Source organism: Plantibacter sp. ME-Dv--P-122b, from assembly GCF_030209375.1.
Taxonomy (GTDB): Bacteria; Actinomycetota; Actinomycetes; order Actinomycetales; family Microbacteriaceae; genus Plantibacter.
Map to the genome: position 1 here is coordinate 275,249 of NZ_JARVSC010000001.1, position 55,743 is coordinate 330,991.

53 protein-coding genes (2 of these 53 only partly in view) are annotated in these 55,743 nt (G+C 69.4%); 25 read left to right on the forward strand and 28 right to left on the reverse strand.

Annotated features, from left to right (window positions below):
- A protein-coding gene (locus QRN19_RS01385) for a hypothetical protein (RefSeq protein ID WP_064294172.1) crosses the window boundary here: on the forward strand, window positions 1–18 show its 3' portion. Its footprint begins 201 nt before the window's first position; only the last 18 of its 219 coding nucleotides appear in the window; its start codon lies beyond the left edge, outside the window; the stop codon is at window positions 16–18.
- A gap of 75 nt (window positions 19–93) precedes the next feature.
- Here the strand turns inward: QRN19_RS01385 and QRN19_RS01390 are convergent, their stop codons facing one another.
- From QRN19_RS01390 to QRN19_RS01410, 5 genes are all read right to left on the reverse strand, one after another.
- Entirely contained in the window at window positions 94–870 is a 777-nt protein-coding gene (locus tag QRN19_RS01390; protein WP_285024747.1) for an amino acid ABC transporter ATP-binding protein, read from the reverse strand.
- Complete coding sequence (locus tag QRN19_RS01395) at window positions 867–1,838, reverse strand: amino acid ABC transporter permease (RefSeq protein WP_285024748.1); 972 nt, start codon at window positions 1,836–1,838, stop codon at window positions 867–869. The genes QRN19_RS01390 and QRN19_RS01395 overlap by 4 nt, the downstream gene beginning before the upstream one ends.
- 2 nt (window positions 1,839–1,840) lie before the next feature.
- Window positions 1,841–2,734, reverse strand: coding sequence for an ABC transporter substrate-binding protein (locus QRN19_RS01400; RefSeq protein ID WP_194599353.1), 894 nt, complete (start codon window positions 2,732–2,734; stop codon window positions 1,841–1,843).
- A 1-nt stretch (window position 2,735) separates the two neighbouring features.
- On the reverse strand, window positions 2,736–4,439 hold the full coding sequence (locus tag QRN19_RS01405; RefSeq protein ID WP_285024749.1) for an amidohydrolase: 1,704 nt from the start codon (window positions 4,437–4,439) through the stop codon (window positions 2,736–2,738).
- A 213-nt stretch (window positions 4,440–4,652) separates the two neighbouring features.
- On the reverse strand, window positions 4,653–5,510 hold the full coding sequence (locus QRN19_RS01410; RefSeq protein ID WP_285024750.1) for an SDR family oxidoreductase: 858 nt from the start codon (window positions 5,508–5,510) through the stop codon (window positions 4,653–4,655).
- Between the two features lie 116 nt (window positions 5,511–5,626).
- Here QRN19_RS01410 and QRN19_RS01415 point away from each other — a divergent pair, with 116 nt between their 5' ends.
- Window positions 5,627–5,998 carry a winged helix-turn-helix transcriptional regulator gene (locus QRN19_RS01415; RefSeq protein WP_064294176.1) on the forward strand — a complete coding sequence of 124 codons (372 nt, stop codon included), beginning with the start codon at window positions 5,627–5,629 and terminating at the stop codon, window positions 5,996–5,998.
- On the opposite strand, the gene QRN19_RS01420 is transcribed toward QRN19_RS01415, so the two are convergent.
- The 13 genes from QRN19_RS01420 to gabT form a co-directional block, all read right to left on the reverse strand.
- Entirely contained in the window at window positions 5,995–7,248 is a 1,254-nt protein-coding gene (locus tag QRN19_RS01420) for a four-carbon acid sugar kinase family protein (protein ID WP_285024752.1), read from the reverse strand. The genes QRN19_RS01415 and QRN19_RS01420 overlap by 4 nt on opposite strands.
- 6 nt (window positions 7,249–7,254) lie before the next feature.
- On the reverse strand, window positions 7,255–8,265 hold the full coding sequence (locus tag QRN19_RS01425; protein ID WP_285024754.1) for a transketolase family protein: 1,011 nt from the start codon (window positions 8,263–8,265) through the stop codon (window positions 7,255–7,257).
- Window positions 8,262–9,155 carry a transketolase gene (locus tag QRN19_RS01430; RefSeq protein ID WP_285024755.1) on the reverse strand — a complete coding sequence of 298 codons (894 nt, stop codon included), beginning with the start codon at window positions 9,153–9,155 and terminating at the stop codon, window positions 8,262–8,264. The genes QRN19_RS01425 and QRN19_RS01430 overlap by 4 nt, the downstream gene beginning before the upstream one ends.
- Before the next feature lie 80 nt (window positions 9,156–9,235).
- Window positions 9,236–10,564 carry an MFS transporter gene (locus tag QRN19_RS01435; protein WP_285024756.1) on the reverse strand — a complete coding sequence of 443 codons (1,329 nt, stop codon included), beginning with the start codon at window positions 10,562–10,564 and terminating at the stop codon, window positions 9,236–9,238.
- A gap of 49 nt (window positions 10,565–10,613) precedes the next feature.
- Complete coding sequence (locus QRN19_RS01440; protein ID WP_285024758.1) at window positions 10,614–11,498, reverse strand: NAD(P)-dependent oxidoreductase; 885 nt, start codon at window positions 11,496–11,498, stop codon at window positions 10,614–10,616.
- 174 nt (window positions 11,499–11,672) lie between these two features.
- Window positions 11,673–12,374: a FadR/GntR family transcriptional regulator gene (locus QRN19_RS01445; protein WP_285024759.1), complete on the reverse strand. Its 702-nt coding sequence runs from the start codon at window positions 12,372–12,374 to the stop codon at window positions 11,673–11,675.
- A gap of 131 nt (window positions 12,375–12,505) precedes the next feature.
- On the reverse strand, window positions 12,506–13,207 hold the full coding sequence (purQ, locus tag QRN19_RS01450; RefSeq protein WP_285024760.1) for a phosphoribosylformylglycinamidine synthase subunit PurQ: 702 nt from the start codon (window positions 13,205–13,207) through the stop codon (window positions 12,506–12,508).
- Window positions 13,204–13,464, reverse strand: a complete 261-nt coding sequence (purS, locus tag QRN19_RS01455; protein WP_064294182.1) for a phosphoribosylformylglycinamidine synthase subunit PurS — start codon at window positions 13,462–13,464, stop codon at window positions 13,204–13,206. Before purS ends, purQ begins: the two co-directional genes overlap by 4 nt.
- A gap of 105 nt (window positions 13,465–13,569) precedes the next feature.
- On the reverse strand, window positions 13,570–15,147 hold the full coding sequence (locus QRN19_RS01460; protein ID WP_285024762.1) for an APC family permease: 1,578 nt from the start codon (window positions 15,145–15,147) through the stop codon (window positions 13,570–13,572).
- Window positions 15,144–16,040, reverse strand: coding sequence for a universal stress protein (locus tag QRN19_RS01465; RefSeq protein WP_285024763.1), 897 nt, complete (start codon window positions 16,038–16,040; stop codon window positions 15,144–15,146). Before QRN19_RS01465 ends, QRN19_RS01460 begins: the two co-directional genes overlap by 4 nt.
- 220 nt (window positions 16,041–16,260) lie before the next feature.
- Window positions 16,261–17,619 (reverse strand): flavin monoamine oxidase family protein, encoded by a 1,359-nt coding sequence (locus tag QRN19_RS01470; protein ID WP_285024764.1) that lies wholly within the window; start codon window positions 17,617–17,619, stop codon window positions 16,261–16,263.
- A 342-nt stretch (window positions 17,620–17,961) separates the two neighbouring features.
- Window positions 17,962–19,428 carry an NAD-dependent succinate-semialdehyde dehydrogenase gene (locus QRN19_RS01475; protein ID WP_285024765.1) on the reverse strand — a complete coding sequence of 489 codons (1,467 nt, stop codon included), beginning with the start codon at window positions 19,426–19,428 and terminating at the stop codon, window positions 17,962–17,964.
- A 161-nt stretch (window positions 19,429–19,589) separates the two neighbouring features.
- Complete coding sequence (gabT, locus tag QRN19_RS01480) at window positions 19,590–20,954, reverse strand: 4-aminobutyrate--2-oxoglutarate transaminase (protein ID WP_285024766.1); 1,365 nt, start codon at window positions 20,952–20,954, stop codon at window positions 19,590–19,592.
- A gap of 156 nt (window positions 20,955–21,110) precedes the next feature.
- On the opposite strand from gabT, the gene QRN19_RS01485 reads away from it, so the two are divergent.
- The 5 genes from QRN19_RS01485 to QRN19_RS01505 all read left to right on the forward strand — a co-directional run bounded on the left by QRN19_RS01485 (window position 21,111) and on the right by QRN19_RS01505 (window position 28,476).
- Window positions 21,111–22,694: a PucR family transcriptional regulator gene (locus QRN19_RS01485; protein WP_285024767.1), complete on the forward strand. Its 1,584-nt coding sequence runs from the start codon at window positions 21,111–21,113 to the stop codon at window positions 22,692–22,694.
- A gap of 110 nt (window positions 22,695–22,804) precedes the next feature.
- Entirely contained in the window at window positions 22,805–23,875 is a 1,071-nt protein-coding gene (locus QRN19_RS01490; protein ID WP_285024768.1) for a ThiF family adenylyltransferase, read from the forward strand.
- Complete coding sequence (locus QRN19_RS01495; RefSeq protein WP_285024769.1) at window positions 23,862–24,953, forward strand: AAA family ATPase; 1,092 nt, start codon at window positions 23,862–23,864, stop codon at window positions 24,951–24,953. Before QRN19_RS01490 ends, QRN19_RS01495 begins: the two co-directional genes overlap by 14 nt.
- A 169-nt stretch (window positions 24,954–25,122) precedes the next feature.
- On the forward strand, window positions 25,123–26,298 hold the full coding sequence (locus QRN19_RS01500; protein ID WP_285024770.1) for an MFS transporter: 1,176 nt from the start codon (window positions 25,123–25,125) through the stop codon (window positions 26,296–26,298).
- A 126-nt stretch (window positions 26,299–26,424) separates the two neighbouring features.
- Complete coding sequence (locus QRN19_RS01505) at window positions 26,425–28,476, forward strand: bifunctional lysylphosphatidylglycerol flippase/synthetase MprF (protein WP_285024771.1); 2,052 nt, start codon at window positions 26,425–26,427, stop codon at window positions 28,474–28,476.
- A 14-nt stretch (window positions 28,477–28,490) separates the two neighbouring features.
- On the opposite strand, the gene QRN19_RS01510 is transcribed toward QRN19_RS01505, so the two are convergent.
- Both QRN19_RS01510 and QRN19_RS01515 read right to left on the reverse strand, forming a co-directional pair.
- Window positions 28,491–29,921, reverse strand: coding sequence for an alanine--tRNA ligase-related protein (locus QRN19_RS01510; protein WP_285024772.1), 1,431 nt, complete (start codon window positions 29,919–29,921; stop codon window positions 28,491–28,493).
- 58 nt (window positions 29,922–29,979) lie between these two features.
- Window positions 29,980–31,131 carry an alpha/beta hydrolase gene (locus QRN19_RS01515; RefSeq protein ID WP_285024773.1) on the reverse strand — a complete coding sequence of 384 codons (1,152 nt, stop codon included), beginning with the start codon at window positions 31,129–31,131 and terminating at the stop codon, window positions 29,980–29,982.
- Between the two features lie 261 nt (window positions 31,132–31,392).
- On the opposite strand from QRN19_RS01515, the gene QRN19_RS01520 reads away from it, so the two are divergent.
- The 7 genes from QRN19_RS01520 to QRN19_RS01550 all read left to right on the forward strand — a co-directional run bounded on the left by QRN19_RS01520 (window position 31,393) and on the right by QRN19_RS01550 (window position 39,302).
- Complete coding sequence (locus tag QRN19_RS01520; RefSeq protein WP_285024774.1) at window positions 31,393–32,313, forward strand: phosphate/phosphite/phosphonate ABC transporter substrate-binding protein; 921 nt, start codon at window positions 31,393–31,395, stop codon at window positions 32,311–32,313.
- A 117-nt stretch (window positions 32,314–32,430) separates the two neighbouring features.
- Entirely contained in the window at window positions 32,431–33,426 is a 996-nt protein-coding gene (phnC, locus tag QRN19_RS01525) for a phosphonate ABC transporter ATP-binding protein (RefSeq protein WP_285024775.1), read from the forward strand.
- Window positions 33,426–35,183 carry a phosphonate ABC transporter, permease protein PhnE gene (gene phnE, locus QRN19_RS01530; RefSeq protein ID WP_285024776.1) on the forward strand — a complete coding sequence of 586 codons (1,758 nt, stop codon included), beginning with the start codon at window positions 33,426–33,428 and terminating at the stop codon, window positions 35,181–35,183. Before phnC ends, phnE begins: the two co-directional genes overlap by 1 nt.
- On the forward strand, window positions 35,180–36,442 hold the full coding sequence (locus tag QRN19_RS01535; protein WP_285024777.1) for a TIGR03364 family FAD-dependent oxidoreductase: 1,263 nt from the start codon (window positions 35,180–35,182) through the stop codon (window positions 36,440–36,442). Before phnE ends, QRN19_RS01535 begins: the two co-directional genes overlap by 4 nt.
- Window positions 36,439–37,239 (forward strand): HAD family hydrolase, encoded by an 801-nt coding sequence (locus QRN19_RS01540; RefSeq protein ID WP_285024779.1) that lies wholly within the window; start codon window positions 36,439–36,441, stop codon window positions 37,237–37,239. The genes QRN19_RS01535 and QRN19_RS01540 overlap by 4 nt, the downstream gene beginning before the upstream one ends.
- Window positions 37,240–37,258: 19 nt before the next feature.
- Window positions 37,259–38,386 carry a zinc-binding dehydrogenase gene (locus QRN19_RS01545; RefSeq protein ID WP_285024781.1) on the forward strand — a complete coding sequence of 376 codons (1,128 nt, stop codon included), beginning with the start codon at window positions 37,259–37,261 and terminating at the stop codon, window positions 38,384–38,386.
- A gap of 211 nt (window positions 38,387–38,597) precedes the next feature.
- On the forward strand, window positions 38,598–39,302 hold the full coding sequence (locus QRN19_RS01550) for a hypothetical protein (RefSeq protein ID WP_285024782.1): 705 nt from the start codon (window positions 38,598–38,600) through the stop codon (window positions 39,300–39,302).
- 12 nt (window positions 39,303–39,314) lie between these two features.
- Here QRN19_RS01550 and QRN19_RS01555 read toward each other — a convergent pair whose 3' ends face one another.
- Window positions 39,315–40,253, reverse strand: a complete 939-nt coding sequence (locus QRN19_RS01555; RefSeq protein ID WP_285024783.1) for a phosphoribosylaminoimidazolesuccinocarboxamide synthase — start codon at window positions 40,251–40,253, stop codon at window positions 39,315–39,317.
- Window positions 40,254–40,347: 94 nt separating this feature from the next.
- On the opposite strand from QRN19_RS01555, the gene QRN19_RS01560 reads away from it, so the two are divergent.
- Together QRN19_RS01560 and QRN19_RS01565 are read left to right on the forward strand one after the other, a co-directional pair.
- Entirely contained in the window at window positions 40,348–40,998 is a 651-nt protein-coding gene (locus QRN19_RS01560) for a PadR family transcriptional regulator (protein WP_285024784.1), read from the forward strand.
- Between the two features lie 88 nt (window positions 40,999–41,086).
- Window positions 41,087–42,661 carry a DHA2 family efflux MFS transporter permease subunit gene (locus tag QRN19_RS01565; protein ID WP_285024785.1) on the forward strand — a complete coding sequence of 525 codons (1,575 nt, stop codon included), beginning with the start codon at window positions 41,087–41,089 and terminating at the stop codon, window positions 42,659–42,661.
- A 28-nt stretch (window positions 42,662–42,689) separates the two neighbouring features.
- Here the strand turns inward: QRN19_RS01565 and QRN19_RS01570 are convergent, their stop codons facing one another.
- The 4 genes from QRN19_RS01570 to purD are packed head-to-tail and all read right to left on the reverse strand — an operon-like array spanning window position 42,690 to window position 45,852.
- A complete protein-coding gene (locus QRN19_RS01570) occupies window positions 42,690–43,172 on the reverse strand; it encodes a 2'-5' RNA ligase family protein (protein WP_285024787.1) in 483 nt (160 codons plus the stop codon).
- A 17-nt stretch (window positions 43,173–43,189) separates the two neighbouring features.
- The gene (locus tag QRN19_RS01575) at window positions 43,190–43,639 is read right to left on the reverse strand and encodes an MSMEG_6728 family protein (protein WP_285024788.1); all 450 of its coding nucleotides are present in this window, start codon (window positions 43,637–43,639) and stop codon (window positions 43,190–43,192) included.
- Between the two features lie 57 nt (window positions 43,640–43,696).
- A complete protein-coding gene (locus tag QRN19_RS01580; RefSeq protein WP_285024789.1) occupies window positions 43,697–44,575 on the reverse strand; it encodes an alpha/beta fold hydrolase in 879 nt (292 codons plus the stop codon).
- A gap of 11 nt (window positions 44,576–44,586) precedes the next feature.
- A complete protein-coding gene (gene purD / locus QRN19_RS01585) occupies window positions 44,587–45,852 on the reverse strand; it encodes a phosphoribosylamine--glycine ligase (protein ID WP_285024791.1) in 1,266 nt (421 codons plus the stop codon).
- A gap of 38 nt (window positions 45,853–45,890) precedes the next feature.
- Between purD and QRN19_RS01590 the strand changes: the two genes are divergently transcribed.
- From QRN19_RS01590 to QRN19_RS01600, 3 genes are all read left to right on the forward strand, one after another.
- Complete coding sequence (locus tag QRN19_RS01590; protein WP_285024792.1) at window positions 45,891–46,256, forward strand: sterol carrier family protein; 366 nt, start codon at window positions 45,891–45,893, stop codon at window positions 46,254–46,256.
- A 21-nt stretch (window positions 46,257–46,277) separates the two neighbouring features.
- Complete coding sequence (locus QRN19_RS01595; RefSeq protein ID WP_285024793.1) at window positions 46,278–47,279, forward strand: glycosyltransferase family 2 protein; 1,002 nt, start codon at window positions 46,278–46,280, stop codon at window positions 47,277–47,279.
- Window positions 47,280–47,361: 82 nt separating this feature from the next.
- Complete coding sequence (locus QRN19_RS01600) at window positions 47,362–48,366, forward strand: NAD-dependent epimerase/dehydratase family protein (protein ID WP_285024795.1); 1,005 nt, start codon at window positions 47,362–47,364, stop codon at window positions 48,364–48,366.
- 7 nt (window positions 48,367–48,373) lie between these two features.
- On the opposite strand, the gene zapE is transcribed toward QRN19_RS01600, so the two are convergent.
- Window positions 48,374–49,519 carry a cell division protein ZapE gene (zapE, locus tag QRN19_RS01605; RefSeq protein ID WP_285024798.1) on the reverse strand — a complete coding sequence of 382 codons (1,146 nt, stop codon included), beginning with the start codon at window positions 49,517–49,519 and terminating at the stop codon, window positions 48,374–48,376.
- An 84-nt stretch (window positions 49,520–49,603) separates the two neighbouring features.
- On the opposite strand from zapE, the gene QRN19_RS01610 reads away from it, so the two are divergent.
- The 3 genes from QRN19_RS01610 to purF all read left to right on the forward strand — a co-directional run bounded on the left by QRN19_RS01610 (window position 49,604) and on the right by purF (window position 52,720).
- Window positions 49,604–50,083 carry a DUF2273 domain-containing protein gene (locus tag QRN19_RS01610; RefSeq protein WP_285024800.1) on the forward strand — a complete coding sequence of 160 codons (480 nt, stop codon included), beginning with the start codon at window positions 49,604–49,606 and terminating at the stop codon, window positions 50,081–50,083.
- A complete protein-coding gene (purM, locus tag QRN19_RS01615) occupies window positions 50,080–51,192 on the forward strand; it encodes a phosphoribosylformylglycinamidine cyclo-ligase (protein WP_285024802.1) in 1,113 nt (370 codons plus the stop codon). Before QRN19_RS01610 ends, purM begins: the two co-directional genes overlap by 4 nt.
- 70 nt (window positions 51,193–51,262) lie before the next feature.
- Window positions 51,263–52,720 (forward strand): amidophosphoribosyltransferase, encoded by a 1,458-nt coding sequence (gene purF, locus QRN19_RS01620; protein ID WP_064294208.1) that lies wholly within the window; start codon window positions 51,263–51,265, stop codon window positions 52,718–52,720.
- Window positions 52,721–52,789: 69 nt separating this feature from the next.
- Here purF and QRN19_RS01625 read toward each other — a convergent pair whose 3' ends face one another.
- Both QRN19_RS01625 and QRN19_RS01630 read right to left on the reverse strand, forming a co-directional pair.
- Complete coding sequence (locus QRN19_RS01625) at window positions 52,790–53,980, reverse strand: 2TM domain-containing protein (protein WP_285024805.1); 1,191 nt, start codon at window positions 53,978–53,980, stop codon at window positions 52,790–52,792.
- A gap of 134 nt (window positions 53,981–54,114) precedes the next feature.
- Window positions 54,115–54,330, reverse strand: a complete 216-nt coding sequence (locus QRN19_RS01630) for a DUF3073 domain-containing protein (RefSeq protein WP_064294210.1) — start codon at window positions 54,328–54,330, stop codon at window positions 54,115–54,117.
- 206 nt (window positions 54,331–54,536) lie between these two features.
- On the opposite strand from QRN19_RS01630, the gene QRN19_RS01635 reads away from it, so the two are divergent.
- The 3 genes in view from QRN19_RS01635 to QRN19_RS01645 are tightly spaced (at most 4 nt apart) and all read left to right on the forward strand, a layout consistent with a single transcriptional unit that may run on beyond the window.
- Window positions 54,537–55,121 carry an HhH-GPD-type base excision DNA repair protein gene (locus QRN19_RS01635; protein ID WP_285024806.1) on the forward strand — a complete coding sequence of 195 codons (585 nt, stop codon included), beginning with the start codon at window positions 54,537–54,539 and terminating at the stop codon, window positions 55,119–55,121.
- A gap of 4 nt (window positions 55,122–55,125) precedes the next feature.
- Window positions 55,126–55,650, forward strand: coding sequence for a universal stress protein (locus QRN19_RS01640; protein WP_285024807.1), 525 nt, complete (start codon window positions 55,126–55,128; stop codon window positions 55,648–55,650).
- A protein-coding gene (locus tag QRN19_RS01645) for a fluoride efflux transporter FluC (protein WP_350224022.1) crosses the window boundary here: on the forward strand, window positions 55,647–55,743 show its 5' end (the start). 338 nt of this gene lie beyond the right edge of the window; 97 of the gene's 435 nt are visible here — the first part of the coding sequence; it begins with the start codon at window positions 55,647–55,649; its stop codon lies off the right edge, out of view. The genes QRN19_RS01640 and QRN19_RS01645 overlap by 4 nt, the downstream gene beginning before the upstream one ends.

A 55,743-nucleotide genomic window follows, 5' to 3' on the forward strand; every position in this document is an offset into this window, starting at 1 on the left:
CAGAAGAAGCTCCACTGAGCCTCGTCGCCCGCCCGTCCTCGGGCAGAACGCCGCCCGCTCGCCCAGGTCTGGGGGAGCGGGCGGCGTTCGTGCTCACAACACCTTCGAGAGGAACGCCCGCGTCCTGGCGTGCTGCGGGTTGGCGAGCACCTCGCGAGGCGCTCCCGTCTCGACGACGACGCCGCCGTCCATGAACACGAGCGAGTCGGCCACCTCCCGGGCGAACCCCATCTCGTGCGTCACGACGATCATGGTCATGCCGTCCTTCGCGAGTCCCTTCATGACGTCGAGGACCTCGCCGACCAGTTCAGGATCGAGTGCCGAGGTCGGCTCGTCGAACAGCATGAGCTTCGGATCCATCGCGAGGGCCCGCGCGATCGCGACCCGCTGCTGCTGACCGCCCGACAGGTGGCCCGGGTACGCAGCCGCCTTGTCGCTCAGACCGACCCGGTCCAGGAGTTCCCGGCCGCGCTGCTCTGCGACCGCGCGCCGTTGGCCCTTCACCTGCATGGGCGCCTCGACGATGTTCTCGAGCGCCGTCATGTGGGGGAAGAGGTTGAACCGCTGGAACACCATGCCGATGTCGCGCCGCTGCTTCGCCGCCTCCTTGGGCTTCAACTCGTAGAGCTTGTCGCCCCGCTCGCGGTATCCGATGAGGTCCCCCTCGACGAGCAACCGTCCGCCGTCGACCCGCTCCAGGTGGTTGATGCAGCGCAGGAAGGTCGACTTGCCGGAACCGGACGGTCCGACCAGGCACATCACCTCGCCGCGTCGCACCGTCAGCGAGATGTCCTTGAGGACCGTGTTCGAGCCGAAGGACTTCACCACGCCCTCGGCGCGGACCATGTCGGTCGTGTCCGTGATCGTCATCGTCGTTCTCCGCTCTCGCCGTCGGCAGGGCTCTGCTTCGCGCGCGCCTCGGCCTCCTGGACCTGGATGGCCTCGGTCGTGACCGGCGCCCCCGCGTCGATCCTGGTGAGCCCGCGCGCGAACCGCTTCTCCAGGAAGTACTGACCCACCATCAGGATCGAGGTGAACAGCAGGTACCAGAGCGACGCGACGATGAGCAGCGGGATCGGGTTGAACGTCTCGGACGAGATGTCCCGCGACCTCGTGTAGAGCTCCTGCGTGAACGGGACGGCCGTCACGAGCGAGGTGGTCTTGAGCATCGAGATCACCTCGTTGCCGGTCGGCGGGATGATGATCCGCATCGACTGCGGCAGGATGACCCGCCGCATCGTCTGCGCCCAGCTCATCCCGAGCGCCGTCGACGCCTCCTCCTGTCCGCGGTCCACCGACAACAGGCCGGCGCGCACGATCTCCGACATGTAGGCGGCCTCGTTGAGCGCGAGCCCGATGACGGCGATCCAGAACGTGTTCAGCGCGGCGTCCGTCGGCAGCTGCGCGATCGGCGGGAGGAACGGCAGACCGATGTTGAGCGTCGGATAGATCGTCGCGAGCAGGCCCCAGAAGACCAGCTGCACGTAGACCGGTGTCCCGCGGAACAGCCAGACGAAGCCCCAAGCGATGGCCTTGAGCACCGGGTTCGGTGACAGTCGCATGATCGCGAGCACGACGCCGAGGACGATGGCGCCGATCATCGAGTACACCGTCAACTGCAGCGTGATGAGCGCTGCCATGGTGATCCGCCGGTCGAAGACGTACTTGCCGACGGCCGGCCAGTCGTACGCCGGCCGCGTCGCCGCATCGACCACGAAGGCGACGAGCAGCAGCACGATGATGACGGCGAACACGTTCCGCCAGGGATGGCGGAGCTTGACGACCTTCAACGGCACCGGGGGCGCGGACGCCGTGCCGGTGGTTCTGGAGTCGGTCACGGTCAGCTCGTCGCGCCGTTGATGTCGATCTTGTCGATGGCGCCGGACTCGACGCCCCACTTGCTCAGGATCGAACCGTAGGTGCCGTCGTCCATGAGGGACTGCAGGGCGGCCTGGAGGGCCTTGCCGAGGTCGCCGCGGTCCTTCGCGATCGGCATGCCGTAGAGGAACGTGGAGTAGACGTCGCCGGAGAGTTCGAGCTTGCCGTCGCTCTGCTGGACGGCGTACTGCACGACCGGGGAGTCGGCGGTCATCGCGTCGGCGCGGCCGAGCGTGACCGCTGCGGTCGCCTCGTCCTGCGTGTCGTAGCCGAGGGCCTCGATCGCGGGCTTGCCGGCGTCGGTGCAGGCCTGTGACTTGGCGGGGACGTCGTCGAGGGCCTCCGTCGTGCCGTTCTGGACGGCGACCTTCAGCCCGCAGGCGTTGTCGGGGTCGACGGACTTGCCCGCCAGGGTCGCCCACTGGATCCCGGCCGTGAAGTAGTCGACCATGTCGACCTGCTGCTGGCGCTCCTTGGTGTCGAAGAAGGACGACAGCCCGACGTCGTACTTGCCACCGGTGATGCTCGGGATGATGTTGTCGAACTTCGCCACCTGGTAGTCGGTGGTGAGGCCGAGCTTGCCGGCCATCGCGTCGGCGAGCTCGATCTCCCAGCCGATCGGGTCGCCGTTCGCGTCCTTGAACTCGTTGGGCGCGTAGGTCGCGTCGGTGCCGAGGATGAGCTTGCCGGCCTGACGGATGTCGTCGGGGAGCAGCGCCTCGGCGGCCTTGTCGACGGTCACCGCGGCCGTGGAGCCGGTGGCGTCGGGCGTGGCGACCTCGTTGTTGACGCAGCCGGTGAGCAGCAGCGCGGCGGCGGCCGTGAGTGCGGCCGGGAGCAGGTATCGGTTCTTCATGTCAGGTTCCTTGCTCGGTTGATGTGGTGGTGGAGGTGAAAACGCGGCGTCCGGCGATCCAGGTCCCGAGGGTCCTGGTGTGCGCGATCTCGCTTGCGGGGCCGGCGAACGGGTCGCGATCGACGAGGACGAGGTCTGCGACGGCGCCGACCTCGATCACTCCGGTGTCGTCGCGGTGGTCGATCCGGTTCGACCCGGACGTGTAGGCCGCGATCGCCACTCCGAGCGTCAGCGCTTGTCCGGGGTTCAGCGGTTCCGGATGGTGATCCGGGTCGTCGGCCGGCAGCGTCCGGTTGACGGCCACATGCAGGGCCTGCCACGGGTCGGGAGTCGTGACGGGCCAGTCCGATCCGGCGCAGAGCAGGGTGCCGAGTCGTGCCGCATCGCCGAACGGATACTGCCAGGAGGCGCGTTCGTCGCCGAGCAGGGGCAGGTTCAACTCGAGCATCTGGGGCTCCCACGTGGCCCAGAGCGCCTGCATGTTCATCGTGACGCCGAGTCGGGCGAACCGCGGCAGGTCGTCGGGGTGGACGATCTGCACGTGCGCGATGTGATGCCGGTTGTCGCGCTCACCGTTGCGCTCCCGCGCGGCCTCGAGGGCGTCGAGGCACTCGCGGACCGCCCGGTCGCCGATCGCGTGGAAGTGGACCTGGAATCCGGCGGCGTCCAGCCTCGTGACCGCCTCGACGAGGATCGCGGGCTCCAGGAAGGAGATGCCGCGCTCGGGCGCGGTGTCGCCGCAGTGGCAGGTGTGAAGGTAGGGGTCGATCATCGCGGCGGTCCGGTTCTCGGGGATGCCGTCCTGCATGATCTTGACGGTGCCCGCGGTGAAGCGCCCGGTCGTCGTCCCGAGGGCTGCGGCGCGGCGTGCGATCGCGTCGCGACGTGCGACGAGTGCGTCGATCTGCTCGAGTCCGCAGTCCCGGTCCCACCAGAGCGCCCCCACGACGTCGCTGATGAGCGACCCGTCCGCCATCGCTCGCAGGTAGGCGTCGCTCGTGTCGGTGTGGCTGCCGTAGTCGCCGACGATCGCGTCCTGCCACCCGGTGACACCGAAGCCGTGGAGGGTCTGCTGGGCTGCGACGAGGGCGGCCGCGACGTCCTCGTCGGTGTCGACGGGGACGAACCGGGACACGAGCGAGCGGGCACCCTCGTGGAGCATGCCGTTCGGAGTGCCGTCCGCGTCCCGCTCGATCCGGCCGTCGGCGGGGTCCGGTGTGGTGTGGTCGATGTCGGCGAGCTGGAGTGCCTCGGTGTTCACCCAGGCGCCGTGGTGGTCGCGGTTCTGCAGGAAGACGGGGCGGTCGGGCACGACCCGGTCGAGGTCCGCGGCGAGTGGGGTGCCGCCGGGGAAGGCGGCCTGTTGCCAGCCGCCGCCGACGATCCACGGGCGCTCGGGGTGGGCCTCGGCGTAGGCGGCGATCGCGGCGAGGTACCCCTCGGGTGTGCGCTCGGCCGACAGATCGCATGCGAGCTGTTCGAGTCCGGCCTCGACGGGGTGGACGTGCGCGTCGACGAAACCGGGGAGCAGGAGACCGCCTCGGAGGTCCACGACCTCGGTGTCGGGACCGATCGCCGCGTGTGCGGCGGCGTCGAGGGCGACGATCCGGCCGTCGGAGACGGCGACGGCTCCGGGCTGCGGCGTGAGCAGGGCGTTCCGGAAGACGGTGCCTCCGGTGAAGACCGTGTCCGCGTTGCTCGTCATATCACCTGCTCGAAGCGTCGGTGGTGCCGTCTGGCCGGCGCGTCACCCTCGGCGCGCTAGCGGTATCGAGAGCATAACCCGGATCGACTCGACGGATTCGTGCGTCGGATCGCGTTTCTGCAACGGAATCCCTCAGGCATGGCGTCAGCGCACGCGAACGGGCCCGGAGCATACGCTCCGGGCCCGGCTGATTGCAGGAGGCGTGGACGTGGCTCAGGCGACGAGCGTGCGCAGGCCTTCGACCAGGGGCGTCGTCGGGCGACCGATCAGGCGGCTGAGGTCGCCGCTCGTGTCGGCGAGGAGGCCGTCGCGGGTGTTGCCGTCGAGGGCGACGACGAAGCCCGCGGTGCCCTCGTCGAGGCCGGCGGCCAGCAGGGCCTTCAGGTGGTCCTCGGGGGAGAGGTCCTGGTAGACGACCTCGCGGCCGACGACCTCGCCGATCGCCTGCGCCAGCTCGGGGTGCGACCATGCGACGTCGCCGGCGAGCTCGTAGGCCTTGCCCTCGTGGCCGTCGGTGGTGAGGACGACGGCGGCCGCCTCCGCGTAGTCGGTGCGTGACGCGCTCGACACGAGACCGTCGCCGACGCTCCCGACGAACGATCCGGTCGCCTTGGCCTGGTCGACGGACTGGCCGTAGTTCTCGGTGTACCAGCCGTTGCGGAGGATGGTGAAGGGGAGGCCGGACGCGTGGATGAGCTCCTCGGTCGCCTTGTGCTCGGGGGCGAGGATCAGCGGGGAGGTGTCGGCCCGGAGCGCGCTCGTGTAGACGAGGCGGGCGACGCCGGCGCGCTTGGCGGCCTCGATGACCGCGGCGTGCTGGCCGACGCGCTGGCCGACCTCGCTCCCGGAGACGAGCAGCAGGGTGTCACCGGCCTCGAGGACGGCGTCGAGGGTGGCCGGGTCGGTGAAGTCGACCTTCGCGGTGCGGACGCCCTGCGCGGCGAGGTCGGCGAGCGCCTCGGTCCGGCGGCCGGTGGCGACGATGGTGGCGGGGTCGGTGCCGCGGGCGAGCAGGTGCTCGACGACGAGGTGGCCGAGCTGGCCGGTGGCTCCGGTGACGACGAGAGACATGTGAGGGTCCTTTCGATGGGGTTCGCTGAGGAGGAACCCGCTTCCGATCACATTACTTCCCGATCTGCAGTACCCACTTTGAGGTAAGCTACTGTCCGACGAGTAAGGAATGAGCCATGACGAGTGTCGACACGCAGCTGGGAAGACGCCCCGGATTCACCGACGGCATCCTGCCCGCCGCCTGCCCCTCGCGCACGGTGCTCGACCACGTGACCAGCAAATGGGGCGTCCTCGTCCTCCTGGCGCTGTCCGACGGCACCCATCGCTGGGGTGAGCTGCGCCGCGTGGTCCAGGGCATCAGCGAGAAGATGCTGGCCCAGACGCTCCGAACGCTCGAGGAGGACGGCCTCGTCGTCCGCGTCGCGCACCCCGAGATCCCGCCTCGCGTCGAGTACAGCCTGAGCGACCGCGGTCGCGACCTCAACGAGCACCTGATGCCCTTGATGGCATGGATCGACCACAACGCGTCGGAGATCCTCGGACGCTAGACGCTCCGCCCGACCGCTGCAAGGACGTCCACGAGCGTCGACGGGTCGCCGACGTTCCCCGGGACGACCACGTAGAGCTTCTCCTCGTCCTCGGGTGTCACCACGCTCCAGACCGAGACCCCGGGCAGCACCTGCCCGAGGACGCGTGCGCGCCTGGCACCGAGTCCGACCCGGGCGACCTCGGCGGAGGTGATGCCGCCCTTCGACACGACGACCTCCACCGATCGTCGGAGCGCAGCGGTCGCCGACGTCAGTGCGATCATCACCCGCTCGCCGTGGTCGAGCGTGTTGTGCGAGGCGTCCCGTTCCCGCTCGGACGAGATCGCGGCGAACCCCGTCGCGGCGAGTCTCGCTCGAGCGGCGTCCGCCACGGCCCGTCCGGTGGCGGCGGCATCCTGGAGGGCGTCGCTCGTCGGGACGATCTCTGCTGGGCCGAACGCCGCCTCGACGGGTGCGAGCTGTCGCGTCGCACCGATGGTGTGGGAGCCGCAGACGAGGAGCGCGGCGACCGGCTCCGAGACGAGCGGCGAGGGGAGGAGGCCGTCGCTCTCGACACCCGCGATGGCCGCAGCGAGCGGTGATGCTGACCGGACGACCACGTCGGCCCCGTCGGCCCAGGCCGCTGTGATGGCCTGCGCGATGATCCGGACGTCGTCTCCGGTCTCCGCGTCCGGAAGGAGCACCGTTCCGGGAACGGCCTCGCGGAGAGCTGCACGGAACTTGGCGGCGCCGTCGCGGAGACCCGCCAGGTCGAAGTGGGCGGCCTCCCGCCCGGACTGTTCGCGCACGTAGTCCGGCAGGTGTCCCGAGCGGAACGGGAACACGGGGTCCTGGGCGTATTCCGTCTCGTGGGCCGGCAGCGTCTCGTCACCGATCCGGACGTAGTGGGTTCCGTCGATCGTCGTGCGCCCGCCCTCCGGGAAGGCCGGGACGAACACGATGACGCTGCGGTCCCCGGTGAAGACCGCGGTCTCGGGGAACACGTGGCCGCGCAGGGTCGAGTCGCCTCGGAGGACGATGTGCACCCGTTCACCGAGCCGGCGTCCAGCCTCCTCGGCCTCGGTCCGCGTGCGTTCGAGGAGCGCGACCGCGTCGGACTCGGAGACGGCACGCGTGTTCGTGAGCAGGTAGACCGCGTCGGCTCCGCCGAGGGCCTGCTCGATGAGGTCGGCGTCCCACTCGAGGAGGACGTCGACGCCGGACGCCGACTGCGTGCCGGTGGGGTCGTCGTCGAGGATGAGGGTCTTCATGGCGTCCTAAGCGGTGTCGTCGCGACGGAGTTCGGTGAGTACGCGATCGACGATACTGGTCGTCGCGAGTCCGTAGCGTTCGTGGAGGGTCGGGAGCGCCCCGGCGTCGAGGAACGCGTCGGGGAGGCCGATCGGGACGACCCGCTTCCCGAGCCCACGGCGCACGACCGCGCTCGCGACCGTCTCGAACAGCCCACCGACGACGGTGTGGTTCTCAAGGGTCACCGCGAGGCGCGGCGTGTCGATCTCGGCGAGGACCGTCGCCTCGTCGAACGGCTTGATCGTCGGCGTGTGGACGACCGAGACGTCGAGATGATGTGCCGCGAGCGCCTCCGCCGCCTGCAGGGCCCGCATCGTCATGAGCCCGCTGGAGATGAGCACGACGTCGGCACCGGGTCGGAGGACGTTCGCCCTCCCGAGCTCGAAGGTGTAGTCGTACTCGTCGAGGACCATCGGGACGTTTCCGCGGAGCAGTCGCAGGTAGGTTGGGCCTTCATGGGCGGCGAGCTGTGGGACGGCCTGCTCGATGTCGAGGGCGTCGCACGGGTCGACGATCGTGAGGTTCGGCATGCCGCGGAAGATCGCCATGTCCTCGGTCGCCTGATGGCTCGGTCCGTATCCCGTCGTGAGCCCAGGGAGCCCGCCCACGATGTTGACGTTGAGGTTCGGCTCGGCGATGTCGAGGCAGATGAAGTCGTACGCCCGACGGGCGGCGAAGACGGAGTAGGTGGACGCGAAGGGGACGAGACCCGTCTCCGCCATGCCGGCGGCGGTGCCGTACAGCAGCTGCTCGGCCATCCCCATCTGGAAGAACCGCTCCGGGTGTGCCTTGGCGAAGATGTGCATGTCGGTGTATTTGCTGAGGTCTGCGGACAGACCGACGATCCGCGGGTCCGTCTCGGCGAGCGCGGCGAGGGCGCGTCCGAAGGGAGCCGAGGAGGTCCGCTGACCGGGGTCGGCGAACGACGCGATCATCGCGGACGTCTTGAGCCTCGGGCTCGTGGTGGTGGTGCTCATGCCTGGTCCGTCCCGTCGAATCCTGCGGTCAGCTCGTCGCGGCACAGCTGCCACTCGTGCTCGTCGATCTTCATGAAGTGCGCCTTCTCCCGCTGTTCGAGCAGTGGGACGCCGCGCCCGACGAGCGTGTCGCACAGGATCACCGCCGGGACCCCCTGGGCCTTCGCTGCGGTGGTCGCGCGGTCGACCGCGTCGAGGAGCGCGTCGACGTCGTTGCCGTCGACGCGCTGCGTGAACCAGCCGAACGACGCCCACTTCTCGTGCGCCGGCTCGATCCCGAGGACGCCGGCCGTCGGTCCGTCCGCCTGCAGGGCGTTCATGTCCACGAACGCCAGGAGGTTGCCGAGACGGTGGTGGTGCGCGCCCATCGCGGCCTCCCAGGTCGAACCCTCGTCGAGCTCCCCGTCGGAGAGGAAGTTCACGACGCGAGCATCGTTCCCCTGCAGGCGGAGCCCCAGCGCCATCCCCACCGCGACCCCGAGGCCGTGGCCGAGCGAGCCGCCCGAGATCTCCATGCCGGGGGTGTAGCTGGCCATCCCCGACATCGGCAGGCGCGAGTCGTCGGAACCGTAGCTCTCCAATTCGTCGATCGGGATCACCCCGGCCTCCGCGAGGGCGGCGTACAGGCCGATCGCGTAGTGCCCCGTGGAGAGCAGGAAGCGGTCTCGGCCCTCCCAGTGCGGGTCGGCAGGGCGGAGACGCAGGAGGTCCGCGTAGGCGACGGCGAGGATGTCGGCGGCCCCGAGGCCTTGGCCGACGTACCCCTGGCCCTGCACTTCCCCCATGTCGAGGATGTGGTGGCGGACGCGATGTGCGGCCGCCCTGACCGCGGTGCTGCGTGACGACCGGGTCGTCGGCTGATCGGCGGTGCCGGTGATGGTGGAGGTCATGCTGGATTCCTTCCGGATCGGGTGGTGCCGACGTCGGTCGCCGTCGGCCGACACCACCCGGTGGATCATGGGGCGGTCGGTCAGCGGCGGAGGAGCTCGGCCGGGCTGGTGTCCGCGGCGGTCAGTCGTCCGGTCTTGATCGGCGCGGTCTCGCGGGCGGTGAGTGCGCAGAGCGTGGAGACGATGCCCAGCGCGCTGAGGAGTACCGCTGGACCGACCCAACCGATCCAGCCGTACAGAGCCGTCGCGATGAAGGGCAGCAGTCCGGCGATGACGCTCGCACCGTTGTAGCCGAGCGAGATGCCCGAGGAGCGGACGTTCCGGTCGAACTGCTCGGAGAACCACGACCCTTCTACCGCGAAGATCGGGTCGTGGCTGAGGATGAGGCTCAGGGTGACGGCGACGATGATCATGATGATCGCGCCCGTGTTGATCAACAGGAACATCGGGACGCCGAAGAGGATCGTGAAGATCGAGCCGATCAGGAAGACGCTCCGACGACCGATGCGGTCACTGAGTGCGCCGTACGCCAGATGGGTTCCGAGGCCGAGCGCCGAGCCGACGAGCGTGCCGTACAGGACGTACTGCTTGTCGGAGATGCCGGCGAGCACCACGTACGACAGGGCGAAGCTCGTCGTGATGTAGTACCCGCCGGTCTCGGCGAGCCGCAGACCCATGATGCGGAGGATGATCCGCCAGTCCTGCTTGATGACCTGGATCGCCGGGCGCTTGTGGATCTCCCCGGCCGCCTTCATCTGCTCGAAGTCCGGTGACTCGTGGATGCCGAGACGGATCCAGAGGCCGATGGCGACCATGACGATGGAGAACAGGAACGGTACCCGCCACACCCAGTCGCCTTCGAAGAGTGCGGCGCTGAGGAGGAACGAACCGTTCGCCAGAAGGAGCCCGGCGGGAATGCCGATCTGCGGGACCGCGCCGAAGAACCCTCGGCGCTTGAGCGGTGCGTGCTCGACCGCCATCAGGACGGCGCCACCCCACTCGGCCCCGTACCCGATGCCCTGGATCGCGCGGAGCAGGATCAGCAGGATCGGCGCCAGCACGCCCACCGTCCCGTAGGTCGGGAGGAGGCCGATGAGGAAGGTCGCGACCCCCATGGTCGACAGTGCCCAGATGAGGATCGTCTTGCGGCCGATGCGGTCGCCGAAATGCCCCGCGAGGTACCCGCCGAGGGGCCGGAAGAGGAAACCGATCGCCAGTGTGGCGAAGCTGGCCAGGACGCCGACGAAGGCGTTCTCGGCGTGGAAGAACGCCGTCCCGAAATACGCCGCTGCCGCGGTGCCGTAGATGAAGAAGTCGTAGCTCTCGACAGCCGTCCCGATCATCGAGGCCGTCGAGACCTTGATCGGGTTGTCCTTCACCGGAGCCGGTCCGGGGGTGGGGTGTGCCATGGGTTCCTCCTTGAACGAATGGTGCGGGGGTCGTGCGGTCGGGCGTCGCTCAGACGCTCGGGCGATAGGTCTCGATCACGCGGGAGTCGTCGCGGGTGCCGAGGCCGGCCTCGGCCGCGGCCAGGTACCGCTCGCGGGCGGCGTCGAGGACGGGCGTCGACGCGCCCGCCGCGCTCGCCGCATCGGCGACGAGCCCCGCGTCCTTGACGAAGATGTTGATCTGGCTCGAGACCTCGACGTCGGTGCCCTCGAGCATCCGGGGGCCACGGTCCGAGAGCATCCAGGATGCGGCGGCGCCGGACTCGACCAGGGGGAGCACGGTGGCCGGGTCCAGTCCGAGCGCTTCGGCGAGGGCGAGCGCTTCTGCAGCGGCGACGATGTGCACGGCACAGAGGTGCTGGTTCACCACCTTGATGCCCTGCCCCTCGCCGACCTCGTCGCCGACGATCCTGACGGTCCCGAGCGCTCCGAGGACCCCCGACACCGTCGCGGTCGCCGTCGGTGCGCCGGACACGAAGAGGGTCAGTTCGCCCGTGCGTGCCCGGGCGACGCCACCGGTGACCGGTGCGTCGATGACGGCGGCACCGGCTGCGGACAGGCGTGCGCCCTGCTCGGCGACGGAGGCCGGGCCGACCGTGCTCATGACCACCCACGTCTGGCCGGTGACGTCCGTGGCGTCGAGGGCGTGGTCCACCAGGGCGGCGAGCTGATCAGGCGTCGCCACCATCACGATGACGATGTCGGCGCGGGGTGCCTCGGCGAGCGACGACACAGCGGCGACTCCGACGGCGGCGGCGCGCTCGTGGGCCCCTGGGAACGGGTCGACCCCCGTGACACGGTGGCCGGCGGCGACGAGCTGGGCGGCCATCGGGAGACCGATCGCGCCGATACCGACGAAAGTGAGCGTGGTTGCGGGCTGTGGCGTCGTCGCCATGGCGTCCTCCATCGGTGCGCGGGTGTCAGCGGGTGATTGGTTCAACCAATCTGCTGCGAATGATCGTACGGCGCTCGCTCCGACCGTGTCAAGTATTGGTTGAACCAATGCTGTGCGCGGGATGGGGGTGTCGAGCCGGTGAGGCCACGCTCTCGGGTGCCTGGGCGATTCGCGTCAGTGCGCGTCGACCCCGAGCTGCAACCAGTCGACGAAGTGCTGGTGCATGGCCCGCCGAGCGGCCTCGGGATCGTGGGAGGCGAGGGCGTCGACGACGGCGTAGTGGACGCTGTCGGTGTTGCGCACCCCGTGCTCGTCGGGCTCCTCGACCGCGATCGCCTGCAGTCGTCTGGTGCGGATCGCTTCCCGCAGGACGTGGCTGAACCCCGCGTGCATGAGCCGGAAGATCGGATCATCGACGATGGCGTTCAGGCGACTGTGGAACATGACGTCTGCTTCGAGAGCCGCCTCGTGGTCGCCGGATCGCGTCGATTCGATCATCCGGTCGACGTCGGCGCGCAGCAGGGCGAGCTGCTCCTCGGTGACGAGGCTCGCGGCGGCTTCGGCGACCGTCTCCTCGAGCAGCATGCGCGACCGGGCGAACTGTTGGTCCGTCAGGTGTCCGAGTTGTCGGGAGATCGTGAACCAGCTGCGGACGAAGTCGTCGCCGGGGGCGTCGAGATAGGTTCCGCGCCCCTGCGTGCGGTACAGGAATCCGAGTCGTTCGAGGACCGCGAGTTGCTCGCGGAGTGCGCCACGGCTCATCTCCAGCGCATCGCCGAGCTCGCGCTCAGGTGGAAGACGCCTGGCGGTCGTGTCGGGCTCGGGCGTGGACAGCTCGATGAGGCGACTCACGAGCGCCTCGAGCGGTTCCGCCATGCTGCCCCCTCGATTGGTCCGACCAGTGTCGATGGTAGCCGGTGATGCCCGTCGACCGGCTCAGGGACCGGCACGGACGCAGCACGCCCGCCCCGATGGAGCGGGACGGGCGTGGAGACGACGCGTGTTGGCTAGACCGCCTGGAGGGCCTGCACGGCGCTGGTGAAGAAGGCGAGACCGTCGACGCCGGAGCGCATGGCGAGCGGGGTGTCGGGACCGAAGCCCGGCTCGATCGCGTGCTCGGGGTGCGGCATGAGCCCGACGACGTTGCCGGCCGGGTTCGTGAGGCCGGCGATGTCGTCGAGCGAACCGTTCGGGTTCACGCCCGCGTAGCGGAACGCGACCAGGCCCTCGCCCTCGACGCGTGCCAGGGTCTCGGCGTCGGCGATGTAGCCACCGTCGGCGTTCTTGAGCGGGATGATGATCTCCTGCCCCTTCGAGAACTGGTGGGTCCAGGCGGTGTCGGCGTTCTCGACCGTGAGCAGCTGGTCACGACGGATGAACTGCTGGTGGGCGTTCCGGATGAGGCCACCGGGCAGCAGGTGCGCCTCGACGAGCATCTGGAAGCCGTTGCAGATCCCGAGGATCGGCATGCCCTTGCCGGCGGCGTCTTTCAGCTCGGTCATGATCGGCGAGACCGCGGCGATCGCGCCGGCGCGGAGGTAGTCGCCGTAGCTGAAGCCACCCGGCAGGATCACCGCATCGACGCCCTGGAGGTCGTGGTCGCCGTGCCAGAGCGCGACGGGCTCGGCACCCGCCATGCGGACCGCGCGCTGGGCGTCGCGGTCGTCGAGCGAACCGGGGAAGGTGATGACGCCGATACGGGTCGTCATGCCTCGGAGCCCTCGGGGTAGTGGATGGCCACGACGTCCTCGATCACGGCGTTCGAGAGGATGTCGTCGGCGATCTGCTGCACCGTGGCGCGCGTGGCGTCGGTGATGGGGCCGTCGACCGTGAGCTCGAAGCGCTTGCCGATGCGGACATCGGTGAACTCGCTCTTGCCGAGACGCGCGAGGGCGCCGGCGACGGCCTTGCCCTGGGGGTCCAGCAGTTCGGCTTTCGGCATGACTTCTACGACGATGGTCGGCACGGAGGTCTCTTTCGTTGCGACGCGGCGGGGATGCGAACAGTCTAGCGCCGAGCGCACGACGCCCGTCCGACGGCGGTGCGTCGGACGGGCGTCGAGGTCATCGGGTCATTCCGGGAGGGCGGCGTCCGCTTCGTTCGCGTCGCCGGCGATGCCGCGGGCGAGCGTCTTGTTGCGGAAGAAGTCCGGTCGGAGCTTCGCCTGGATGAGCATGATGACGATGCCCGCGACGATGATGATCATGCCGAGGATGAACACGAGCCCGACACCGCCGATGTTCGACCCGGAGCCGTAGTCGGGGTCGGCGCTCTCGGTGATCGTCGTGAAGAACAGCACGCCCAGGATGAGCCCGCCGACGAGCGGGGAGAAGAACTGGAAGAAGAAGTTCCGTGCGCTCGAGAACCACTGCTTCCGGAAGTACCAGACGCACGCGAACGCCGTCAGGCCGTAGTAGAAGCAGATCATCATGCCGAGGGTCGTGATCGTGTCCCAGAGCACGTCCTCGGAGATGAAGCGCATGACCGCGTAGAACACCGACGCGACGACGCTGGAGACGATCGTCGCGTAGCCGGGGGTGAAGAACTTCGGGTGCACCTTCGAGAACTTCGGCGACAGCGCGCCGTAGTGTCCCATCGCGAGCAGGGTCCGCGCGGGGGAGACGAACGTCGACTGCAGCGAGGCGGCCGAGGACGACAGCACCGCGATCGACACGAGGATCGCGAGCGGACCGAGGATGGACCCCGCGAGCGAGAAGAACACGTTGCCCTGGATGTCCTCGTTGCCGAGCCCGAACTCGCCGTCGCCGACGCCCGCGTAGTTGATGAGCGCGACCGACAGGAACAGGTAGAGGACGACGATGATGACGACCGTGGCCGTGGCGGCCTTGCCGGGCGTCGAGCTCGACCCCTTCGTCTCCTCGCTCATCGTCAGCGTGACGTCCCAACCCCAGAAGATGAAGATGGAGAGCGAGAGGCCGGCAGCGAAGGCGCTGAACGAGCCGACGGCGAACGGGTTGAACCAGTCGAGCGAGATCGGGAGGGCGTCGAACGCGTCCCCGCCCGCGACGTGCGCGAAGGCGACGATGCCGAACAGCACCATCACGAGCAACTGGAAGCCCACGAGCACGTACTGCAGCTTCTGCGTCGTCTGCATGTCGCGGTAGGAGATGAGCGTCGCTCCGAGCATGAACGCCAGACAGGTGATGACGTTGATGAACGGGTTCGACGTGAGCCCCGCGATGTCGGGGTTCTGGAAGATCTGCGACAGCATCAGGTAGAAGAAGTCGACCGCGATGCCCGCGAGGTTCGAGAGCACGACGATGGTCGCGGCGATGAGGCCCCAACCGGCCATCCAACCGACCCACGGGCCGAACGCGCGCGTCGCCCAGGTGAACGAGGTGCCGGAGTCCGGCATGCGGCTGTTGAGCTCCCGGTAGCCGAAGGCGACGAGCAGCATCGGGATGAAGCCGACGAGGAAGATGGCCGGCACGTGGGTGCCGACCTCCGCGACGGTCGGACCGAGGGCACCGGTCAGGGTGTACGCCGGCGCGATGCACGAGATGCCGATGACGATCGCGCCGACGAGGCCGACGGTGCCGGCGCCCAGGCCCTTCTTGGAGAGGGCGCCGGTCGCGGTCGTCTCGGGGTGGGCAACGTCGCGCGGTGGGGTGGTTTCGGGAGGAGTCATGTCGGGTCTCCGAGGGTCAGCACGGAGTCGCGGGGCACGACCACCATGGGTACGGGGAGCTCACGCAGCATCTTCGCCGCCGTGGAGCCGAGGAAGAGGTGCTTGGGGGTGGCCAGTCGGCTGGAACCGACGAGCACGATCTCCGCGGGCTTCCACTCGAGGTTCGCGACGGCGTCCTCGATGCGGGTGCCCGAGGCGATCTCGGTGGTCACGTCGATGTCCTTCGGCAGGTGTTCGGTCGCGTAGGCGAGGACCTCCGCAGCGTGTGCCTCGGCACGGGCGGTCGCCTCGGGGTGCTCGGCGCCCTCGGGCTGGTCGAGCGCGACGAGCGAGACCAGGCGGAGCGGGATGACCGCGTTCTTGGTGACGACGATGGCCGCGTCGAGCAGCTCGTGCGCGCCTGCCCGGGTGCCGATCGCACAGGTGATGCGGCTGACCGTGCCGCCGGTGGGCTGCGCCTCGAGGAGGTCGCGGCTACCGACGGGGGCGAGCGCGACGGGGACGACCGCCGAGTGCAGGAGCGTGTTCGCGACGCTGCCGAGCGTGAACCGGCCGAGGATTCCGCCGCGCGCCGCACCGATGATGATGAGCCCGCCCTCGAGGATGCGGGAGGCCTCCAAGAGGCCCTCCGCGAACGACTCGTCGTACACGAGGTGCGTCTTGGCCGTGATGTCGGCGGGGACCGCGTCGAGCGCCTCGGCGAGCCAGCGTTCGGCCGTCTCACGGAGGAACCGTTCGTAGCCGGGATCGGCCGGGGTGATCGTCGGGCGCTCCTCGTTCGCGAGCACGAGGACGATGTCGAGCCGGGCGCCGGTGGTTCGAGCGATCCGGATGCCGAGCGCGAGCGCGTCGCGTCCCGCCGGCGTATCGGTGTAGCCAACGATGTATCTCATCTGGTGTTCGCTTTCGATCGGGTGCGCCCTTCGACAGGCTCAGGAACCGCTTGTCGACGGGCTCGGGAGCCGCCTGTCGAAGGGCGGGACCGGGACCAGGATGCACGGCGGTGTGCGGGTGTTTCGTTGGTGCAGGGTATCGACGGGGGTGGCCCTTCGACAAGCTCAGGAACCGGAGGAGGTGGGCGGGGAGCGGAGCGGGCCCCGCTCCCCGGATCGCTTACGCCTGGTGGCGTGCGATGATCGCCTCGGCGGTGTCGGCGCCCTTGCGGATCGCGCCGTCCACGTGCTGGTAGCCCTCGGCGGCGAGATCGCTCGTCGACCAGAAGATCGGACCGACCGGCGTCGACTGCATGGCGCCGTAGCGCGAGAGGCCACCGAGGTCGAAGCTGGCGGCGTACGCGCCTCGTGTCCACTCCTCGCTGCCCCAGTCGCTCTCGTAGTAGACGGCGGGGGAGAGGGCATGCTCGCCGTAGTAGTGGGACAGCGAGGTGAGGATCCGCTCGCGGCGCTCCTCGGCGCTCAGCTTGAAGACCTCGTCGGCGCGCTCGTCCGAGACGAACCCGACGAGCGTGCCGCGCGGGTCCTCGTGGTTGGTGTTGTCATACGCCTCGTGGACGAGCTCGTAGGGGCTGAACGCGGTGGCCGAGAGGCCGTCCTCGCGCCAGAACGGCGTCTCGTACACGGCGTGGACCTTGATGACGAGCCCGAGCGACATGTGCTGGTGCATCTGGTGGCTGAGGCGCGGCAGCGGCGGCTGGAAGTCGATGCGGGAGTAGAGGTTCGGCGGGACGGCGACGATCGCGTACCGCGCGTTGACCGTCACGCTGTCCGCCTCGGCCGAGACGCCGGCGTCGGACCACTCGAGGCGACGCACGGGCGAGGACAGGTGGACGTCGTCGCCGAGGGCCTCGGCGAGCTTGATCGGGACCTGCTGCAGGCCGCCGACGACGCGCTTGTCGAGGATGAAGTCGGCCTCGACGAGGTGGGTGAAGCTGCCGGCGGACGCCGCCATGAGGAGCGCCTGCAGGAGCGAGAAGGAGTGGGAGGGCTTCGTGAGCATCGCGGCGGCGATGAAGAGGGCGATGTTGTCGCGCGCCTCGACGTCGTCCGTCTGCTCGGCGAGCCAGGCGCTCCAGGAGATGCGGTCGTACTCCTTCGCCCGGGCGTGCGCCCACGGCTCGGTGACACCGACCTCCTCGACGAGCTCGTCGAGGAGGGTGATGAGTCGCTCCATCTCGGCCGCGGTCGACTCCGCGACGGGGAAGATGTCGCCCGTGAAGCGGGTGCGCACGCCCTCGGCGTTGACGTAGACGCTGTCGCCCTCGCGGTACCGGGAGTAGGTGTCGAGTCCGAGCTCCTCGAGCGTGGCGAGCAGGGCGGTCTGGTCGGGGGAGACCCACTGGCCGCCCAGCTCGAGCATGGCTCCGTCGATGTGGTTCGTCCAGAGACGACCACCGACGCGGTCGCGCGCCTCGAGGACGGCGACCGACAGGCCCGCCGCGCGGAGCTTGGTGGCGGCCGTGAGCCCGGAGGCCCCGGCGCCGATGATGACGACGTCGCGTTCGATAGCGCTCATGAGGTGTCTTCCTGTTCGTGGCCCTTCGACAAGCTCGGGGACCGGGGTGGTGCTCGGGGACCCGGTGTCGCTGGGTGACCGGGGTGATGCTCGGGGACCGGGGTGTTGCCGGGTGACCGGGGTGGTGCTCGTGGACCGGGGTGTTGCCGGGTGACCGGGGTGGTGCTCGTGGACCGGAGTGGTGCTCGGGTAACCGGAGCATGCTCGGACGTTGGCCGGTGCTCGGGAGTGGCGCCGATAGTCGAGTATGGCGGATCCGGCGGTCGGATGGAATCGAGGATGGCGAAATCGCTGGTCGAATCGGCGATCAGCGACGGTTTCCGTTGCGTCGACCGCTGAAGATCAGCCGATGGGGGTCATGGTGTACTTCGTGTACAGATACTCGTGGATGCCCTCGAGCCCGCCTTCGCGACCGATGCCGGACTGCTTGATGCCGCCGAACGGGGCCGCCGCGTTCGAGATGACGCCGACGTTGAGGCCCATCATGCCGGTCTGCAGACGGCCGATCATGCGCTGGCCCCGAGCGAGGTCGGTGGTGAACACGTAGGAGACGAGTCCGTACTCGGTGTCGTTCGCGAGCCGCACCGCCTCGTCCTCGTCGTCGAACGGCACGATCGCGAGGACCGGGCCGAAGATCTCCTCGCGGAGGATGTCGGACCCCGGTACGACGCCGGTGACGACCGTCGGCTGGAAGAAGGTGCCCGGACCGTCGACGGCCTCGCCGCCGGTGAGGACCTCGGCGCCGCGCTCGACGGCGTCGCCCACGAGGGTCTTCGCCTTCGCGACCGCGCGGTCGTCGATGAGTGGACCGATCGTCACGCCGTCCTCGGTGCCGCGACCGATGCGGAACGCGTTCACCTTGTCGGTGACGCGCTTCGCGAACTCCTCCGCGACGTCGCGGTGGACGATGAAGCGGTTCGCCGCAGTGCAGGCCTGTCCGATGTTGCGGAACTTGGCGGCCATCGCGCCCTCGACGGCCTTGTCGAGGTCGGCGTCCTCGAACACGACGAACGGGGCGTTGCCGCCGAGCTCCATCGAGGTGCGGAGGACGTTCTTCGCGGACTGTTCGATGAGCTTCTGGCCGACGGCCGTCGATCCCGTGAAGCTCAGCTTGCGGAGCCGCGGGTCGGCGATGATCGGGCCGGAGACCGCGGAGGAGCTGGAGGTGGTGATGACGTTCACGACGCCTGCGGGGAGCCCGGCGTCCTCGAGCAGCTTCACGAAGTACAGGGTCGTGAGCGGAGTGAGTTCGGCGGGCTTGACGACGACCGTGCAGCCGGCGGCGAGGGCTGGTGCGATCTTGCGGGTCGCCATCGCGAGCGGGAAGTTCCACGGGGTGATGAGGAAGCACGGGCCGACGGGGTGCTGCGAGACGGTCATCATGCCGGTTCCCTCGGGGTTCGACCCGTAGCGTCCGGAGATGCGGACGGCCTCCTCGGAGAACCAGCGGAGGAACTCACCGCCGTAGGTGACCTCGCCGTTCGCCTCGGCGAGCGGCTTGCCCATCTCGAGCGTCATGAGGAGGGCGAACTCCTCGCGACGCTCCTGGAGGAGGTCGAAGGCCTTGCGGAGGATGTTCGAGCGGGTGCGTGGGGCGGTCGACGCCCACTCGTCCTGGGCTGCGACGGCTGCGTCGAGGGCCGCGGTGCCGTCGGCGACCGAAGCGTCCGCGATCGTCTTGATGACGTCGCCGGTGGACGGGTCGCTCACGTCGAGCGTCGCGCCCGCCGTCGCGTCGCGCCAGACGCCTCCGATGAAGAGGCCGTTCGGGACCTTGGCGAGCAGATCGGTTTCACGTGCGTCGGTCATGGGTGGAGCTCCTTGGTGGTGTCGGTGCCGTCGGTCACAGTGTTTCAGCGTGCATGCCGCTCGACAAGCTCGGGACGATCACATCGGTCCCTGAGCTTGTCGAAGGGCGGGGGCCCGTCGGTCCCTGAGCTTGTCGAAGGGCGGAACCGGCGGGCGTGGCGTCAGTTCGCGGCGAGCGCCTCGAGGACGACGTCGAGTCCTTCGTCGAGCAGTTCGAGGGGGATGGTCAGCGGCGGGAGGAAGCGGACCACGTTGCCATAGGTGCCGCAGGTGAGGACGATGACGCCGGCCTGGTGGGCGGCCTTCGCGACGCGTGCCGTGAGGGCGGCGTCGGGCTCGCCGGTGGCTGGGTCGACGAACTCGACCGCCATCATGGCGCCGCGCCCGCGGATGTCGCCGATGCGGGGGTCGGAGGCCTGTGCCGCGGTGAAGCGGTCGACGATGCGGCTTTCGATCGCCCGGGCCGAGGCTGCGAGGTCCTCCTCCTCGTACGCTTCGATCGCCGCCAGGGCGGCGACACAGGCGAGTGGGTTGCCGCCGTAGGTGCCACCGAGGCCGCCGGCGTGCGGGGCGTCCATGATGTCCGCGCGTCCGGTGACGGCGGAGAGCGGCAGGCCGCCCGCGATGCCCTTGGCGGTGATGATGAGGTCGGGCACGATGTCGAAGTGCTCGGAGGCGAACAGCGCACCCGTGCGGGCGAAGCCGGTCTGCACCTCGTCGGCGATGAAGACGACGTCGTTCGCGCGGGCCCAGTCGAGGAGGGTCGGCAGGAAGCCGTCCGCCGGGACGATGAAGCCGCCCTCGCCCTGGATGGGTTCGATGATGATCGCAGCGAGGTTGTCGGCGCCGATCTGCTTCTCGATCTGGGTGATCGCGCGCTGTGCCGCCTCGGGGCCGGTCAGTCCGCCGTCGCGGAAGGGGTAGGACAGCGGTGCGCGGTACACCTCGGAGGCGAAGGGGCCGAAGCCGCTCTTGTAGGGCATGGACTTCGCGGTCAGCGCCATCGTCAGGTTCGTGCGGCCGTGGTACGCGTGGTCGAAGGCGACGACCGCCTGCTTCTTCGTGTGGCTGCGGGCGATCTTCACCGCGTTCTCGACCGCTTCGGCGCCCGAGTTGAACAGTGCCGTGCGCTTGGCGTGGTCGCCGGGGGTGAGGCGGTTGAGCGCCTCGGCGACCTCGACGTAGGAGTCGTAGGGGGTGATCGTGAAGCAGGTGTGGGTGAACTCCTGCAGCTGTCGGGTGACGGCCTCGACGACGCGCGGGTTGCTGTTGCCCACGCCGGTCACGGCGATGCCGGACCCCAGGTCGATCAGGGAGTTGCCGTCGACGTCGACGAGGACCCCACCGCCCGCGCCGGCGGCGAACACCGGCATCGTGGTGCCGACGCCGGACGCGACCGCGGCGTGCTTCCGGGCCATGAGTTCCTCGGAGATCGGTCCGGGGATGGCGGTGACGAGGCGACGTTCCTGGGGGAGCGAGGGCCCGCCGAGGATGGAGGGCGCGGGGGCTGCGGTGCTGCTCGTCATCGGTACTCCTTCGGCTGCCGCGTCCGGCGAGGGCGCCGAGGTCGTCCGCGAGCAGTGCCACCAGGCTAGGCAGCGGCTCGCGTCGAGGCAGTCGACAGTCTGTCCATGGAGCTGGCATCGGTTGGACGATCCGACATCCGTGCGTAGACTCACGCCATGGCACCGACGCTGCAGGACCTCCTCGACCACCGTGCGCTCGGCCTGAAGCTCGTGGTGGCGGGGTCCGAGGGCGCGCTCGACCGGCAGGTCGCCTGGGTCTCGGGGTCAGACCTGCCGGACCCCACGCCCTTCCTCCTCGCCGACCAGGTGCTGCTCACGACGGGCACGCAGTTCGGGACCGCGGTGTCGACGACGCAGGTCGAGGCATACGTCGCCCGTCTCGCCGACGCCGGTGTCGCCGGACTGGGGTTCGGCACCGAGGTGATCACGGCCGGGACGCCGCCGGAGCTCGCCGAGGCCTGCGCGGCGCACGGGATGCCGCTCATCGAGGTCCCCTACCGCACCCCCTTCATCGCCGTGATCCGGTACGCGGCCGACCTCCTCACCGAGGCGGCGCGGGCGAGGGACGCGTGGGCCCTGGGCGCCCAGCGCGCCATCGCGTTCGCCGCGCTCCGACCCGACGCTACGGTCGCCGTCGTCACCGAACTCGCGCGGTCCCTCGGCGCCTGGGTCGTGCTCTTCGACGCGCATGCGACCCCGGTGGCGATCGCGGGCGACGGGCCCAGCGACGGCCCCGAGACCGAACGCCTGCTGGAACGGGTGGCCGGCGAAGCCACCATGCTCCTGAGTCGCGGACAGCGGTCGGGTGCGACGCTCGCGAGCCGCACCCGCACGGTGTCGCTGCAGACCCTCGGCCGGCGCGGGGACCTCCGCGGCGTGCTCGCCATCGCCGGGACCGACGGCCCGTTGGACGCCGCGGCCCAGAGCGTCGTGACCTCCGTCGTCGCCATCGCCGGGCTCACCCTCGAGCAGGGCGGCGCGCTCGGACGGGCGGGGCGCTCGCTGCGCACCGGTGTCTGGCAGCTGCTGCGCGCCGGACAGACCCCCGCGGCCCGCGAGGTCGCTGAACAGCTCGGTACGCCGTTGCCGACCGGAGCGGTTCGTGTCGGCGTCTGCTCCGGGCCGACCGAAGGGCGCGAGGCGCTCCTCACCGAGCTGGAACGGGCCGAGACGCTCAGTCCGGGTTCGCTCTTCGTCGCCGAGCAGGACGGACGGCCCGTCCTCCTCCTCGCAGCGGCCGACGGGGACACCGAGACGGACGTCGATCGGGCGGTCGAGGCGGTGATCGCGGCGGCCCCCGCACGGCGGCTCGGCCTCTCCCGATCCCTCGCGCTCGCTGATCTGACGACGGGGATCGAGCAGGCGGTCTCGGCGCACGAGCACGCCGTCGCCGCTGGGGAGTCCGTCGTGCGGTTCGGGGCGCTCGCCGCAGCGGGGATGGCGGGGCTGCTCGACCCAGTCCGCGCCGCCGCCGTGGCCGAGGAACTGCTCGAGCCCGTGCTCCGCGTCGACCGCGAGGAGGGCTCCGACCTCGTGCCGAGCCTCCGGGGCTGGCTCGAGGCGAACGGTCAGTGGGAGCCCGCCGCGCGGCGACTCGGGATCCATCGACACACGCTCCGCAACCGCATCACCCGGGTGGAACAGGTGCTCGGGCGACCGCTCGACACCTTCGCCGCTCGGGCCGAACTCTGGCTCGCGCTGGTCAGCCTGGGAGCCTCCGGTTCGGTCATTCCACGCTGACGTGCACCGATCCTCGTTCGCCCGCCGTGGCCAGGCGTGGCCTGCGAGCGGCTCCGATTCGTTTCGAAATTTGAGTTGACGACCAACTAAGATCCCCATATATTCAACATATGACTGGACAAGAGCTCCCTTTGCGGCTGAACTACTCGCTCATGGTCGCTGAAACCGATGATGGACTTGCGCTCCATGTCGCGGACGCTGAGCCCTTCACTGTCCGCGGCGACTACGCTCTTCTCCTCGCTGTCCTCGGTGCGGTCAATGCCGCTCGCAACGAATCAGAGATCGCCGCAGTGCTGGCAGATGCCTATACCGAGGAACGGGTGCGAGAGGTTCTCTCCTTCGCTCGTGCTCACAACCTGTTGAAGTCCGTGGCTCTGACGGATCGCATAGTCGCCGAGAGTCTCGGCAAGTGGGACAGGCAGATCAGAAACTTCACCAACCTCAGCGGCATCGATGATGATGCGGCAGTGGACCTGCACCGCCGGCTTGTGAATGCACACGTACTCATCGTCGGTGTTGGTGGTGTCGGAGGCTATGTGGCATCTGCTTCCGCCATGATCGGTGTCGGCCGGATATCTATCGTCGACTTCGACTCGGTGGAGCTCAGCAACACATCGCGTCAAGTGTTGTATACGGAGGCAGACATTGGGCGGCGCAAGCTTGATGTGGCTGTTTCGGAACTCACTCGTAGAGCCCCTAGTGCATCGATTCATGCTGTCGACTGCGAGATCACGGATGATCAATCCATGGTCGAGGTGGTCGAGACAGCCAAATCCCTCAACGGGGCAATCGATTTGTTGGTCCTCTGCGCCGATCAACCGCGAGGAGAGATCGCAAATATTGTGGACCGTGCCAGCCAGTCGGCAGGTGTTCCTTTTCTCGTCTGCAGTCCTCATGATTTCTCGCACGCCTCAGTCGGACCACTCGTCATCCCGGGCATCACCAAGAGCTACTCTGATGCGTTCCCCAGTACCAGAATTAGAACAGACAATGTGCTCGTACAGGCGGTGAATGCACAATTCATCGCGAACATCATGGAGCCCTACAACGGAATCGCCGCAAAAATGGCGATGATTGAAATCGTCAAGTTTATCACCGGCTACGCTCGTCCATTTGTTCAGGACCGCGTGGTCAACCTTGATACCGCCGATTGGTCCGTGACCGTCCATGAGATCGACTAACTCGGAGGCTCTTCCAGTTGCCGTCCGATCTGCCGAGAACACCTACGAAGCGCTGAGCGTTCTCAAGAAGCGGGGATTTATTGACCTCGATCTTGCGACGGTAGATGCACGCCGCTACGCATCGGATGGGCCGGCACTACGACGTATTCTCGATGAGGCTAAGACGGTAGGTGAATTCCTGAAGAGGCTACCCGAGCTTGGTGCGGAGTTCGGCTGCCTCATCGAGCGGTTGGAGCAGGTCGGCGGCCGCAGTTCGGTGTGGTCCGGTAACGACGAGAAGCAGCCGCAACGTCCGCAATTCTTACAGCCGATGATTCCGTGGCGCGGGTCAGCTGCACGCACCTTGGAGCTCGCCGCCGCAGAGATTGTCCTCTCGAAGAGGACGAGGAACAACCTCCTGGTTTGTGGGCCCGCCGGCAGCGGAAAGACGGCGCTCGTGGAGCTGATCGCAGAATCGCGTCCGGAACTCGGACCATTCTGGCGAGTCGACTCTGGTGCGCTCGTAGGCGGGACGAAGCACCGAGGAGAACTCGAGGAACGCCTCCGCGATCTGTATCGCTATGCCCTGGCGACGGGATCCGTCATGTTCATCGACGAAATCCATGCGCTCGCTCGGATGGGTGTCGCAGAAGGATCGATCAGCGCGCTCGACGTACTCAAGCCATATCTCGTCGACCCTCACTTTCGCGTCATCGGAGCGACCACGACGCTCGAGCTCCCGTTCGTCATAGCCGACCCCGCGTTCCATCGACGATTCTCCGTCCTGCATATCAAGAGCCTCACCCGCGAACAGCTTCGTACCGTGTTTACCGATTACCTGTCCACCTCCCTCGAACTGGTCCCGCTCAAGTCCAGCTTCGACGCAATCATCGAGTTTGTGGACGTCATCAGATCCGATACAAGTCGGGTCGACGCGATGCTCGATTTCCTGGAGCACGGAGAGGCCTGGATCCGCGTACACGGGGCGTCCGGAATTGAAACGAGCGCGCTTTTCAGATCGATCTCGTCGAGCTACGAGGAGTTCCGAGCCTGTCGAGATCCTTCTTCAGGACAGCACAGGAGAGGAGGTGAAGGATGAACAACGACACTCAGCTGGTTGCAGGTGCGTTCGCGATCGTGGCAACCGACGCGCAGACTGTGACCGCCATGCGTAACAACGCTTCAACGCCGTAAATCACGGGTGGGCGGAGCGGTCGCTCCTGGCTGCTCCGCCCGTTCCCGTCATGGAGAGGGACCTTCGCGTGCGTATGAGTGCGTACTTCGGCGTGAGTGCCGGCTTCACCATCGGTCGTGTGCTTCCGCAGGCGGTGCTGACGCCGATCTTGTTGGAGAAAGGCCTCCGGTTCGACACGATCATCTGGACGCAGCTGATCTACATGGTCGTTCTCATGGTGACCCAGTTCCCGGCTGGACTGCTCGCTGACAGGTACTCGCGCAAGCGCCTGTATGTGCTGTCGATCCTCGTCGTGGGCGTGGCATACAGCATCATCTGGTGCGGCGACGGGCTTGCAGCCATGTGCAGCGCCTGGGCGATCTACGCCGTCGGCATGGCACTGAACGGCTCGACGATGGACATCCATTTCGCAACCTTGCTCCGCGAGGATGACCAAGCGTTCCGCAGGTTCTTCGTCGTCGATCGGAATGTGGTGCTCTGTGCCACGATCGCTAGCGCCAGTGCGACGACGGTGCTGTATCCGCTTGTCGCGTCCGACGTGTACGTCCTGTCGGTCGCGTTGTTCGTCGGTTCGGCAGTCTGGGGTGCATTCTGCCTGCCGGAAACAGCAGTGGTCCGCCGATCCAGAATGGAGCCGCCGCCACGACTTCTCGCATCGCTACGAGAGGATCGTTACATCGTGTCAGCGGTCCTTCTCGTCGCCCTGACGCAGTTGGCATTCACGCCGTTCTTTCAGATGTGGCAGATGGTCTTTCTCGATTCAGGCCTGACCGCTGCATGGTTCGGACTGATCTTCGTGCTCTTCCAGTGCGTCAACATCGCCGCGAACGCCGCGTGGAGACGCCTGCCTCACCGGACCTGGATGAGTCTTGCGCTGCTGTGCCTGATCGCCCTCATCGGTTGTGGAATCGTCGCATTCGACAGCCTGATTCGCGTCCTCCTCGTCGTCATCCTGCCCTTCCCGCTGTTCCTGTACTCGAATTCGCTGGTGTTCTCGCTGCAAACGCGCGCGCCTGCAGCTTTGCTGTCCTCCATGAACGCCCTCATGGGCACGGGCAACACCATCGGTGCGTTCCTGATGCTCGGTCTGAGCCTGCTCGGACTGCAGGTGTTCACCCCGGGAATGCTCCTCGGCATCAGCCTGATCATCTGTGCGGTCGCGTCAGTCGCATTGCTGACCGGGTCGATCGTCGCTCGGAATCTGCAGCGCCGTGCAGCTGTTTCGACGGAGCCGGACCACACTCGGTGACATCTGCTCTGGCTCGCGCTGGTGAGCCTGCAGGACAGCGGCGCGTTGCGGTCTGACACGCCGGTTCTGTAGCCTCGACCGCACGGCGCGCGTGTGCTCCGTGGAACCACGAAGGGGGCAGCGCGCATGAGGATCCGAACGGTGGTCGCCCGGGTGCCGGTCACGATCGCCCTGGTGCTGATCGTCCTCGTCGTGGGCGTCGTCGGGCATGGCCTCTGGGAGTCGACGACGGCGCAACCATGGTGGGACGCGGTCGCCTACGGCTTGCCAGCGTTCGAGGCCGGGCGTTGGTGGACCCCCGTCACCGGGACGTTCCTCGTCGTGGAGCCGTGGGCCTACGTGTTCGCGGTCATCGGGTTCGCCTGGGTCGGCCTGCTGGAGTGGTGGCGGGGATCGAAGGTGGCGCTCATCACCTTCGCCGCCGGTCAGCTCGTCGCCGTCCTCGCCACCGCCGGGTTCCTCTGGGCCGCGAGTCAGCTGCCCTGGCCCTGGGCGACGAGCCTCGCCGGGATGCTCGACGTCGGTCCGTCCGGCGGGACGATGGCCTGCTTCGCCGCCTGTGTGTCGCTCTTCGCCTCGCCCTGGCGGCAGCGGGGCTGGATCATCGTCGCGTCCTACGCCGCGATCGGGGTCCTCTTCATCGGCTCGCTCGCGGACCTCGAGCACGCCTTCGCCGTGCTCTTCGTCCTCGCAGTGAACCGTTCCTTCCGGATCCAGCGGGCCAGCGTCCGCGAGCGCCGACTGCTCGCGTTCACGACGAGCGTGGCCCTCGGTGTCGTCCAGATCGTCGCCCTGCTCGTGCCGACCAACGGCCCGTTCGGTCCGACCGCTCCGGCGGAGGGCCCGTGGCTCGACGTCGCGATCGACACGGTCGTGATCATCCTGGTCGCCAACGGCCTGCGGCTCGGTCGCCGCTGGGCATGGGTGCTGAGCGTCGTCTGGGCGATCCTCAACGTCCTGGTCGCAGTCCTGTACCTGGCGCTGTCGCCGCTGGACCCCGCCGAGCTCCCGATCGACTGGGGCGACACCGACGTGTTCCTGGCGACGTCGGTGCTCTGGCTCGCCTTCCTCGTCTACCTCCTTGCGACCCGCAGCGCGTTCTCGTCCCACCGACGCCGGCAGCTCGGCGTCGGGCGCAAGCAGCAGCAGGACCTGCCGTCGGCGGACGACGCCCGAGCGCTCATCCGGACCGAAGGCGGCGGCTCGCTCTCCTGGATGGCCACGTGGGATGGCATGGAGTACTTCCGCACCTCGGTGGGCCTCGTGCCCTACCAGAAGCACGCCGGCGTCGCGATCGTGCTCGCCGACCCGCTCGGTCCTCCTGAGCACCTCCAGGCGAGCGTCGAGGAGTTCGTCCAGGCGGCCGAGCGCGACTCGCTCATCCCGTGCTTCTTCAGTTCCAGCCAGGCGACGAAGGACGCGATGCCCGAGGGATGGCGCGACCTCATCATCGCCGACGACACGATCGTCGACCTCCCGGGTCTCGCGTTCACCGGTAAGGCCTGGTCGAACATCCGCACGGCGCTCAACAAGGCCGAGCGCGAGGGGATGGTCTTCCGGATGAGCACGTACGCCGCCGAGACCTGGGGCGTCCGACAGCAGATCCGCGCCATCTCCGAGGGCTGGGTCGGCGACAAGGGTCTGCCCGAGATGCGGTTCACCCTCGGGACCCTGCAGGAGGCCGACGACCAGGAGGTCCGTCTGGCACTCGCAATCTCACCGGACGGCGACGTCGACGGCTTCCTCAGCTGGCTCCCGGTCTTCGGCCCCGACGGCGAGCACCGCGGGTGGACGCTCGACCTCATGCGGCGACGCGAGGAGGGCTTCGGCTCGGTCATGGAGTTCCTCATCGCCTCCTCGGCCAAGGTCTTCGCCGAGGAGGGCGCGCAGATCCTCTCGCTCTCGGGTGCGCCGCTCGCGCACCGGGTGGAGGACGACGAGGGCCGCATCGCGCACCTGCTGGGTCAGCTCAGCGGCATCCTGGAGCCCGTGTACGGCTTCTCGTCCCTCCACCGGTTCAAGCAGAAGTTCAACCCGCGATCGGAGCCGATCTACCTCCTGTACCGCGACGAGGGCGACCTCACCCGGATCGCCGCGGCGCTCACCCGTGCGTTCCTGCCGGACGCGACGCTCCGGCAGTTCGCCGGCGCCGGCATCGACATGCTCAAGCGCGACTGAGCGGAGACCGGCCCTCAGGCGGTGTCGCCGCCCGGGAGTCCGGCGGCACCGAGGTGCGTCGCCCCGCGGGACCGCGCACGCTGCTCGGCGAGGGCGGCGGCGAACTCCGTCTCCCAATCGGGAGCGACCTCGATGCCGAGACGCCCGGCCTCCTCGATGGTCAGCTCCTTCGGGAAGCCGTTCGTGTCCGACAGCCGGAACACGTCGTGTCCCGTCATGACCCGCCCGGTGTACCCCTGGACCATCTGGAGCCCTGCGCCCAGCGTGCGTCGGAACGACTGCTCCTCCTTGACGAGGACGGCGACGACCTCATCGCGGGCGGCGGCCACCTCCGGGTAGTCGTCGGCGTACAAGCCGGCGATGACGGGCACGATCTCGCCGAAGAAGTTCTCGTGGAGGTCGAGCGAGAGCGCGAGCCGGATCGCGCGTCGGAGCAGACGCCGCATGACGTAGCCCTGCTCCTTGTTCGAGGGACGCACACCGTCCACCGCGAGGAAGGTCGCACCCCGCAGGTGGTCGGCGATGATGCGCATGGCGGCGGTCTCATCCTCGTAGCGTTTCCCGGTGAGCTCCTGGAGTCGCTCGACGATGGGCCACAGGAGCGAGATGCGGAAGACGTCGTCGGAGTCGATCGACGCGGCGGCGATGCGTTCGAGGCCGCCGCCGAAGTCCACGTTGCGCCTGGCGAGTTCCTCGAACGAGCCGTCCTCGCGTCGGCGGTACTGCATGAACACCTGGTTGCCGATCTCCATGAACCGTCCGCCGTCGCTCGCGGGATGCGCGAGGCCGTAGGACGGGTCCTGGAACTCGGGGCCGAAGTCGTAGAACACCTCGCTGTCGGGGCCGCACGGGTCGCCGATCGGTGTGCCCTCGAGTGACCCGCCGCGGGACCACCAGTTCTCGCCGCCGTCGTAGAAGAAGATCCGCTCTCCGGGCCGCACCCCGCGGGCGTCACCGTCGGCCTGGGAGCCGATCTCCGCGATCCCGTTGGAGACCCCGCGCTCGGCGAACACCGACGCCCAGATCGACGCGGCCTCGTCGTCGCGTGGGATGCCGTTCGCGGGATCGCCGATGAAGCAGGTGACGGAGATCCGCTCCGGATCCAGCCCGACGATGTCGACCAGGAAGGTGAAGAACTGCCGGATCTGCGTCTCCTTGAAGTAGTCGCCGAGCGACCAGTTGCCGAGCATCTCGAAGAAGGTGGTGTGCCGGTTGTCGCCGACGTCTTCGATGTCCTGAGCCCGGACGCACGGCTGGCTGTCGGTCAGCCGCCGTCCATCGGGGTGATCCTCACCGAGGAGGTACGGCAGGAGCGCCTGCATCCCGCTGCCGTTGAACAGGGTGCTCGTGTCGCCGTGCGGGACGAGCGGTGCCCGCTTGATCAGCGCGTGGCCGTTCCGTTCGAGGAAGTCGAGGTAGGCGTTCCGGATCTCGTGGGCGTCCATGCCGATACGATTCCAGCTTTCCGGCCCGAGGGGAAGCCGTTGGGCTCGGCGAACCGACTCAGTCCGCGTCGTGGAGCGAGCGCAGGGCGGTCACGACGTCGTCGTGCCAGCGGCGGGCCGCAGGGAGCACGCCGCCGAAGATGGGGGTGTCGTGCGTCGCGCCCAGGTACATCGTCCCGCTCGCGTCGACGCCGTCGGCCCGGAGCGCGGCGAGGTAGGCCGCCCCGTCGCCGCGGAGCGGGTCGTACTCGGCCGTGAGGATCACGGCGCGGGGGAGGTCCGCGTGCGACCGGGCGAGCAGGGGCGACGCGTGCGGCTCCTTCGCCTGCCGGCGGTCGAGGAGGTAGGTCTTCGCGACGGAACGCAGCTCCTTGATCGCGAAGATCCGCGGGATGCCCATCTCCCGCACGGGACGGAGGTCGATGTGGCCGCCGGTGAGGTCCGTGACCGGCACCTCGAGCAGCTGGAGTCGGATGGGCAGCCGGCCGCGTTCGCGGTTCACGAGTGTGAGCGCCGCCGCGATGCTGCCGCCGGCGGACACCCCGGCGACGGCGATCCGCCCCGCGTCGATCCCGAGCGTCGTGGCCTGGGCGAACAGCCACTCGAGCGCCGCGTGGGCCTGCTCCAGCTGGGTCGGGTAGCGGTGCTCGGGAGCGAGCGCGTAGTCGACGGCGGCGATGACCACGCCGGCGTCGGCCGCCCGACGACGGAACCCCGCGTCGGTCGTCGGGTAGTCGATCCCGCCGATGCGGAACGCCCCACCGAAGAAGGACAGGACCGCGGGCACGGCCTGGTCGCCATCGGTCGTCGACGGGTGGTAGAGCCGGACCCGGACGTCGGGGAAGCCGGCGACCTGGATCGTGTGCTCCTCGATGCGCAGCTTCGGACCCGGGACTCCGACGGCCGCGAGCTCCTTCTTGTCCCAGTTCCGCGCGGCCTTGCGGTGCTGTGCGCGCGTCTTCTTGCGGCGGGGTGCGGCGGTGGAGGCCTTCGCCGTCGCGCTCGAGGGCTTCGCCTTCGGCCCGGCGGCCTTCGCCTTCGGGGAGGTCGCCGTCGGGTCTGCCGCTGCAGCGGGCTTCGGGCGCGCGACGGTGGTCGTCTTCGGCCGCAGGAAGAAGGCCTTCGCCTGCTCGAGTGCGGTCGAGATGAGGTAGGCGCGGTGCGTCCGCGCTCGTTCGACGAAGATCGGGTCGAGGGGCAAACGACTCACCTGCTCTGCTGCTCGGACGGGCGGATTCCAGCAGTCTAGGCGGCTCGGCAGACGACGACCGTGGCTTGCCTGATCGATCCTTCCGCGCGGCTTCACCTCCTGTTCACCGGGAGGCCCGGCCCTGTTCGGGTGCCGCTCGTAGCGTGATCACACGTACGGCACACAGCAGTGCCCGCGTCGGTCACTCGCGGTTCCGCTCCACCGGAGCCACGCGCGGAGCGGGCGGGTGCATCGGTCCCTCTGAAAGGTACGTCTCAGCACATGAAGCTCTCCCTCACCCGCGTCGCTGCGCTCGGCGCCGCCGCCCTCCTCTCGATCGGCCTGGCCGCCTGCTCGAGCGCATCCGCCAGCGACACCGGTTCCGCCGCTGCCGGGACCTTCGCCGTCGACGACCAGACCCTCGTGTTCGGGGTCGTCCCCGACTCGGTCGACACCCAGACCAACTACCAGCCGCTCATGGACTACATCGCCAAGGAGACCGGCAAGAAGGTCGAGTACCACGAGTCGACCGACTACGCGGCCCTCATCGAGGCGGCCGTCGCCGGGAAGATCGACGTCGCCTCCTTCTCCGGCTTCACCTACGTGACCGCGCTCAACAACGGGGCCAAGATCACGCCCATCTCGTCGATCATCACCGTCAAGGGGCAGGAGCCGGGCTACTACTCCGAGGCGATCGTCCCGAAGGACTCGTCGATCACGAAGATCGAAGAATTCACGGGCAAGAAGGTCTGCTTCGTCGACCCGTCCTCGACGTCCGGGTACCTGTTCCCGAGCTACAACCTGCTCGAGGCCGGCATCGACCCCGAGAAGGACATCACCCCGGTCTTCGCCGGCAAGCACGACGTCTCGGTGACGAAGACCGCCGAAGGCGTCGAGTGCGAGGCGGGCTTCGCCGAGGACTCCGAGGTCGAGAAGAACGACGGCGTGAAGGTCGTCGACCGCACCATGGTCCCCGGTGCGCCGATCGTCGAGTCCGACTCGCTGCCCGCCGACGTGAAGGAGAAGCTCGAGAAGGCCCTCTCCGAGGTCACGATCGACCAGATCATCGACGCCGGTGTGAAGAGCGCCGACAGCGACGCCTTCCGCGCGACCTTCTACGGAACCTCGCCGGTCGACGACGCGTACTACGACACCATCCGCGACATCTGCAAGAAGACCAACGCCAAGCAGTGCCAGGCCTGACCTGAGCTGGACCTCTGCACTTCGACAGGCTCAGTGACCGGTGCTCCGGTACCCGGTCACCGAGCCTGTCGAAGTGCGACATCCGCATCACCACCAACCTCACGAGAGGCAGCAGTCATGAGCGTCACCGAGCAGCAGGCGCGTCGCACCGCACCCGACGGAGCGGAACCGCTCGTGCGCCTCCGCGGGGTCACGAAGCGCTTCGACCGGACGGTCGCCCTGCAGCGCGTCGACCTCGACATCCATCGCGGCGAGATCGTCGTCCTGCTCGGTCTCTCGGGCTCCGGCAAGTCGACGCTCCTCCGCCACCTGGACGGTCTCGAGCAGCCCACCGCCGGGTCCGTCTCGGTCCTCGGCGACGAGGTGCCGGCCCTCGGGCAGCGCGCCCTGCGCCGACTCCGCGCCCGCGTCGGGTTCGTCTTCCAACAGTTCGAGCTGGTCCCGTCGCTCACCGTCCTCGAGAACGTCCTGACCGGTTCGCTGGCCGGCGTCCGCGGACCGCGCCTCGGCATCCTCGGGTACGGCCGCACCCTGAAGATGAAGGCGCTCGGACACCTCGACCGCGTCGGGCTCCTCGAACGCGCCTACCAGCGCGCCGACACGTTGTCGGGCGGTCAGCAGCAGCGCGTCGCCATCGCCAGAGCGCTCATGCAGGACCCCGAGATCCTCCTCGCCGACGAGCCCGTCGCCTCCCTCGACCCGGAGTCGAGCGAGCAGGTGATGGCCCTGATCCGCGAGATCGCCATCGACCGCGGACTGACCGTCGTGTGCAGCCTGCACCAGGTGGACCTCGCGCTCTCCTGGGGCGACCGCATCGTCGGTCTCCGTCACGGCGAGGTGGTCCTCGACACCACGACCGACGGCCTGTCGAAGACCGAGGTCATGGAGATCTACGGCCGGGTCGCGACGAGCACCCGTGAGCTGCAGGCGATCGCGGTGGAGCTGGAGACCGACGAGCTGCTCGGCGACCCCGACGACGACCTCCGCGGGCTGCTCGGCGTCGAGGAGCGCGTGGGCGAGGACGAACTGCCCGACGACCCGGAGTGGGAGTTCGACGCCGACGTCGACGGCCGCGAGCCCGACGAGCTCCGTCGACCCGGCAGGAACCGCTGATGGTCGTCACCGCGCCCGCGAAGACGGCGCCGCCCACGGGCCGGCCACCAGAGCTCTCCGGACCCGTCCCGGTCGGTCGGCTCCGGCCGCAGACGATCGCCGCCGTGCTCACGCTCGTCGCGCTGCTCGCCTTCTCGGTCTACTCGCTCCTCGAGGTCGGGATCTCGATCCCGAACATGGTGGCGAGCTGGGGCAACGCGGTCAACTTCTTCAACCGGGTGGGCGCGATCACGTTCCCGCCGCCCGGGGAACTGCTGTCGCTCACCGCCCTGACCCTGGGGATCGTGATCTCGGGCACCGTCCTCGCTGCGGTGCTCTCGATCCCGGTCGCGTACCTCGCGGCCGCGAACACGACCCCAGGACCGGCCTGGCGCGCGGTCGGTCGGTTCGTCGGCGTGCTCAGCCGTGCCGTGCCCGACGTCGTCATCGCGATGATCCTCGTGCTCATGTTCTCGCTCGGTTCGCTGCCCGGCATCATCGCGATCGGGCTGCACTCCGTCGGCATGATCTCAAAGCTCTTCGCGGACGCGATCGAGCAGGTCGACGAAGGGCCGCGACTCGCGATCCGGGCGGCCGGCGGCTCGAAGCTGCAGGAGTTCACCTCGGGAGTCCTGCCGCAGGTCCTCCCGTCCTGGGTGGCCACGGTCCTCCACCGCGGCGACATCAACCTGCGCGGTTCGGTCCTCCTCGGCTACGTCGGCGTCCTCGGCCTCGGCCGTGAACTGTCGCTCGCGTTCAAGTCACTCGACTACTCGCTCGGCATCGGACTCGCGATCGTCATCTTCGCCTTGTGCGTCGTCATGGAGATCGTGTCGAGCACCGTGCGGACCGTGATGCTCGGGGTGCAGCCGACCGGACGCGGACTCGGTGACCGCGTCGTGCGTCGGGTGGCCGCGGGCCGGGAGGCACGTCGCGCGGCGGGTGGGAGCAGGCTGACGGTCGCCACTCCGAGTGCCGAGTCCCGGATCGCCGCTGCAGCGAAGCGTCCGTGGACGCCGGCCCGCGTCCGCGACACCGTCGGTGCCTGGCTCGCCGTGGCGGTCGTGGTCTGGGGCGTCGTCGTGTCCGACATCCAGTGGGGCGACCTCGTGACGTTCTGGGCCAAGGCCCCCGACGTCCTCGTCCGTCTCTGGCCGCCGTCGTTCGGCATGCGCACGACGGAGCAGATGGTGGAGGCGATGTTCGAGACCGTCGCGATCGCCTTCGCGGCGACCCTCATCGCCCTCGTCTGCTCGATCGTCATCGGGTCCCTCGCCGCGCGGAACGTCGCACCGAACCGCGGCATCCGCACCGGCGCCCGGTTCGCGCTCGTCGGCATCCGCGGCATCCCGGAGCTCATCCTCGCGATCCTCCTCATCGTCGTCACCGGGCTCGGTGCCCAGGCGGGGACGCTCGCGCTCGGCATCTGCGGGATCGGCCTCCTCGGCAAGCTCATCGCGGACTCCTTCGAGGAGGTCGCGCCCGGACCCGAGCGCGCCCTGACCGCCGTCGGCGCGACGCGACCGCAGGTCTACGCCGCCGCGACGCTTCCGCAGGGCGCCCGTGCACTGGTCGGGCACACCTTCTACACGCTCGACACGAACATCCGCGCCGCGACGATGCTCGGCATCGTCGGTGGCGGCGGGATCGGCTACTACCTGATCCAGGCCGACCAGGGCGGGAACTACGACCAGGTCACGGCCTTCGTGCTGATGATCCTCGCGGTCGTCCTCGTCGTCGAGGGCATCGCCATGTGGATGCGGAGGGTGTTCTCGTGAACGGACGACGGATGAGCGGCGGGTCGTCGAACCCGCGGGTGGGCCTCGGTGTCGGGTCGCTCGGTGCGGCGGCGGACCGCGCCGACGTCGTGGTCGTCGGTGCCGGGATCGTGGGGCTGTCGGCGGCGCTCGCCGCCGTGGACGCCGGTGCCGAGGTCGTCGTCGTCGAACGCTCGGCCGAAGCCCAGGGCGCGTCGGTCCGCAACTTCGGCCATCTGGCGGCGACGCCGCAGGCCGGGCTCGCCTCGCGCCTCGCCGCGCGCTCGGCCGAGATCTGGCAGCGACTCGAACAGGACGCGGGCCTGTGGGTCCGGCGCTCGGGCACGCACGTGGTCGCCCGGCACCTCGACGAGCTGCGCGTCCTCGAGGACTTCGCGGCATCCCGTGCCCAGGCGGGGGCCGCGGCCGACGTCCGCCTGTACGAGGCGGCCGAGTTCCTGCAGCAGGTGCCGATCATCGCCGACGACGTGGTGGGCGGCGCCTGGCTCCCACGCGACCTCCAGGTCAACCCTCGTCAGGCCCTGGGCGCCGTCACGGCGTACTTGGAACGCCGCGGTGTCGAGTTCCGACGCCGGACGACCGTGACCGGACTGCGCTCCGGGTTCGTCGACACCAGCCGCGGCGTCATCGCCGCAGGCCTCACCGTGGTCGCGGTGAACCACGACATCGACACGCTGCTCCCCGAGCTGGCCGAGCGGGCGGTCGTCCGTCGATGCGCGCTCGACATGGTCCGGGTGCGCGCCGAGCTCCCGATGCCGATGCCGGCACCGCTCCTGACCGGGTGGTCGCTCCTGCGCTACGCGGGTTTCGCCGACTCACCGGCCATCCCGGCGCTCCGGGAACGACTGCAGCAGGACCACCCCGGACTCGCCTCACTCGACGTCAACCTCATGGCGACCCAGTTGCCGGACGGCTCGATCGTCCTCGGCGACACCCACAGCCGCGGCGAGGCGGTGTCCCCGTTCCAGTCCGAGCACGCCTTCGACGAACTCCTACGGGCCGGAAGCGAGCTGTTCGGGACGAGGCTCGACGTCCTCGAACGCTGGCAGGGTGTGTACGCCACCGCCCCGGAGGAGTTCCTCATCGACGAGCCGACCCCGGGTGTCCGCGTGGTCGCCGCGACGACGGGCATCGGGATGACCACCGGACCTGCGCTCGGCGAGCTGGCCGTCGCCGAGCACCTCGGCCCGACCTTCTCACCGGCGCAGCCGGCCAGTATCCGCGCCGCATCAGCCCACCTTCAGAAAGGCCTCTCGTGACCAGCACCGATCGATCCCAGCAGGACAGCACCACGGCTCCCGACCTCGTCGACGACGTGGAGACCGACCTCGACGACCTCGACGAGTTGGAGGACGGGTTCGACGACGCGCACGAGGACGACCTCCTGCTCGAACTGGTGGTCCTCGACCTCGCCGGGACGACGGTCTCGGACGACGGCGTCGTCGAGGACGCCTTCCGCGTCGCTGCGGAGACGATCGGCATCGACACCCAGGAGGCGCTCGACGCGGCCATCGAGCTCGTCCGCGACACGATGGGTCAGTCGAAGCTCGACGTGTTCCTCATGCTGACCGACGGCGACGAGGTTCGAGCCGCCTCCGGCAACGCCGCCTTCGAAGAGGCCTACGAGCGCCTCGTCGGCGAGGGGCGCGTCGCGGCGATCCCCGGAGCCGAGGACACGGTGCGTCGGCTTCGCGAACTCGGCGTGGGTGTCGTGTTCACGACCGGGTTCGCCCCGGCCACGCGCGACGCACTCCTCACGAGCCTCGGATGGTCCGAGCTCGCCGACGACGCCCTCTCGCCCGCCGACGCCGGCCGAGGGCGTCCAGCGCCGGACCTGCCGCTGACGGCGCTCCTCCGGTTCGGTGCAAGCGCCGTCGACACCGTGGTCGTCGTCGGCGACACGGCCAGCGACATGCTGTCCGGGGTGAACGCCGGCGCAGGGCTCGTCGTCGGGGTGCTCACCGGAGCGCACGACGAGGAGACGCTGCTCGCGGCGGGAGCCGACGAGATCATCACGAGCATCGCCGAGTTGCCCGCGCTCCTCGGTCTCGACTGAACGACCGACCGGGGGAACCATGCACACGACGCTCACCGCGCACGAAGGCAACGACGTCTTCGTCAGACCGTCGCCGATCGCGATGGTCTGGCAGGGGCCGGGGCACCCGCACCAGGCGATGGCGGTGCCCGGGGTGACGCTCGGGCCGGGCGACGTCCTCGTCGAGGTGGAACTGGCGACCGTGTGCGGCTCCGACGTGCACACCGTCCTGGGGCACCGTGACGCCGCCACACCGCTCGTCCTCGGGCACGAGCAGGTCGGACGCGTCGTGGCGGTCGGGGGACCCGTCACCGCAGTCGACGGCACGGTCCTCGTCGCGGGGATGCGGGTCGTGTGGTCGGTCGTCGTGAGCTGCGGCGTCTGCGACCGCTGCTCCGCCGGCCTGGAGCAGAAGTGCCGCCGGCTCGCGAAGTACGGGCACGACCGGGTCCACCGCGGCTGGGAGTTGAGCGGCGGGTTCGCGACCCATGTCGAACTCCTCGAGGGCACGGCCATCGTGATCGTGGGGGAGACGCCGCCCGCCGCCGTCTTCGCCCCCGCGTCCTGCGCGACGGCCACCGCGATCGCCGCGCTGGATGCGGCCGGGCACGACCTGCCCGGCACGGCGGTGCTCGTGACCGGCGCCGGGATGCTCGGGCTGACTGTCGCGGCCATCGCGACCGATGCCGGGGCGCGTGTGGTCGTGAGCGATCCGGACCCCGCCCGCCGGCTGCTCGCCGGTCGCTTCGGTGCCATCGCGACGGTCGACCCCACGATCGGTGCCGCTGAGCATCTGGACGCCGCACACCTCGCGGCGGGCGTCGAGGGCTTCCCCGTGGCCATCGAGATGTCCGGAGACGCCCGTGCCGTCGACGCCGCCATCGCGTCGCTGTCGATCGGCGGGACGGCGGTCCTCGTCGGCAGCGTGTCGCCAGGTGCGCCGCTCGGCATCGACGCCGAACGCATCGTCCGACGCCTCCTCACGGTGCGCGGCGCGCACAACTACCGATCTCGGGATCTGGCGCGCGCGGTCGACTTCCTGACCGGTGCGTGGCGTCGGTATCCGTTCGCCGAGCTCGTGGGTCCGGAGTTCCCCCTGCAGGACGTCGACGAGGCGCTCGTCGCCGCTGCATCGGGCGCCTTTCCACGCGTCGGTGTCCGACCCTGAACGGACCATGGGGTGCGCTTCGACCTGGCGCGGATCGTCCGATGAGCCTGGCCGGGTTCCATGAACGACTCGGCGACGGCTCCCGAGGGTGGCGTGACCCCTTCGAGCGCCCCCATTCCGGGGGTCACCGCCGTCGATCCGCCCCGGATTTCCGCCGATCTCGGCTCGCGAATCCCGCCGCATGACCCACCTTGTGGGGTATCCTCGGGCCATGACGGTCACGACTCGCCACCCCGGGGTGGTCCGTGTCGGTGGTCGCCTCATGGTCGTGGATCCCTTCGCGGAACGAGGTGAGCTCACCGAGGGTCAGCAGCGCGGTCATCAGCTGCGGCGGAGGATCACCCTCCTGCTCGGTGGCTTCCTCCTGCTGACGGGCTTCGTCATCGGCGCGACAGTGGGGGTGGTCGTCGAGTGGTGGCTCGTCCACGACGAACGCTCGTCCGTGTCGCTCCCTGGCTTCGACCCGGAGTGGGCGCCCGGATTCGACGTCGTCGGTGCCCTGCTCGGTGCCATCCTCGTCGCCGTGTTCCTGCTCGTGTCGGCCGAACGACGCAATCGTCGTCGTCGCCTCGACGGCGGGCACCAGCCGTCGCGGTGGATCGACCCGCTCAACGTCCACCTCATCGGGTTGAGCGACGACCTCCCGTGGACCTCGCTCTGGACGCTGACGCGGATGTACGCCACCGCGGAGCGACTGCAGCGCGAGCTCGTGGAGCGCAGCGGCACCCGCAGCGAGGTGGGCAGCGACGATTCCTGCGATCTCGTCGAGGCGCGGCTCGCGGCCGACGACGCACGCGACGCACTCGAGAAGACGGCCACGCTCATGGGTGTCATCGTGCCGGAGGGGCCGCTGCCCGATGCGCAGGCCATCCTGGCCGACAACGCTCGGCTCCGCGCCCGTCGGAAGACGAGCTGACCGGCACCTCGGTCAGCGACCGCTGCCGGTGAGGCGCTCCAGGAGTTCGCGGTAGCGGGCTGCCGTCTGGGTGACGATCTCGGCAGGCAGGGTCGGCGGCGTGGGCGTCGACGTGTCCTCCTGGTCCCAGTTGTGGGCCAGCCAGTTGCGGACGATCTGCTTGTCGAAGCTGGCCATCCGTGTAGTGGGGTCGTCGCTCGTCAGGTAGACGTCGCGGTCCCAGTACCGGCTGGAGTCGGAGGTGAGCACTTCGTCGCCGAGCGTGATGACGCCGGTCGCCGGGTTGCGGCCGAATTCAAACTTCGTGTCGGCGAGGATGACGCCGTGGCGTTCCGCCGTCAGTGATGCCGTCTCGTAGATGCCGAGTGACAGGTCCTTCAGCGCGACCGCGTCGTCCTCGCCGATCAGCTCGACCATGCGGCTGAACGAGATGTTCTCGTCGTGCTCGCCGAGCGGTGCCTTGTAGGCCGGGGTGAACAGTGGCTCGGGCAGGCGATCGCCGTCGCGCAGGCCGTCGGGCAGCGGGATGCCGCAGACGGTGCGGTTCGTGACGTACTCCTTCCAGCCGGAACCGGTGAGGTAGCCACGGACGACGCACTCGACGGGGAACATGTCGAGCTTCCGGACGAGCATCGCCCGCCCGGCGAACTCCGCCGGAATGCTGGACACCGCGACACCCGCGGCGTCGAGCTCGTGGTCGGGGACGAGGTGGTTCGGCACCTCGCGGAGCTGGTCGAACCACCAGAGGCTCAGACTGGTGAGCAGATCGCCCTTGCCGGGGATGCCCGGCTCGAGCACGTGGTCGAAGGCGCTCACCCGGTCGCTCGCCACGACGAGCAACAGGTCGTCGGGGCCGGCGGCCGGCTCGTACAGGTCGCGGACCTTGCCCGAGTAGACGTGGTTCCAGGCGTTGGTCTCCGAGGGTGCGCTCACCCGTTCATTATCGTGCATCGGCGATGTCCGGACCGGTCTCCGTGGGTTGCGTCGTCGGGCCGGTACGCGTATATTCCATGTGGAATAGTTCGAGCGGAATGATCGGAGCGACGTGGGTAGGGTCAAACCGCTCGGCATGCTCGCCGTCGCCGCGCTCGGCTACCTGGCCGAGCGCCCCATGCATCCGTACGAGATGTACCAACTCGCGCTCCACCGCCAGGAGGACCGGGTCGTCAAGGTGAGCCCCGGCTCGTTGTATCGAGCCGTCTACGCACTCGAGGCCGACGGACTCGTGGCCGCGTCGGGAATCGACCGCGAGGGTGCCCGGCCCGAGCGGACCACGTTCGAGATCACCGAACGCGGTCGACACCTGCACGGGGAGCGGCTGCGCGAGCTGCTCAGCACCCCCACGAACGAGTACCCGGAGTTCGGGCTCGCGCTGTCCGAGGCGCACGAACTCGGCGCCGACGAGGTGCGGATGCTCCTCGAGACCCGCATCCTCCGGCAGCGGGCCGAACTCGCCGACCTCGAGCGACGGATGGCCTGGGCGCTGGAGCGCGAGGTCCCGCGCGTCTACCTCATGAACGTCCCCTACTCGGCGGCCATGGTGCGTGCCGAGATCACCCACCTCGAATCCCTCCTCGGCGAGATCGCCGACGGCACCCTCGCCTGGCACGTGTCGGGTACCCGTGCTCCGCACCACGAGCACGAGGCGACCTCGCCCGCGTCCGCGCAGCCCACTTCCTCCGCACCCTCCACCTGATCCTTCGGGACCGACGACCCGTCCGGTCGCGGTCCCGCTCAGCCTCGCGTCCCGAACGCGATCCGTCCTCCATGCAGAAAGGGACATCATGTCCGCATCACCCACGCCGCCGCCCGCCGGCGTCGCGTCTCCCACGAAGGGGGCCGTGCGCCCCTGGCCCGCGCTCTGGTCGCTCGTCATCGGCTTCTTCATGATCCTTATCGACACGACCATCGTGTCCGTGGCCAACCCCGCGATCATGCGCGGCCTCGACACCGACATCAACAACGTCATCTGGGTGACGAGCGCCTACCTGCTCGCCTACGCCGTGCCGCTGCTCATCACCGGCCGCCTCGGCGACCGGTTCGGCCCGAAGAACCTCTACCTCATCGGCCTCGTCGTCTTCACACTCGCCTCACTCTGGTGCGGCCTGTCGGGCTCCATCGAGATGCTCATCGTCGCCCGCGTCGTGCAGGGGCTCGGTGCGGCGCTCATGACCCCGCAGACGATGGCCGTCATCACCCGCATCTTCCCGCCCGACCGCCGTGGTGCGGCCATGGGCCTCTGGGGCGCGACCGCGGGTGTGGCGACGCTCGTCGGCCCGATCCTGGGCGGCGTGCTCGTCGACGGCTTCGGCTGGGAGTGGATCTTCTTCATCAACGTGCCCGTCGGGATCATCGGCTTCATCATGGTCTGGCGCAACGTCCCCTCGCTCGCCACGCACCCGCACAAGTTCGACGTCCTCGGGGTCGTCCTGAGCGGGCTCGGCATGTTCCTCCTCGTGTTCGGCATCCAGGAGGGTCAGAGCTACGAGTGGGGCACGATCGCCGGCCCGATCACGGTGTGGAGCCTCATCATCGCCGGCGTCGTCGTCCTCGGTCTGTTCGTCGTATGGCAGGCCGTCATGAAGGGTGAGCCACTGCTCCCGCTGGCGTTGTTCCGCGACCGCAACTTCTCGGTCGGCAACCTCGCGATCTCGACGATCGGGTTCACGATCACGAGCATGTCCCTGCCGCTCGTCTTCTTCTACCAGACCGTCCGCGGCCTGACCCCGACGCAGTCCGCGCTCATGCTCGTGCCGATGGCCGTGCTCTCCGCCGGCCTCGCGCCCGTGGTCGGGCGGGCGATCGACCGCGTGAACCCGAAGTGGTTCGCGCTCGCGGGGCTCCTCCTGCTGGCCCTCGCACTCGGCTGGTACTCGATCCTCCTCACGCCCGAGCAGCCGATCCTGATGCTGCTCCTCCCGAGCGCCGTCCTGGGCCTCGCCAACGGGTTCATGTGGGGTCCGGTCTCCAACCTCACCACCCGTGGGCTCCCGCAGCACCAGGCCGGCGCCGGCTCGGGCGTGTTCAACACGACCCGTCAGATCGGAGCCGTCCTCGGTAGCGCGGCCATCGCCGCGCTCATCCAGGGACGCCTCGCGGCCGAGCTGCCTGCGGCACCCGGCGGGGCGGCCGGTGGTGTGAGCGAGGTGACGGGCGGTGAGCTGCCCGAGGTCCTGCACGCCGGATTCACCGCCGCCATGGCCCAGTCGTTGCTCCTCCCGGCAGCCCTCGCGCTCGTCGGCGCGGTCGTGGTCCTGTTCTTCCAGAAGCCGAAGGCGGCCGCCTGGTCGACCCCGGAGACCCAGCACGGACAGGCCGCCGCGGCGGCCGAAGCCGCGACCCGCGCAGCCGCCGAGTAGTCGGAATGGTGCGGCGGCACCGGGCGGTTCACGGACCGAGGAGGTCCGTGACGGTCCTGGTGTCGCCGTTCCAGAACCGGAGGCCGAGGATACGGCCGTCGGGGAGCGGTCCGAGCGACGCCAACGCCTCGAGCGCCGCACCGGTCCGCTCCCAGGGGAGCCGACGGGAGAGCGTGACGTGGGGTGTCCACGACCTGGGCTCGGTGTGATCGAACGCACCCGTCACCGCGTCGGCGACGCCACGGTGCAGGTGCAGGAGCTCCGTCGACGGCACGACGCCGAGGGCGAGCACGGCGCCCGACCGTCGGGCGAAGAGCACCGGCGCCCCCAGCCGGACGACGATGGGCGCGAAGTCCGGTCGTGCTGCGAGGTCCAGTGTCGTACCGGCAGCGAGCGTGACGTGCGGGCGGTTGCTAGCGCCCTGATGCGAGGCGAGGCTCGGGAGGCCGAGATCGGCGAGGGCACGCCATCGAGTCCGAACGGCCGCATCGAGCTCGTCGTCGAACGTCACGTCGACACTGTGCACCATCAGGCCGCCGGCACCGGCCAGACGTAGTCCAGCGTGGCAGGGTCGTCGGGGAACACGTCGGCGTAGAACTCCGGAGCCTTCGCGAGGAGCTTGGAGCGGTGGGACCGATGGACGTCGGGCCGGCCGAGCCACGGTGGGAGCTCGAAGTCGTCCGCCTCGTACGCTGCGAGGTCGGACGGCGCGTCGGCGAGTGCCAGCAGGGTCTTCTCGAGGCAGGTGTCCGCGTGGCCCCGGCCGATCCAGACCGCGCAGGTGGCCACCTGGTAGTCCATGAGCGCCGGTCGGTATCCGCGCCACATCGCCGTCACTGGATGGTGCTGCCAGCCGTATCCGGGGACGATGAGCGCCTTCATCACCTGCAGGGTCTCCACGCGTTGCTTCCCCAGTCGCTTGTCGTCGAGGACCTCTGCGCTGGCATGGAAGTCGGGGTACGGGAGAAACGTCTGCATGGTCCGAGTCAACCGGTCACCGACGGACGGCGACAGGGCTTGCGGTGCTCGCGTTCGTCAGCCGACGGGGAAGAAGCCGTGCACAGCTGCGGCGAAGGACCGCGGCTGCTCCACCCAGGGGTAGTGTCCGCACCCGTCGAGCACGATGGCCTGGCCGAGCGGGAACCGCTTCGCGAGGTCGACGACGGGCGCGAGTCCAGTCAGGCCGTCCTCGGAGCCCGCGACCACGAGCACGGGCGCGGTGACGGTGCGGAGGGCGTCGCGGATGTCCTCGACCTCGTCGATCGTGGGAGTGTGCACGAACGCGTCCTGCGCGGCCGGGTGCCAGGCGCCCAGACGCTCGTGTTCGCGGGCGGTGTCGTCCCACTCGCCCCAGGCGATTGGCGCCACCGCCGGGAACAAGCGGTTCCCCGACGCGGAGTCCGGGGCTGCGAGCAGCGCGGGCAGTGCCTCAAGGAAGCCGGGGTACCAGTCCTCCGCCGCGTGCCGGGCGATGATCTCCGCGCTGTCGTCGTCCGTGTCGACGAGCCAGGTGGCGGGCGGTGTGATGAGGCACAGGCGGTCGAGCCGGTGCGGGTAGCGGGCGGCGTAGCTGATCGCCACGCGCGTCCCGGCGGAGTGCCCGAGGAGTTCGAGGCGGTCGACGTCCAGCCAGCGACGCACGGCCTCGACGTCCTCGGCGAGTTCCGGCCAGCTCGCCGCAGCGGTCGACGATCCGCTCTCGGACCGTCCGACCCCGCGTTGGTGCAGCACTATGAGACGACGCCTGGCGCTCAGGCCTCCGAGATCACCTAGGTAGACCGGGTGACGCGCCGGACCGCCGGCGAGGACGACCAGGGGCGGCAGGGCGTCGTCGCCGATCACGTCCACGTGCAGTCTGGTGCCGTCGTGACTCTCGACGACGGCCGACGATCCGGTCCCCGCTGCGCCGCTCATCCGGGCCGCGATCAGGAGACGCGTGCGGCGATGTCGGTGCGGTACTGACCGCCCTCGAGTTCGATGCGCGACAGTGCCTCGTACGCACGGCCGCGTGCCTCCGGGAACGTGGATCCGAGCGCCACGACGTTGAGGACGCGGCCGCCGGTGGCGACCAGGCCACCGTCGACGTCGGCCGTGGCCGCGTGGACGAGGTGGACCCCCTCGACGGCGACGGCGGCGTCGAGGCCGGTGATGCTCCGGCCGGTGACGGGCGTCTCGGGGTAGTTCTGGCTCGCGAGCACCACGGTCACGGCGGTCGCCTCGGCGAACACGGGCCTCGGCTGCTCGCCGAGCGTGCCGGTGGCCGAGCCGAGCAGGAGGGCCGACAACGGGGTGACGAGCCGGGGGAGGACGACCTGCGTCTCCGGGTCGCCGAAACGCGCGTTGAACTCGATCACCCGGATGCCGCGCTCGGTGAGGATGAGCCCGGCGTAGAGGAGGCCCTGGAACGGGTTGCCCTCCGACGCCAGCTGCCGCACGACGGGGACGGCGACGGTCTCGAGGACCTCGTCGACGAAGGCCGTCTCGCTCCCGAACCGGTTGTCGAGCCAGGGGAGTGGGGAGTAGGCGCCCATCCCGCCGGTGTTCGGGCCGGCGTCGCCGTCGAGCAGGCGTTTGTAGTCCTGCGCGGGGGAGAGCGGGAGCACCGTCTCACCGTCGGTGATGAAGAAGAGGGAGACCTCCTGGCCGTCGAGGAACTCCTCGACGAGGACGCCGCCGTAACCGAGCCAGTTGGTGGCGTGCTGGATGGCCGCGTCGCGGTCGTGGGTGACGAGGACGCCCTTGCCCGCTGCGAGGCCGTCGGCCTTGACGACGTAGGGGGCCCCGAAGTCGTCGAGCGCGGCGATCGCTGCGTCGAGGTCTTCGGCGCGGACCGCGCGACCGGTGGGCACACCGGCCTCGTCCATGATCCGCTTCGCGAAGGACTTCGAACCCTCGAGTGCGGCCGCCGAGCGGTTGGGGCCGAAGACCGGGATGCCGGCGGCACGCAGCTTGTCGGCCACGCCGGCGACGAGCGGGGCCTCGGGCCCGATGACGACGAGGTCGACCGCTTCGTCGCGGGCGAAGTCGCGCACGATCGAGGGGTTCTCCTGGTCGATGCCGACCACGGTCACATCCCCCGCGATGCCCGCGTTGCCAGGGGCGGCGATGATGTGGTGCCCGGCCCCTTCGGAGAGGAGAGCCTTGATGATGGCGTGCTCGCGAGCACCGGAACCGAGGACGAGGATCTTCACCCGTCTAGCTTAAGGCGCAATGGCCTAGCCTCGAATGCATGGCCAGACCCAGGATCACGGACGCCGTCGGTCGCGCTGCCCTGGAGCAGGCGCTCGGTGACGGACCGGCGTCGCGCACGGACACGGCGACCGCGGTCCGCTACCTGCTGGAGCTCCTCGTCGAGCGGGCACCCGGCAACACCGTCGAGGTGCGGGTGCCGCCGTTCGGTGCCGTGCAGTGCATCGAGGGCCCCCGCCACACCCGCGGCACCCCGCCGAACGTCATCGAGATGGATGCACCGACCTGGCTCGCCCTCGCGTCCGGCCGCATCGACTGGACCACGGCGATGGCCGGCGGAACGGTGCACGCGTCCGGCCAGCGGGCGGACCTCACCGGTCTCGTGCCACTGCTGCTGCCGCGCTGACGTTCCGGGTACATTGGTCCGGTGACCTCTGACATCGAAGCCCCAGCGGAGACGACGCTCGACGCGACGATCGTCATCCCCACCTACAACGGTGAGATGTACCTCGAACAGATCCTCTCCGCGATCGAAGCCCAGGAGTACGACGGCACGTTCGAGACCCTCGTCATCGATTCCGGCTCCACCGACCGCACGCTCGACATCGTCGCCGCCCACCCGGACGTCCGGCTGCACGTCATCCCGAACAGCGAGTTCGGCCACGGCCGGACCCGCCAGCTCGCGGCCCGGCTCGCTCGAGGCAAGTACGTCGCCTATCTCACGCACGATGCGATCCCCGGCGACTCCCGCTGGCTGCACGAGCTGACCACGCCCTTGGACCCGGACGGCATGGACGTCGTCGCGGTCATGGGCAAGCAGATCGCCCGCCCGACCTGCTTCCCGCTGCTGAAGTACGAGATCCACGACGTCTTCCGCAACTTCGGGCCGGACTTCGGGACGACGGTGTTCGCGAACGACGGCTTCGCCGACGGGAACGGCGGACTGCTCGACGCCCTCGCGTTCTACTCAGACGTCAACTCGGCCACGCGCCGCGAGCTCCTGCTCGGCGACATCCCGTACCGCGACCTCCCGTACTCCGAGGACATGGCCTTCGGCGCCGACATCATCGCGGCCGGCCTGCGGAAGGCCTACGCGCCGCGGGGCTGGGTCATCCACTCCAACGACCTGACCCTCGACGAGTACCGCAAGCGCATCTTCGATGAGACGACGGCACTCCGCCGGATCGGCAAGCCGGTCGCGCGGCTCCGACGGTCGCGACAGATCGGCTACACCGTCGTCGGAGCGATCCGCGATGCGAAGCGGATCGTCCGGGACAAGGAGTACGGCTGGAAGCGCCGGGCGTACTGGTTCGTCATGAACCCCGCGTACCACGCGGCGAAGTGGAGCAGCTACTACGTGGCCTCCCGTGTCGACCTGAACGACGAGGCCGCCATGCGAGCCGGATCGCTCGAGCACAGCCGCAAGTAGTCCGCGCCCCTCCAGACCGGCGGTTCGCTGCTCCCAGCGAACCGGGGTGGTGCATCACCGCCTCGTGCGCTGTGATGGAGGCATGAGCACGAATCGGCTGTTGGTCCTGGGCGGGACCGAGTTCGTCGGGCGGGCCGTCGTCGACGAGGCCGTCGCCGCCGGCTGGGACGTCACCGTCTTCCATCGCGGCACGAACCGCTCGTCGCCGTCGGACGCGGTCAGCGTGCTGCATGGCGACCGGACGCTGCCCGGTGGACTCGACCCGCTCCGGGTCGGGTCGTGGGACATCGTCGTCGACACCTGGTCAGGGGCTCCGGTCGCCGTCCGCGACGCGGCCGCGCTGCTGGCCGACCGGGTCCGGAGCTATGTCTACGTCTCGAGTCGTTCGGTCTACGCCGACCCGCTCCCCGCCGGTGCCGCCGAGGACGCACCGGTCGTCGAGGGGTCGGCCTACGACGAGGACTCCACGGACTACGCCCGTGCGAAGCGTGGTGGCGAACTGGCCGTCGTGCAGGCGTTCGGCGACCGAGCGGTCCTGGCGCGAGCCGGCCTCATCCTCGGCCCGCACGAGAACATCGGACGACTGCCCTGGTGGCTGACGCGGATCGCCGAGGGCGGTGACGTCCTCGCACCCGGTGCCGCCGCCGATCCCATCCAGTACATCGATGCGCGGGATCTCGCGGCGTTCCTCCTCGCCGCCGGTTCGACGGGAGCGAGCGGTGCGTTCAACGTCGTGAGCGAGCCGCGGGCGACGACGCTGGGGGAGCTGCTCGACGCCTGCATCACCGCGACCGGGTCCGATGCGACCCTCCGCTGGGTGGATCAGGAGCAGGTGCTCGCCGCCGGGATCCGGCCCTGGACCCAGCTGCCCGTCTGGCTCCCGTCCGGACCGGACGCCGACGCGATGCATCACGGTGACGTCTCGCGCGCGATGGTGGCGGGTCTCCGTCGTCGTCCGCTCGCCGAGACCGTCGCTGACACCTGGAGTTGGTTGCAGGCCCTCGGCGGCGTTGCGCCGCAGCGTCAGGACCGGTCCGCCGTCGGACTGGACCGCGCCGTGGAGCGGGCCGTGCTCGCCGCGAGCTGAGCGGCGGTCAGCGGACCTCGCGGAGGAGGGCGAGCCGACTGCGCGTCCTGACCGCGTCGCGGGCGAAGCCACCCTGCCCGAGGGCGGGATCGGTCATGAAGGTCTCCCGGTCGGTGGTGGACACGACGTGGAGTTCGACGCCGAGATCGCACAGGGCGTCGACGAGGTGGACGAACCGGGCGCGCGCCTCCCGGGTGAGGGCGTGGGACTCGGGCAGGGCGTCGAGGACCCACCGGTCGTAGTCCGCCGCCCAGGCGAGGTAGTCGCCGACGGACGTCGGACGCTCGATGAGTTCGGCGCTGTCGAACCACACGAGGCCGTCGCGCGCGGCGGCGGCGTGGAACGTGTGGCCGCTGATCGTCAGCGTCGTCGCCTCGCTCGCCCCCGGACGGCGGAGGCCGAGTGTCGCGAGGTGTGCGTCAGCGGCCGCGCCGGCGACGGACCAGCTGCCGCGGGCGAAGCCGTCGCGGTGCCTGACCGGGGAGCTGCGACGGTGGTCGGTCGAGCCGGCGAGTTCGAGCACCTGCATGTTCGCCTCGATCAGCGCGATGCCGGGCTCGAAGATGTGGTGGTAGGCCGGGTCCGGCAGCAGGTCCTGCGGCGCGGAGTTCGAGCTCGTCAACAGGGTCACCTGACGTGCGAAGAGCGCGTCGAGCAGCCGGATCATGAGCATGCCGTCGCCGGGATCGTGCACCTGGAACTCGTCGAACAGCACGACGTCCACCTCGTCCAGCAGGTCGTCGACGGCTTGCCCGACCGCGTTCGTCACCGCCCCGGCCGCCGCGCGGGACCCGGCGCCCGGCTCACCCGTCGCCCGAGCGGCGTCGGCGGCCTCCGTGCGGACCCGGTGGATCGCGGCGTGCAGTCCGCGGAAGAAGGAGTGGAAGTGGACGCGCCGCCGCCGATGCGTCGGGAGCGCTTCGAAGTACGCGTCGAGGAGCCAGGTCTTGCCCCGCCCGGCCGCACCCCACAGGTACAGGTGCGCTGGTCGGTCCTCGCCGATCCGCAGTGACGCGAGGCGCCTCGCCACCTCCAGCTGCTCCGGCTCGAGCGTGAACCCGGCTTCGGCGGCGGTGGACTCGACCGCCGTGAGCACGGCGTCGTCGGGGTCGACCTCGGCGGGATCGTTCGTCTCGATCCCGGTCGTGTCCACCGCTCGATCGTACCCGCCGGCACGTGGGCGGCGGCCGTTCACCAACGGTTCACGATGCCCAGGATCGTAAGGGAGAATGGAAGCATGACAGACGCCACCGGGCAGCCAGCACCGGAAGCTCAGCACCCATCCGAACCGACCGGTCCGACCCCCTCGACCGAGCCCGACACCGAGGTCGCGACCGTGTACTCCTCCGGTTCGGTCTCCGTGCGCCGATCGCCCCGCTACTGGCGGTTCCTCGTCATCGGTGCCTTCGTCGGTGTCATCGCCGCGCTGATCCTCACCTTCGCGTTCCCGGGGAGCGCCGACTACTCGCTCACCCAGGTGTTCGGCTTCCTCCTGCTCGTGTGCGTCGTGGTGTTCGGCGCGATCGCCCTCGTCATCGGCCTCCTCATCGACCGTTCCATGGCGGGACGGACGCGGATCGTCGCAGCGGATAGAGTTGACGTGCATCCAGCCGGGACCCCCGCGGCCGACGCGGAACCGACCGGCTCCGTCAGTGCCGAGCCAGGTGAGTCCGGCCCCCCGAATCCACCCACCGCAGAAGGTTCAGGACGGTCATGACCTCATCCACCAGCTACCGGGAGGCCGGTGTCGACACGGCAGCCGGTGACCGCGCCGTCGAGCTCATGAAGGCCGCCGTCGCGAAGACGCATGGTCCGGAGGTCTTCGGCGGGTTCGGCGGGTTCGCCGGCCTGTTCGACGCCTCGGCGCTCACCGCCTTCCGTCGGCCCCTGCTCGCGACGTCGACCGACGGCGTCGGCACGAAGGTCGCGATCGCCCAGGCCATCGACAAGCACGACACCATCGGTCAGGACCTCGTCGGCATGGTCGTCGACGACATCGTCGTCGTCGGCGCGAAGCCGCTCTTCATGACCGACTACATCGCCTGCGGCAAGGTGCACCCGGAGCGCATCGCCTCCATCGTCGCGGGCATCGCCCGAGCCTGCTCCGACACCGGGACGGCGCTCATCGGCGGCGAGACCGCGGAGCACCCCGGCCTCCTCGGGGTCGACGACTACGACGTCGCCGGCGCCTGCACCGGTGCGGTCGAGGCGGACGCCATCCTCGGCGAGCACCGCGTCGAAGACGGTGACGTCGTCCTGGCACTCGCGTCCTCGGGTCTGCACTCGAACGGCTTCTCGCTCGTGCGGCACATCCTCGCCCAGGCGGGTGTCGGCTACGCCGACCACAGCGACGAGCTCGGCACGACGTTCGGTGAGGCCCTCCTCGAGCCCACGCGGCTCTACACCCTGCCCCTCCTGCGGCTGCTCGACGCCCCGGCCTTCGCCGGTGGCGTCCACTCGCTCAGCCACGTCACCGGAGGCGGGATCGCCGCCAACCTCGCGCGCGTCCTGCCCAAGGGGTCCTGGGCCGAGGTCGACCGCTCCACCTGGAGCCCGTCGCCGGTGTTCCGGACGCTGAGCGAGCTGGCCGGATCCTCGCTCGAGTCGAGCGAGGGCACCTGGAACCTGGGCGTCGGATTCTTCGCGGTGGTCTCGCCGGCGGTCGCCGCCGGTGTCACGGCCGCGCTCGAGGCCGACGGGATCGCGACCTGGCAGGTCGGCACCGTGCACCTCGGCGACGACGCCGCAGACCTCAGCGCGTTCGAACAGGGTGCCAAGGGGGTCGACGGCGGTGCCGTCCGCCTCGTCGGCGCCTACCGCGACTAGCCGCGCCGCCCCGGCCCACCTTCCTCCGTTCCGTCACTCGCCCAGCACGAACCCCAAGGAGTCCCCACGCATGTGCGGCATCGTCGGCATCGTCTCAACCGAGCCTGCCAACCAGCAGGTCTACGACAGCCTCCTGCTCCTCCAGCACCGCGGTCAGGACTCCACCGGCATCGCCACCGCCGACGGCAGCACCTTCCACATGGTCAAGGCCAAAGGCCAGGTGCGAGAAGCCTTCCGCACCCGCGACATGCGCTCCCTCCTCGGCAACATGGGCCTCGGCCACGTGCGCTACGCGACGAAGGGCGACGCCGCCAACGAGAGCGAGGCTCAGCCGTTCTACGTGAACGCGCCGTACGGCATCACGCTCATCCACAACGGCAACCTCACGAACACCCGCGAGCTCAGCAAGGACCTGTTCCACGTCGACCGCCGCCACGTGAACTCCACGAGCGACACCGAGCTGCTGCTCAACGTCCTCGCCACGGAGCTGCAGGGACAGATCAGCGGCCTCGACCTCGATCCCGACCAGGTGTTCAACGCCGTCGAGAACGTGCACGAGCGGGTCGAAGGCTCCTACGCGACGATCGCCCTCATCGCCGGGCACGGCCTGCTCGCCTTCCGAGACCCGTTCGGCATCCGTCCGCTCATCCTCGGCAAGCGCCAGACGGGCATGGTCGGCAACGACTGGGTGGTCGCCTCCGAGTCGCTCGTCCTCGAAGCCGGTGGCTACGAGATCGTCCGCGAGATCGCCCCGGGCGAGGCCGTCTTCATCACGGCCTCGGGCGAGCTCTACTCGCGTCAGTGCGCGAAGAACCCGCGGCTCGTGCCGTGCTCCTTCGAGTACGTGTACCTCGCACGCCCCGACTCCGTCATGAACGGCATCTCGGTGTACGAGGCCCGACTGCGTCTCGGCAACCGGCTCGCCGACACCATCGCCGAGTACACGCCGATGGGCGACATCGACGTCGTCATGCCGATCCCGGACTCCTCCCGTCCAGCGGCCATGCAGGTCGCGCAGAAGCTCGGCATCGAGTACCGCGAGGGCTTCTACAAGAACCGGTACGTGGGGCGCACCTTCATCATGCCGGGCCAGGCGCAGCGTAAGAAGAGCGTCCGTCAGAAGCTCAACGCGATGGGCTCCGAGTTCAAGGGCAAGAACATCCTCATCGTCGACGACTCGATCGTCCGCGGCACGACGTCGAAGGAGATCGTCGACATGGCGCGTCTCGCCGGTGCCAACAAGGTGACGTTCACCTCTGCTGCACCGCCGGTCCGATACCCGCACGTGTACGGCATCAACATGCCGTCCCGACAGGAGCTCGTCGCGCACGGCAAGAAGATCCCCGACATCGCCCGCGAACTGGGCGCCGACAACCTCATCTACCAGGAGGTCGCCGACATGAAGGCCGCCATCCTCGAGGGCTCCGGCATCAGCGACCTCGAGATGAGCTGTTTCACCGGCGAGTACGTCACCGGTACGGTCTCCGAGGAGTACCTCGAGTGGGTGGAGCGCTCGCAGCTCTCCTGAGTCCCGCCCGAACGACGAAGCGCGCGAGCCCAGAGGGGCTCGCGCGCTTCGTCGTTCGAGAACCGACCGCTACTCCGGCGTACCGGGCTGCTCGAGCGGCGCCGGCGCGGCCACAGGGGCCGCCTTCGGCTTCGTCGTCCGCGGCTTCGCCGGTGCCTTCGCGGTGGCCGGCTTCGCTGCGGCGCCCGTTGCCTTCGTCGTCGCCTTCGTGGCTGCGGCCTTCGGCGTCGTGGTCTTGGCCGCTGTTGCCTTGGGCGTCGTCGAGCCGGTGGTGGCGCGCGTCGAACTCGTCTTGCGGACGGTGGTCCCGGCTGCCGTCGCCGCCGTGGTCGTCTTCGCGGCGGGCTTCCGGGCCGTCGTCGAACGCGTCGTCGTCGAGCGGCCGGTCGAGGTGCGGGGCGCGCTCACGGCTGCTGCCGGTGCAGCGGACGAAGCGGTCTCGTCGCGTCCGGTCGTGCCAGGGGTCGTCGTGTCGGCGGCTCCGGTCTCGTCGCTCGCGAGGCGCGCCTCGGTCTCGTCGGCGGCGGCTGCGACGGTCTCGGCGTCGCCGGTGGACGTCGACTCGAGGACGATCGACTCGGCCGGTTCGGCGGAGGCGCCTGGTGCGGCCGCAGCCTCGGGTGCGCGGTCGGTGCCGGAGAAGACCGCGGCGAACTGCTCGGTGGGGGTGGGCTCGGCCGCGCGCACCCAGTCCGAGGTGGGCTCCGCTGCTGAGGCCTCAGGGGCCGGTGCCTGGTAGGCGCTGTACTGCTGCGTCGCCTGGGCGCCCTGCTGGGTCTGCGGCGTGCCGTATCCGCCCGTCTGGCCGCCCGCGTACTGCGAGGTGTCGTCGGCGGCCGTCTGTCCGTACTGTGCGGGGTCGTACGCCGGCGCCTGCCCGGTCTGGCCCGTCTGGTACGGGTGCTGCTCGTAGCCGTTCTGACCGGCGGCGTACGGAGCCTGCGCCTGGCTCGGCTGCGAGGCGGCCTCACGAGCGGCAGCGCGCTGCTGCTGCTGGTTCACGAGGCGCGCGACCTCGGCGTCGATGGCGTCCTCGGTGATGTGCTTGGACGGACCGTAGGCGTCGAGCCCGACGAAGACCAGGGCGATGCCCATCACGAAGATCGGCCAGATCGGCCAGAAGTATCCCCAGGCACCGGTAAGGAGCCAGATGACGATCAGGAGGACGGAGACCGCACCCCAGACGGCAAGAAACTGCTTGAAATCGTGCTGCGCCTTCAGGCGCTTCTTGGCGGCAACGCGGAGTTCGTCGGTGTTCATCCGTCCAGGCTAGTCTCCGCCCAGCGAGAACTCCATTTGCCGACACTCGTCTGAGAGATCACCCAGCCGTGACGTGCTGGAGCGACGGTGAACCGTCGATACAGGTCCGCCCTGGAACGGTGGGAAGGGCGCGTCTACGCGCCCTTCGCCTCACCGTCGGCGTACTTCTCGGCGTACTCAGCCCACTTGGCGATCTCGTCGTCGTAGCTCTCGTCGACGCCCGTGCCCGGGTGGTCGACGGAGTGCCCCGTGAGCTCGCGCTCGAGCGCGTTGTAGTTCACGTCCGGGCTGAACGACTTGAGCTCACGAGCGATCTTCGTGTGCTTTGCCTTTTGACGGCCACGACCCATGCGAGACCCCCTCATGATTTTCTGACCGGCCGCGCTTGCGGGGCGTCCGGGGCTTTCGCCTACCAGGGAACGATAAAGACTAGCGTTGAGCTTACCATGCCGCCCGTGGGCGGGGCGCTCGTACGGGAGGGGCTGCCGGTCACGGACACCAACACCGCGTCGGAACGGGACTGTGCCAGGACGCGGAGTGGTGGGACGATGGACCCATGACCGGAACCTTGCACATCACCGGGGATGCGGACGCCGACCGCCTGTTGTCGACCGACCCGCTCGCCCTGCTCATCGGCATGCTGCTCGACCAGCAGGTGCCGATGGAGACCGCGTTCGCGGGCCCGCGCAAGATCAGCGACCGGCTCGGTTCCTTCGACGCGGCCACCATCGCGCAGGCGGAACCCGAGGCGTTCGTCTCCCTCTTCAAGGAGAGTCCGGCCGTGCACCGGTTCCCGGGTTCCATGGCCGGTCGGGTACAGGGGCTCTGCGCCGCGATCGTCGACGACTGGGGCGGCGATGCAGCGGCGATCTGGACGCGGGATGCTCCCGACGGCCCGGAGATCCTGAAGCGCCTGCTCGCCCTGCCGGGGTTCGGCGAACAGAAGGCGAAGATCTTCCTCGCACTCCTCGGGAAGCAGTACGGGCTCGACGCGGCCGACTGGCGGAAGGCCTCCGCGCCCTACGGCGAGGACGGCAGCCTCCGGTCCGTGGCCGACATCGTCGACCCGGAGTCGCTCGCGCAGGTGCGGGCGGCGAAGCAGGCGGCCAAGGCCGCCGCGAAGCGCGCGAAGGGGGAGTGACGACATGGGCGAAGCGCAACGGGCGACCGCGATCGTGGTCGGTGTCACGCCGGGGCAACCCGACACCGTGCTCGTCGAGGCGGCGTCGTTCGCGCAGGCCTTCGCCTGCCGGCTCGTCCTCGCCCACGTCGATGCGAGTCGATTCGTCGTGGTCGAGAACGTCGACGGCACCGTCACCTCACTGCCGTTCGACGCCGATCTGCACGACTTCGATCCGGAGCCCGCCGATCCGGGCCTCGAGGCGACGGCGCATCGCCTCCTCGACCACACCGGCGTGGCTTGGGAACTGACGCAGCTCGCCGGTGACCCGGCGCGTGCCCTCGGTCGGCTCGCCGACTCGGTGTCCGCGCGGGCGATCATCGTGGGAACCCGCGAGCGCGGCCTCCGCAAGGGGATCCTCGAGTTCTTCAACGGTTCCGTCGCCGCGACGCTGGCCCACCGGCAGGCGCGTCCGGTGATCGTGGTCCCACTCGCGCCGAGCGCCACCGACGAACCGCTCTGGGACGCCTCCGCCGGCGACCTGCGGTGACGGCCGCTCCGACGGGGACACGGGCTCCGCACCTGCAACCCGCCACGATCGCGATGGTCGCGCTCGGTGGCGCGCTCGGGACGGGCGCCCGCG

What these genes read in the sequence shown, in the direction of transcription:
- phnC (WP_285024775.1), top strand. Translation starts at nt 32,431, where the DNA reads ATGAGCGTCACCGAGCAGCAGGCGCGTCGCACCGCACCCGACGGAGCG.
- QRN19_RS01440 (WP_285024758.1), bottom strand. Translation starts at nt 11,498, where the DNA reads ATGGCGACGACGCCACAGCCCGCAACCACGCTCACTTTCGTCGGTATC.
- QRN19_RS01505 (WP_285024771.1), top strand. Translation starts at nt 26,425, where the DNA reads ATGAGGATCCGAACGGTGGTCGCCCGGGTGCCGGTCACGATCGCCCTG.
- QRN19_RS01410 (WP_285024750.1), bottom strand. Translation starts at nt 5,510, where the DNA reads ATGTCTCTCGTCGTCACCGGAGCCACCGGCCAGCTCGGCCACCTCGTC.
- QRN19_RS01630 (WP_064294210.1), bottom strand. Translation starts at nt 54,330, where the DNA reads ATGGGTCGTGGCCGTCAAAAGGCAAAGCACACGAAGATCGCTCGTGAG.
- QRN19_RS01495 (WP_285024769.1), top strand. Translation starts at nt 23,862, where the DNA reads ATGAGATCGACTAACTCGGAGGCTCTTCCAGTTGCCGTCCGATCTGCC.
- purF (WP_064294208.1), top strand. Translation starts at nt 51,263, where the DNA reads ATGTGCGGCATCGTCGGCATCGTCTCAACCGAGCCTGCCAACCAGCAG.
- QRN19_RS01545 (WP_285024781.1), top strand. Translation starts at nt 37,259, where the DNA reads ATGCACACGACGCTCACCGCGCACGAAGGCAACGACGTCTTCGTCAGA.
- QRN19_RS01500 (WP_285024770.1), top strand. Translation starts at nt 25,123, where the DNA reads ATGAGTGCGTACTTCGGCGTGAGTGCCGGCTTCACCATCGGTCGTGTG.
- QRN19_RS01465 (WP_285024763.1), bottom strand. Translation starts at nt 16,040, where the DNA reads ATGAGATACATCGTTGGCTACACCGATACGCCGGCGGGACGCGACGCG.
- QRN19_RS01575 (WP_285024788.1), bottom strand. Translation starts at nt 43,639, where the DNA reads ATGCAGACGTTTCTCCCGTACCCCGACTTCCATGCCAGCGCAGAGGTC.
- purM (WP_285024802.1), top strand. Translation starts at nt 50,080, where the DNA reads ATGACCTCATCCACCAGCTACCGGGAGGCCGGTGTCGACACGGCAGCC.
- QRN19_RS01625 (WP_285024805.1), bottom strand. Translation starts at nt 53,980, where the DNA reads ATGAACACCGACGAACTCCGCGTTGCCGCCAAGAAGCGCCTGAAGGCG.
- QRN19_RS01435 (WP_285024756.1), bottom strand. Translation starts at nt 10,564, where the DNA reads ATGGCACACCCCACCCCCGGACCGGCTCCGGTGAAGGACAACCCGATC.
- QRN19_RS01490 (WP_285024768.1), top strand. Translation starts at nt 22,805, where the DNA reads ATGACTGGACAAGAGCTCCCTTTGCGGCTGAACTACTCGCTCATGGTC.
- QRN19_RS01555 (WP_285024783.1), bottom strand. Translation starts at nt 40,253, where the DNA reads ATGCACGATAATGAACGGGTGAGCGCACCCTCGGAGACCAACGCCTGG.
- QRN19_RS01520 (WP_285024774.1), top strand. Translation starts at nt 31,393, where the DNA reads ATGAAGCTCTCCCTCACCCGCGTCGCTGCGCTCGGCGCCGCCGCCCTC.
- QRN19_RS01590 (WP_285024792.1), top strand. Translation starts at nt 45,891, where the DNA reads ATGGCCAGACCCAGGATCACGGACGCCGTCGGTCGCGCTGCCCTGGAG.
- QRN19_RS01510 (WP_285024772.1), bottom strand. Translation starts at nt 29,921, where the DNA reads ATGGACGCCCACGAGATCCGGAACGCCTACCTCGACTTCCTCGAACGG.
- QRN19_RS01485 (WP_285024767.1), top strand. Translation starts at nt 21,111, where the DNA reads ATGGCACCGACGCTGCAGGACCTCCTCGACCACCGTGCGCTCGGCCTG.
- QRN19_RS01600 (WP_285024795.1), top strand. Translation starts at nt 47,362, where the DNA reads ATGAGCACGAATCGGCTGTTGGTCCTGGGCGGGACCGAGTTCGTCGGG.
- QRN19_RS01640 (WP_285024807.1), top strand. Translation starts at nt 55,126, where the DNA reads ATGGGCGAAGCGCAACGGGCGACCGCGATCGTGGTCGGTGTCACGCCG.
- QRN19_RS01400 (WP_194599353.1), bottom strand. Translation starts at nt 2,734, where the DNA reads ATGAAGAACCGATACCTGCTCCCGGCCGCACTCACGGCCGCCGCCGCG.
- QRN19_RS01470 (WP_285024764.1), bottom strand. Translation starts at nt 17,619, where the DNA reads ATGAGCGCTATCGAACGCGACGTCGTCATCATCGGCGCCGGGGCCTCC.
- purQ (WP_285024760.1), bottom strand. Translation starts at nt 13,207, where the DNA reads ATGACGACCCGTATCGGCGTCATCACCTTCCCCGGTTCGCTCGACGAC.
- QRN19_RS01610 (WP_285024800.1), top strand. Translation starts at nt 49,604, where the DNA reads ATGACAGACGCCACCGGGCAGCCAGCACCGGAAGCTCAGCACCCATCC.
- QRN19_RS01445 (WP_285024759.1), bottom strand. Translation starts at nt 12,374, where the DNA reads ATGGCGGAACCGCTCGAGGCGCTCGTGAGTCGCCTCATCGAGCTGTCC.
- QRN19_RS01430 (WP_285024755.1), bottom strand. Translation starts at nt 9,155, where the DNA reads ATGACCTCCACCATCACCGGCACCGCCGATCAGCCGACGACCCGGTCG.
- QRN19_RS01550 (WP_285024782.1), top strand. Translation starts at nt 38,598, where the DNA reads ATGACGGTCACGACTCGCCACCCCGGGGTGGTCCGTGTCGGTGGTCGC.
- QRN19_RS01425 (WP_285024754.1), bottom strand. Translation starts at nt 8,265, where the DNA reads ATGAGCACCACCACCACGAGCCCGAGGCTCAAGACGTCCGCGATGATC.
- QRN19_RS01405 (WP_285024749.1), bottom strand. Translation starts at nt 4,439, where the DNA reads ATGACGAGCAACGCGGACACGGTCTTCACCGGAGGCACCGTCTTCCGG.
- QRN19_RS01420 (WP_285024752.1), bottom strand. Translation starts at nt 7,248, where the DNA reads ATGAAGACCCTCATCCTCGACGACGACCCCACCGGCACGCAGTCGGCG.
- QRN19_RS01565 (WP_285024785.1), top strand. Translation starts at nt 41,087, where the DNA reads ATGTCCGCATCACCCACGCCGCCGCCCGCCGGCGTCGCGTCTCCCACG.
- QRN19_RS01475 (WP_285024765.1), bottom strand. Translation starts at nt 19,428, where the DNA reads ATGACCGACGCACGTGAAACCGATCTGCTCGCCAAGGTCCCGAACGGC.
- QRN19_RS01580 (WP_285024789.1), bottom strand. Translation starts at nt 44,575, where the DNA reads ATGAGCGGCGCAGCGGGGACCGGATCGTCGGCCGTCGTCGAGAGTCAC.
- QRN19_RS01390 (WP_285024747.1), bottom strand. Translation starts at nt 870, where the DNA reads ATGACGATCACGGACACGACCGACATGGTCCGCGCCGAGGGCGTGGTG.
- QRN19_RS01415 (WP_064294176.1), top strand. Translation starts at nt 5,627, where the DNA reads ATGACGAGTGTCGACACGCAGCTGGGAAGACGCCCCGGATTCACCGAC.
- gabT (WP_285024766.1), bottom strand. Translation starts at nt 20,954, where the DNA reads ATGACGAGCAGCACCGCAGCCCCCGCGCCCTCCATCCTCGGCGGGCCC.
- QRN19_RS01460 (WP_285024762.1), bottom strand. Translation starts at nt 15,147, where the DNA reads ATGACTCCTCCCGAAACCACCCCACCGCGCGACGTTGCCCACCCCGAG.
- phnE (WP_285024776.1), top strand. Translation starts at nt 33,426, where the DNA reads ATGGTCGTCACCGCGCCCGCGAAGACGGCGCCGCCCACGGGCCGGCCA.
- QRN19_RS01635 (WP_285024806.1), top strand. Translation starts at nt 54,537, where the DNA reads ATGACCGGAACCTTGCACATCACCGGGGATGCGGACGCCGACCGCCTG.